58 protein-coding genes (2 of these 58 running past the window's edge) are annotated in these 55,651 nt (G+C 71.3%); 23 read left to right on the top strand and 35 right to left on the bottom strand.

Features of this window, described 5'->3' with window-relative positions; genetic code table 11:
* On the top strand, positions 1–777 hold the 3' portion of the coding sequence (locus VGK78_RS17645) for a hypothetical protein (protein WP_331529035.1). The gene continues 366 nt to the left of window position 1, outside the view; the window shows 777 of its 1,143 coding nt (coding positions 367–1,143); its start codon lies beyond the left edge, outside the window; it ends in the stop codon at positions 775–777.
* Between the two features lie 103 nt (positions 778–880).
* Here VGK78_RS17645 and dxs read toward each other — a convergent pair whose 3' ends face one another.
* The 6 genes from dxs to VGK78_RS17615 form a co-directional block, all read right to left on the bottom strand.
* Positions 881–2,794 carry a 1-deoxy-D-xylulose-5-phosphate synthase gene (dxs, locus tag VGK78_RS17640; protein ID WP_331529034.1) on the bottom strand — a complete coding sequence of 638 codons (1,914 nt, stop codon included), beginning with the start codon at positions 2,792–2,794 and terminating at the stop codon, positions 881–883.
* An 81-nt stretch (positions 2,795–2,875) separates the two neighbouring features.
* Complete coding sequence (locus VGK78_RS17635; RefSeq protein ID WP_331529033.1) at positions 2,876–3,490, bottom strand: hypothetical protein; 615 nt, start codon at positions 3,488–3,490, stop codon at positions 2,876–2,878.
* Positions 3,487–4,005: a SigE family RNA polymerase sigma factor gene (locus VGK78_RS17630; RefSeq protein ID WP_331529032.1), complete on the bottom strand. Its 519-nt coding sequence runs from the start codon at positions 4,003–4,005 to the stop codon at positions 3,487–3,489. Before VGK78_RS17630 ends, VGK78_RS17635 begins: the two co-directional genes overlap by 4 nt.
* Before the next feature lie 96 nt (positions 4,006–4,101).
* On the bottom strand, positions 4,102–5,019 hold the full coding sequence (locus tag VGK78_RS17625; RefSeq protein ID WP_331529061.1) for an SMP-30/gluconolactonase/LRE family protein: 918 nt from the start codon (positions 5,017–5,019) through the stop codon (positions 4,102–4,104).
* A 2-nt stretch (positions 5,020–5,021) separates the two neighbouring features.
* Positions 5,022–5,882: an NUDIX hydrolase gene (locus tag VGK78_RS17620; RefSeq protein ID WP_331529031.1), complete on the bottom strand. Its 861-nt coding sequence runs from the start codon at positions 5,880–5,882 to the stop codon at positions 5,022–5,024.
* A 9-nt stretch (positions 5,883–5,891) separates the two neighbouring features.
* Positions 5,892–6,941: a histone deacetylase family protein gene (locus tag VGK78_RS17615; protein WP_331529030.1), complete on the bottom strand. Its 1,050-nt coding sequence runs from the start codon at positions 6,939–6,941 to the stop codon at positions 5,892–5,894.
* A 56-nt stretch (positions 6,942–6,997) separates the two neighbouring features.
* On the opposite strand from VGK78_RS17615, the gene VGK78_RS17610 reads away from it, so the two are divergent.
* From VGK78_RS17610 to VGK78_RS17595, 4 genes are all read left to right on the top strand, one after another.
* Complete coding sequence (locus VGK78_RS17610; RefSeq protein WP_331529029.1) at positions 6,998–8,086, top strand: P1 family peptidase; 1,089 nt, start codon at positions 6,998–7,000, stop codon at positions 8,084–8,086.
* Entirely contained in the window at positions 8,083–10,002 is a 1,920-nt protein-coding gene (locus VGK78_RS17605; RefSeq protein WP_331529028.1) for a CocE/NonD family hydrolase, read from the top strand. The genes VGK78_RS17610 and VGK78_RS17605 overlap by 4 nt, the downstream gene beginning before the upstream one ends.
* A gap of 123 nt (positions 10,003–10,125) precedes the next feature.
* The gene (locus tag VGK78_RS17600; protein WP_331529027.1) at positions 10,126–10,281 is read left to right on the top strand and encodes a hypothetical protein; all 156 of its coding nucleotides are present in this window, start codon (positions 10,126–10,128) and stop codon (positions 10,279–10,281) included.
* 101 nt (positions 10,282–10,382) lie between these two features.
* Positions 10,383–10,883: a GNAT family N-acetyltransferase gene (locus tag VGK78_RS17595; RefSeq protein ID WP_331529026.1), complete on the top strand. Its 501-nt coding sequence runs from the start codon at positions 10,383–10,385 to the stop codon at positions 10,881–10,883.
* 12 nt (positions 10,884–10,895) lie between these two features.
* Here the strand turns inward: VGK78_RS17595 and VGK78_RS17590 are convergent, their stop codons facing one another.
* The 8 genes from VGK78_RS17590 to VGK78_RS17555 are packed head-to-tail and all read right to left on the bottom strand — an operon-like array spanning position 10,896 to position 19,333.
* Complete coding sequence (locus VGK78_RS17590) at positions 10,896–11,255, bottom strand: hypothetical protein (RefSeq protein WP_331529025.1); 360 nt, start codon at positions 11,253–11,255, stop codon at positions 10,896–10,898.
* Positions 11,256–11,293: 38 nt separating this feature from the next.
* On the bottom strand, positions 11,294–12,445 hold the full coding sequence (solA, locus tag VGK78_RS17585; protein ID WP_331529024.1) for an N-methyl-L-tryptophan oxidase: 1,152 nt from the start codon (positions 12,443–12,445) through the stop codon (positions 11,294–11,296).
* Complete coding sequence (locus VGK78_RS17580; RefSeq protein WP_331529023.1) at positions 12,438–13,538, bottom strand: aromatic ring-hydroxylating dioxygenase subunit alpha; 1,101 nt, start codon at positions 13,536–13,538, stop codon at positions 12,438–12,440. The genes solA and VGK78_RS17580 overlap by 8 nt, the downstream gene beginning before the upstream one ends.
* Positions 13,510–14,529: an ABC transporter ATP-binding protein gene (locus tag VGK78_RS17575; protein ID WP_331529022.1), complete on the bottom strand. Its 1,020-nt coding sequence runs from the start codon at positions 14,527–14,529 to the stop codon at positions 13,510–13,512. Before VGK78_RS17575 ends, VGK78_RS17580 begins: the two co-directional genes overlap by 29 nt.
* Positions 14,526–15,518, bottom strand: coding sequence for an ABC transporter ATP-binding protein (locus VGK78_RS17570; RefSeq protein WP_331529021.1), 993 nt, complete (start codon positions 15,516–15,518; stop codon positions 14,526–14,528). The genes VGK78_RS17575 and VGK78_RS17570 overlap by 4 nt, the downstream gene beginning before the upstream one ends.
* The gene (locus tag VGK78_RS17565; RefSeq protein WP_331529020.1) at positions 15,518–16,438 is read right to left on the bottom strand and encodes an ABC transporter permease; all 921 of its coding nucleotides are present in this window, start codon (positions 16,436–16,438) and stop codon (positions 15,518–15,520) included. Before VGK78_RS17565 ends, VGK78_RS17570 begins: the two co-directional genes overlap by 1 nt.
* Entirely contained in the window at positions 16,435–17,481 is a 1,047-nt protein-coding gene (locus VGK78_RS17560; RefSeq protein ID WP_331529019.1) for an ABC transporter permease, read from the bottom strand. Before VGK78_RS17560 ends, VGK78_RS17565 begins: the two co-directional genes overlap by 4 nt.
* Before the next feature lie 13 nt (positions 17,482–17,494).
* Entirely contained in the window at positions 17,495–19,333 is a 1,839-nt protein-coding gene (locus tag VGK78_RS17555; RefSeq protein WP_331529018.1) for an ABC transporter substrate-binding protein, read from the bottom strand.
* 30 nt (positions 19,334–19,363) lie between these two features.
* Between VGK78_RS17555 and VGK78_RS17550 the strand changes: the two genes are divergently transcribed.
* The 3 genes from VGK78_RS17550 to VGK78_RS17540 are packed head-to-tail and all read left to right on the top strand — an operon-like array spanning position 19,364 to position 23,348.
* Positions 19,364–21,502, top strand: a complete 2,139-nt coding sequence (locus VGK78_RS17550; protein WP_331529017.1) for a prolyl oligopeptidase family serine peptidase — start codon at positions 19,364–19,366, stop codon at positions 21,500–21,502.
* Complete coding sequence (locus tag VGK78_RS17545) at positions 21,499–22,827, top strand: M20/M25/M40 family metallo-hydrolase (RefSeq protein WP_331529016.1); 1,329 nt, start codon at positions 21,499–21,501, stop codon at positions 22,825–22,827. The genes VGK78_RS17550 and VGK78_RS17545 overlap by 4 nt, the downstream gene beginning before the upstream one ends.
* Positions 22,824–23,348, top strand: a complete 525-nt coding sequence (locus VGK78_RS17540) for a DinB family protein (protein WP_331529015.1) — start codon at positions 22,824–22,826, stop codon at positions 23,346–23,348. Before VGK78_RS17545 ends, VGK78_RS17540 begins: the two co-directional genes overlap by 4 nt.
* A gap of 25 nt (positions 23,349–23,373) precedes the next feature.
* Here VGK78_RS17540 and VGK78_RS17535 read toward each other — a convergent pair whose 3' ends face one another.
* The 3 genes from VGK78_RS17535 to VGK78_RS17525 all read right to left on the bottom strand — a co-directional run bounded on the left by VGK78_RS17535 (position 23,374) and on the right by VGK78_RS17525 (position 25,571).
* On the bottom strand, positions 23,374–24,255 hold the full coding sequence (locus VGK78_RS17535) for an SGNH/GDSL hydrolase family protein (protein ID WP_331529014.1): 882 nt from the start codon (positions 24,253–24,255) through the stop codon (positions 23,374–23,376).
* A 307-nt stretch (positions 24,256–24,562) separates the two neighbouring features.
* Positions 24,563–24,928, bottom strand: coding sequence for a hypothetical protein (locus VGK78_RS17530; protein ID WP_331529013.1), 366 nt, complete (start codon positions 24,926–24,928; stop codon positions 24,563–24,565).
* A 31-nt stretch (positions 24,929–24,959) separates the two neighbouring features.
* On the bottom strand, positions 24,960–25,571 hold the full coding sequence (locus VGK78_RS17525; protein ID WP_331529012.1) for an N-acetyltransferase: 612 nt from the start codon (positions 25,569–25,571) through the stop codon (positions 24,960–24,962).
* Positions 25,572–25,607: 36 nt separating this feature from the next.
* On the opposite strand from VGK78_RS17525, the gene VGK78_RS17520 reads away from it, so the two are divergent.
* Complete coding sequence (locus tag VGK78_RS17520) at positions 25,608–26,396, top strand: GNAT family N-acetyltransferase (protein WP_331529011.1); 789 nt, start codon at positions 25,608–25,610, stop codon at positions 26,394–26,396.
* 6 nt (positions 26,397–26,402) lie between these two features.
* Here VGK78_RS17520 and VGK78_RS17515 read toward each other — a convergent pair whose 3' ends face one another.
* The 5 genes from VGK78_RS17515 to VGK78_RS17495 form a co-directional block, all read right to left on the bottom strand.
* A complete protein-coding gene (locus VGK78_RS17515) occupies positions 26,403–27,014 on the bottom strand; it encodes a DUF3105 domain-containing protein (protein WP_331529010.1) in 612 nt (203 codons plus the stop codon).
* 81 nt (positions 27,015–27,095) lie between these two features.
* Entirely contained in the window at positions 27,096–27,821 is a 726-nt protein-coding gene (locus tag VGK78_RS17510) for a sulfite exporter TauE/SafE family protein (RefSeq protein WP_331529009.1), read from the bottom strand.
* The gene (locus VGK78_RS17505) at positions 27,818–28,294 is read right to left on the bottom strand and encodes an XdhC family protein (protein ID WP_331529008.1); all 477 of its coding nucleotides are present in this window, start codon (positions 28,292–28,294) and stop codon (positions 27,818–27,820) included. The genes VGK78_RS17510 and VGK78_RS17505 overlap by 4 nt, the downstream gene beginning before the upstream one ends.
* Positions 28,295–28,523: 229 nt before the next feature.
* Positions 28,524–28,937, bottom strand: a complete 414-nt coding sequence (locus VGK78_RS17500) for a secondary thiamine-phosphate synthase enzyme YjbQ (RefSeq protein WP_331529060.1) — start codon at positions 28,935–28,937, stop codon at positions 28,524–28,526.
* Positions 28,927–29,271, bottom strand: coding sequence for a thiamine-binding protein (locus tag VGK78_RS17495; protein WP_331529007.1), 345 nt, complete (start codon positions 29,269–29,271; stop codon positions 28,927–28,929). The genes VGK78_RS17500 and VGK78_RS17495 overlap by 11 nt, the downstream gene beginning before the upstream one ends.
* A 185-nt stretch (positions 29,272–29,456) precedes the next feature.
* Here VGK78_RS17495 and VGK78_RS17490 point away from each other — a divergent pair, with 185 nt between their 5' ends.
* From VGK78_RS17490 to VGK78_RS17480, 3 genes are all read left to right on the top strand, one after another.
* Positions 29,457–30,365 carry an ABC transporter ATP-binding protein gene (locus VGK78_RS17490; protein ID WP_331529006.1) on the top strand — a complete coding sequence of 303 codons (909 nt, stop codon included), beginning with the start codon at positions 29,457–29,459 and terminating at the stop codon, positions 30,363–30,365.
* Complete coding sequence (locus tag VGK78_RS17485; RefSeq protein ID WP_331529005.1) at positions 30,362–31,171, top strand: ABC transporter permease subunit; 810 nt, start codon at positions 30,362–30,364, stop codon at positions 31,169–31,171. Before VGK78_RS17490 ends, VGK78_RS17485 begins: the two co-directional genes overlap by 4 nt.
* Before the next feature lie 163 nt (positions 31,172–31,334).
* Positions 31,335–31,460, top strand: coding sequence for a hypothetical protein (locus VGK78_RS17480; RefSeq protein WP_331529004.1), 126 nt, complete (start codon positions 31,335–31,337; stop codon positions 31,458–31,460).
* 251 nt (positions 31,461–31,711) lie between these two features.
* Here the strand turns inward: VGK78_RS17480 and acnA are convergent, their stop codons facing one another.
* The 6 genes from acnA to VGK78_RS17450 all read right to left on the bottom strand — a co-directional run bounded on the left by acnA (position 31,712) and on the right by VGK78_RS17450 (position 39,256).
* Positions 31,712–34,405, bottom strand: coding sequence for an aconitate hydratase AcnA (acnA, locus tag VGK78_RS17475; RefSeq protein WP_331529003.1), 2,694 nt, complete (start codon positions 34,403–34,405; stop codon positions 31,712–31,714).
* A gap of 114 nt (positions 34,406–34,519) precedes the next feature.
* The gene (locus tag VGK78_RS17470; protein WP_331529002.1) at positions 34,520–34,870 is read right to left on the bottom strand and encodes an MmcQ/YjbR family DNA-binding protein; all 351 of its coding nucleotides are present in this window, start codon (positions 34,868–34,870) and stop codon (positions 34,520–34,522) included.
* Between the two features lie 44 nt (positions 34,871–34,914).
* Positions 34,915–35,244, bottom strand: a complete 330-nt coding sequence (locus VGK78_RS17465; RefSeq protein ID WP_331529001.1) for a hypothetical protein — start codon at positions 35,242–35,244, stop codon at positions 34,915–34,917.
* A 57-nt stretch (positions 35,245–35,301) separates the two neighbouring features.
* Positions 35,302–36,024, bottom strand: a complete 723-nt coding sequence (locus VGK78_RS17460; protein WP_331529000.1) for a VOC family protein — start codon at positions 36,022–36,024, stop codon at positions 35,302–35,304.
* 69 nt (positions 36,025–36,093) lie between these two features.
* Positions 36,094–37,197: a class I SAM-dependent RNA methyltransferase gene (locus VGK78_RS17455; protein WP_331528999.1), complete on the bottom strand. Its 1,104-nt coding sequence runs from the start codon at positions 37,195–37,197 to the stop codon at positions 36,094–36,096.
* 7 nt (positions 37,198–37,204) lie between these two features.
* Positions 37,205–39,256: an APC family permease gene (locus tag VGK78_RS17450; RefSeq protein ID WP_331528998.1), complete on the bottom strand. Its 2,052-nt coding sequence runs from the start codon at positions 39,254–39,256 to the stop codon at positions 37,205–37,207.
* Positions 39,257–39,295: 39 nt separating this feature from the next.
* Here VGK78_RS17450 and VGK78_RS17445 point away from each other — a divergent pair, with 39 nt between their 5' ends.
* Both VGK78_RS17445 and VGK78_RS17440 read left to right on the top strand, forming a co-directional pair.
* Complete coding sequence (locus VGK78_RS17445; protein WP_331529059.1) at positions 39,296–39,940, top strand: TrkA family potassium uptake protein; 645 nt, start codon at positions 39,296–39,298, stop codon at positions 39,938–39,940.
* A 10-nt stretch (positions 39,941–39,950) separates the two neighbouring features.
* Positions 39,951–40,622 carry a TrkA family potassium uptake protein gene (locus VGK78_RS17440; protein WP_331528997.1) on the top strand — a complete coding sequence of 224 codons (672 nt, stop codon included), beginning with the start codon at positions 39,951–39,953 and terminating at the stop codon, positions 40,620–40,622.
* Here VGK78_RS17440 and VGK78_RS17435 read toward each other — a convergent pair.
* The 4 genes from VGK78_RS17435 to dut all read right to left on the bottom strand — a co-directional run bounded on the left by VGK78_RS17435 (position 40,597) and on the right by dut (position 42,963).
* Complete coding sequence (locus VGK78_RS17435; RefSeq protein WP_331528996.1) at positions 40,597–41,343, bottom strand: DUF3159 domain-containing protein; 747 nt, start codon at positions 41,341–41,343, stop codon at positions 40,597–40,599. The two genes, VGK78_RS17440 and VGK78_RS17435, sit on opposite strands and share 26 nt — an antisense overlap.
* Positions 41,344–41,413: 70 nt before the next feature.
* On the bottom strand, positions 41,414–41,776 hold the full coding sequence (locus tag VGK78_RS17430) for an OB-fold nucleic acid binding domain-containing protein (protein WP_331528995.1): 363 nt from the start codon (positions 41,774–41,776) through the stop codon (positions 41,414–41,416).
* A 28-nt stretch (positions 41,777–41,804) separates the two neighbouring features.
* Positions 41,805–42,431 carry a DUF3710 domain-containing protein gene (locus VGK78_RS17425; protein WP_331528994.1) on the bottom strand — a complete coding sequence of 209 codons (627 nt, stop codon included), beginning with the start codon at positions 42,429–42,431 and terminating at the stop codon, positions 41,805–41,807.
* Between the two features lie 22 nt (positions 42,432–42,453).
* On the bottom strand, positions 42,454–42,963 hold the full coding sequence (gene dut / locus VGK78_RS17420; RefSeq protein WP_331528993.1) for a dUTP diphosphatase: 510 nt from the start codon (positions 42,961–42,963) through the stop codon (positions 42,454–42,456).
* Between the two features lie 50 nt (positions 42,964–43,013).
* On the opposite strand from dut, the gene VGK78_RS17415 reads away from it, so the two are divergent.
* Positions 43,014–43,502, top strand: a complete 489-nt coding sequence (locus tag VGK78_RS17415) for a DUF3093 domain-containing protein (RefSeq protein ID WP_331528992.1) — start codon at positions 43,014–43,016, stop codon at positions 43,500–43,502.
* 9 nt (positions 43,503–43,511) lie between these two features.
* Positions 43,512–43,799, top strand: a complete 288-nt coding sequence (locus VGK78_RS17410; protein WP_331528991.1) for a DUF4235 domain-containing protein — start codon at positions 43,512–43,514, stop codon at positions 43,797–43,799.
* Between the two features lie 477 nt (positions 43,800–44,276).
* Here VGK78_RS17410 and VGK78_RS17405 read toward each other — a convergent pair whose 3' ends face one another.
* The 3 genes from VGK78_RS17405 to VGK78_RS17395 form a co-directional block, all read right to left on the bottom strand.
* Positions 44,277–44,570, bottom strand: coding sequence for a DUF4193 domain-containing protein (locus VGK78_RS17405; RefSeq protein WP_329649916.1), 294 nt, complete (start codon positions 44,568–44,570; stop codon positions 44,277–44,279).
* Between the two features lie 136 nt (positions 44,571–44,706).
* Positions 44,707–45,531 (bottom strand): inositol monophosphatase family protein, encoded by an 825-nt coding sequence (locus tag VGK78_RS17400; RefSeq protein ID WP_331528990.1) that lies wholly within the window; start codon positions 45,529–45,531, stop codon positions 44,707–44,709.
* A gap of 11 nt (positions 45,532–45,542) precedes the next feature.
* Positions 45,543–46,637 (bottom strand): ferrochelatase, encoded by a 1,095-nt coding sequence (locus VGK78_RS17395; RefSeq protein ID WP_331528989.1) that lies wholly within the window; start codon positions 46,635–46,637, stop codon positions 45,543–45,545.
* Between the two features lie 30 nt (positions 46,638–46,667).
* Here VGK78_RS17395 and VGK78_RS17390 point away from each other — a divergent pair, with 30 nt between their 5' ends.
* From VGK78_RS17390 to VGK78_RS17360, 7 genes are all read left to right on the top strand, one after another.
* The gene (locus VGK78_RS17390; RefSeq protein ID WP_331528988.1) at positions 46,668–47,897 is read left to right on the top strand and encodes an MFS transporter; all 1,230 of its coding nucleotides are present in this window, start codon (positions 46,668–46,670) and stop codon (positions 47,895–47,897) included.
* Between the two features lie 3 nt (positions 47,898–47,900).
* Positions 47,901–49,106: an MFS transporter gene (locus VGK78_RS17385; RefSeq protein ID WP_331528987.1), complete on the top strand. Its 1,206-nt coding sequence runs from the start codon at positions 47,901–47,903 to the stop codon at positions 49,104–49,106.
* Positions 49,107–49,117: 11 nt separating this feature from the next.
* Positions 49,118–50,428: a D-arabinono-1,4-lactone oxidase gene (locus VGK78_RS17380; protein WP_331528986.1), complete on the top strand. Its 1,311-nt coding sequence runs from the start codon at positions 49,118–49,120 to the stop codon at positions 50,426–50,428.
* Between the two features lie 113 nt (positions 50,429–50,541).
* Positions 50,542–51,558 carry a septation protein SepH gene (gene sepH, locus VGK78_RS17375; protein ID WP_331528985.1) on the top strand — a complete coding sequence of 339 codons (1,017 nt, stop codon included), beginning with the start codon at positions 50,542–50,544 and terminating at the stop codon, positions 51,556–51,558.
* Positions 51,559–51,712: 154 nt separating this feature from the next.
* Positions 51,713–52,378, top strand: coding sequence for a YoaK family protein (locus VGK78_RS17370; protein ID WP_331528984.1), 666 nt, complete (start codon positions 51,713–51,715; stop codon positions 52,376–52,378).
* A gap of 29 nt (positions 52,379–52,407) precedes the next feature.
* The gene (locus VGK78_RS17365; RefSeq protein ID WP_331528983.1) at positions 52,408–55,359 is read left to right on the top strand and encodes an FAD-binding and (Fe-S)-binding domain-containing protein; all 2,952 of its coding nucleotides are present in this window, start codon (positions 52,408–52,410) and stop codon (positions 55,357–55,359) included.
* On the top strand, positions 55,356–55,651 hold the 5' end (the start) of the coding sequence (locus VGK78_RS17360; RefSeq protein ID WP_331528982.1) for an acetate uptake transporter. 466 nt of this gene lie beyond the right edge of the window; only the first 296 of its 762 coding nucleotides appear in the window; the start codon lies at positions 55,356–55,358; its stop codon lies beyond the right edge, outside the window. The genes VGK78_RS17365 and VGK78_RS17360 overlap by 4 nt, the downstream gene beginning before the upstream one ends.

The following is a 55,651-nucleotide window of genomic DNA, read 5'->3' as shown; positions in this document are numbered from 1 at the left end:
GGCGACGTACACCAGATCGGGCAGATCCCGGCCGACGGCAGGCTGGTCGAGAGCGACGACGGGTGGGTCACCGCCTGGTGGGACGGACGGGTGATCCGGACCTGGCCCGGTTACGGGCCCGGCGAGCCGGGACCGACCGTCGCGTTCGACCGGACCAGCCCGCGAGGCCCGACCTCCGGCTGGCCGAGCGGATCTCCCCCACGCCTCGACGCAGTCTCCGACGGGCATGTCTGGTACTTCGACGGCAGGGAGGCGTACATCTCGGAGAGCTGGCCGTTGCGGACAACCGCATTGTGGAAGGACACCAACCCTCCCGGCTCCGGGACGGTCGTCGACGCGGCCGGCGACCAGGTGCTGGTCGGCGTGGACGGCGGCATGGCCGTGACGACGGCCAACCTGCTGCCTTGGCCGATCGGTGACCAGAAGGGCTGGAAGCCGGGCGGCGACCTGGCCGGCCTGAGGCCTCAGGTCCCCAACGTCGACCGAGGCGACCTCGCGCCCGACGGGAAGCATTGGTTCACCGACGAGAACGACGAGTTCGCGGTCTTCGACTCGGCCACGGGCCAACGGCAGGACCCGGCCCATCCGGGCTACGCGTTCGCCGCGCCGTACCAGTGGCTGGGCGACGACACGATGGCCGTCCTGGCGCTGAAGGACACCTCGGACAGCGGACCGATCTCGCTGCTCACCTGCCACGTGTCGACCAACGACTGCCACGTCACGGCGTCCGACGTCGGGCACCTGAGCGACGTCACGCTGCCCACCGGCACCGGCTGATCAACCCGCGCAGTCGCCGTCCGCCGGGGCAGTCGCACTGCTTCGCGAGCGTGCCGTCAGCCTCGACTGGGTCGTGATCCCCTCGAAGCGGCGGATCATCCGCCTAGGCCGGTAATCCGCCGCTCCGAATCGGCACAGGCTCGTGGCCCTCGGCGGCGAGGCGCTCCACGACGCCGCGGGCGATGGTCTGCGCGTTCAGGCCGATCCGGTCGAGGATCGCCTGCCGCTCGGCGTGTGCCAGGAACTCCTGGGGGACGCCGTGCAGGGAGAAGGGCGTGGTCACGCCCTCCTCGGTCAGCAGCTGGAGGAGGGCCGAGCCGACCCCGCCGACACGGCCGTTGTCCTCGATGCTGACCACGAGCCGGTGGTCGCGGGCGAGGCCGACCAGGGCCGGATCGACCGGCTTGACCCAGCGCGGGTCGACGACGGTCACGCCGATCCCCTGGGCCGTGAGGCGTTCGGCCACGTCGAGCGAGACCTCCGCCATCGAGCCGATGCCCACCACGAGCACGTCCTTGGTCCCGCTGCGCACCAGCACGTCACACCCACCGACGCGGTCGACCGCGGGGATGTCCTCGGGCGGTGCCCCCTTGGTCTTCGGGAGCCGGAGCACGGTCGGGGCGTCGTTGACGTCGACGGCCTCCCGCAGGAGCTCGCGCACCCGGGCGCCGTCGCGCGGCGCGGCGATCCGGAGGCCGGGCACGACCTGGAGGATCGACAGGTCCCACATGCCGTTGTGGCTCGGGCCGTCGGTGCCGGTGATGCCGGCCCGGTCGAGGACGAAGGTGACGCCGCACTTGTGCAGCGCGACGTCCATCAGCACCTGGTCGAAGGCTCGGTTCAGGAACGTCGCGTAGATCGCGACCACCGGGTGGAGGCCGCCCATCGCCAGCCCGGCGGCGCTGGTGGTGGCGTGCTGCTCGGCGATGCCGACGTCGAAGGTCCGCCCCGGGTACGCCGCCGCGAACGGCGCGAGTCCTACCGGGTAGAGCATCGCGGCGGTGATGCCGACGATGTCCTGGCGCTCCTTGCCGAGCGCGACCATCTCCTCGGTGAAGTAGTCGGTCCAGATCCGTCCGGCGGGCCTGGCCTCGCCGGTCTCGACGTCGAACGCTCCCACCTGGTGGAACTGGTCGGTCTCGTTGCGCTCGGCCGGGTTGTAGCCGAACCCCTTGTGCGTGATCACGTGGACGATCACCGGGCCGCCGAAGCGTCGGGCCTGGCCGAGCGCCTGCTCGACGGCCTGCCGGTCGTGCCCGTCGATGGGCCCGACGTACTTCAGGCCGAGGTCCTCGAACATGCCCTGCGGGGCGAGAGCGTCCTTCATCCCCTTCTTCATCGCGTGCAGGGTGTCGTAGACGGCCGGTCCGACACCCTTCACCTTGTTCAGGCGCTTCTTGACGAGGTCGAGCATCTCCTCGTATCGCGGGTTGGTGCGCAGCGTGGCCAGGTGGGTGGCGAGCCCGCCGACGGTCGGCTGGTAGGAGCGGCCGTTGTCGTTGACGACCATGATCAGCTTGCGGTCGCTGCCCATGGCGATGTTGTTGAGGGCCTCCCAGGCCATGCCTCCGGTGAGGGCACCGTCACCGATCACGGCCACGACGTACCGGTCCTCGCCGCGCAGGGCATACGCCTTGGCCAGTCCGTCGGCGTAGGAGAGGGAGGTCGACGCGTGGGAGTTCTCGACGGTGTCGTGCTCGGACTCGCCCCGGTTGGGGTAGCCCGACAGCCCGCCCTCGGTGCGCAGGCCGTCGAACTGCGTGGCCCGGCCGGTCAGCATCTTGTGCACGTAGGCCTGGTGGCCGGTGTCCCAGACGATCCGGTCGCGCGGTGAGTCGAACATCCGGTGGATGGCCAGGGTCAGCTCGACGACCCCGAGGTTCGGGCCGAGGTGGCCTCCGCGGGGCGCACAGGTGCGCACGAGCTCGTCGCGGATCTCCGAGGCCAGGGCCTCGAGCTGAGCGTCGGTGAGGTCTCGGAGGTCGGCAGGTGAGGTGACCTGCTCCAGCAGTCCCATCGACGTCCCTTCGGTCGGCGCGGCGTCCCGACGAGTCTAGACAGGACCCCCTGGCGGACCGGATTCGCGGGAGCGCCGGGCTCAGCCGAGCGCCGGCTGCGCTCCTGGCTTCAGGCGGACGCCGTCCAGGTAGACGACCATGGTGTGCACCTCGAAGGCGGTCCGGGGGTACTGCAGCTGCAGCCAGTTCCCGTCGTCGGCGCGGACGGCGAGGATTGTGTCGTCGGCGTTCTCGGTGTTCACGTAGAACGTGCGCCCGTCGAAGTGCTCGACCGAGCCGACGCCGTAGTCCTCCTTGCCGTCGCTGAGCATCACGACCAGCTGACCCGCGAACGTGTCCAGGTCCGCGTCGCTCCCGTCGCGGCTGATCATCACGTACTGCGGCCTGTCTCCCACCACGTGCCAGCCGGGCGGGGGCGTCGGGACGTCGAAGTACGTCGTCCGCAGCGGCGCCGAGGACGTCGGTCCGTCGGTCGGCTGGATCTCGGTGGTGGTCTCGTGGTGCACCGACAGCGCGGTGTACGTCGCACCTCCGGCGACCACCAACCCTCCGGTGACGCCCAGGGCCGCCCATCGCGCACGCCGCCGGCGCAGTGCGCGGTGCCCGCGTCGCAGGTCGGCGGCAACGTCCAGCCCGGCCGGATGCTCGGCGGGGTGCTCGGCCGCTTCCTCGAGAAGAGTCTGGAGTCCGGTCATCGGTTCGGTCCTTCCTGGGTGGTGAGGGGTGCGCCGAGCACCTCGCGGAGCCGGTTCAGAGCCTTGGCGTTCTGGGACTTGACGGTGCCCTCGCTGCACCCCAGCGCGTGGGCGGTCGCGGCGACGTCGTACTGCAGGAAGTGCCGGAGCACCACCACCGCGCGCTGGCGCGGCGGGAGCCCGTGCAGCGCGGCCAGCACCGTCGACCGGGTCTCGTGGTCGACGGCCGGCTCGGCGGTGTCCGGGGTGATCTCGGTGGGCACCTCGCGACGGCGGTGGGCGCGGCGCCGCTCGTCCAGGAACGCGTTGGTGAGCGCGCGGAAGCCGTAGGCGACCGGGTCGTCGGCCCGCCGGACCCGCGGCCAGTACACGTACAGCCGGGTCAGCGCCACCTGCACCACGTCCTCAGCCTCGGCGTGGTCGCCGGCGGTCAGCAGCCGCGCCGTCCGCACGAGTCGCACGCGCTGGGCCGCGACGTACTCACTGAACTCGGCGTCCCGGATCTCCTGCCGCACACGCCCTCCTGCCTCCGACGTCCCGACGTCCCGCTCCCTGCCTCACTGGTACGACGGGCACGGCGGCGCCGACGGTTGCCTCACGGCACAGGTTCCTCAGAGGTCGACGACCGCGATCGCCGGCTCCTCCAGGCTCCCGAGCCAGAGCCGGCCGTCGTGCTCCCGAACCCCAGTCACCATGTGGAAGTCGTCGGCAGGAGCGTCGATGTCGTGCACGAGTCGGCCCCCGTCGTCGAAGGCCTGCGCCCGGACGGTCCGTCCCGGCTGGGGCTGGAGCCGCTGCGGGACCTTCGTGACCGAGCTCCGCAGCAGCCGCGGACACCGCTGGAGCCTCTCGACCAGGGCGTCGCGGGGCGAAGCGATGCTCACCCAGATCAGGCCGTCGCTTCCCCGGGCGATGTTGTCCGGATAGCCGGGCAGGTCCTCGGCCAGCAGGTCGCGGTCGCCCGCCAGCGGGCCGGTGAGCCAGCGCCGTACGACGGTCCGGGCGGCGGTCTCGGCGACCGCGACGTACGACTCGTCCGCGGCCAGCGCGACGCCGTTGGCGAACCGCAGGCCGTCGATCACCACGTCGACCTCGCCGTCGGTGTCCAGGCGCAGCAGGCGCCCGGTGGCGGTGTCCTGCACGAAGTCCTCGCGCCAGCGGTCGATCCCGTAGTGGGCGGAGCTGTCCGAGAACCAGACCGTGCCGTCGCCCGCGACCGCGGCGTTGTTGCAGAACGCCATCGGGACCCCGGCCACCCGATCGACCACTACCTCGATCCCGCCCGTGCCCGGGTCGACACGGAGGACGCCCTTCTCGGCATCGCAGACCAGGAGGCGTCCTTCGAGGTCGATCTCGATGCCCAGTGGGCGACCTCCGGTGTCGGCGACCGCGTCGATCCGCTCGCCGTCGTCCCGCACCCGCCAGATCGTGCCGTCGCCCGTCCCGGTGAACGCCGCACCGGCGTCGGGCCCGTCCGGCGCCACGACGACGTCCTCGGCTCCCGGGCCCGGAACGGGGATGACCCGCATGGTCACGATGTCATCGCCCGGTACGACTCGGACCCGAGGAACGCCGGCACGGCCAGCGTTCCGGTCATGGTCAGGTCGAGCCGGCGGGCGCGGTCCGGCTCGACGAAGACGATCTGCCGCCCCTCGCGACAGTCGATGTCGTCGTCGGTCAGGTCGACCCGTGCGACGTACAGGTGGACGTGGTCGACCGAGCCGTAGTGCGGGTGGTACACCTCGAAGGTCTCGAAGTGCCGCAGCGTTCCGGGCTCGAGCTCGACTCCGGTCTCCTCCTCGACCTCGCGGTAGGTGCCGGCCTCGGGGTCCTCGCCGTGCTCGAGATGGCCGCCGGGCAGCCCCCAACGGTCGGGGTCGATCGGGGCGTGCTCGTCGCGCTCCTGCAGCAGCACCCGCCCCTGGGCGTCGACGAGGACGGCGCAGCCGAAGCTGTGCGGCTCGAGCCGGCCGAACCGCTCCACGTACGCCGGATGGCCGAACACCCGCGGAAGCCCGTGCACGATGTTCCGGCTCCACGGCAGGGTGCTTATCGTGCGCGGGTCGACGAACACGATCCGACGTCCCTCGTGGCAGACGACGTCGTCGTCGGTGAGGTCGGTGAGGGCCAGGAAGAGGGACACGTCGTGCTCGTCACCGCAGTCGTCGCAGAAGTAGACGTAGGAGTCCACGAGGGTGAGCTCGACGCCGGTGACCTCCGTCTCCTCCGCGAGCTCTCGGACCGCCGCCTCGGCGAAGGTCTCGCCCTCCTCGACCGCACCGCCGACGAGTGCCCACTGGTCGGGGTTGACGGGGGCCTTGTCGTCGCGTTCCTGGAGGAGCGGCCAGCCTCGACGGTCGATGAGGACGATGCCCACCAGACGACGGCTCACGCCTCGACGTTATCGACCCGTGTGACCGTCGAGGTACGCGGCCACCAGGCCGCCGATCGTCTCCAGGTGGTAGCCGCCCTCCTGGACCAGCACCGACGGGACGCCGAGCGAGCCGAGCAGGCGCCCGGCCGCGGCGTACCCCTCGGCGGAGACCTGGAGCGGGCTCTCGGGGTCTTCCGCGGCGGCGTCGACCCCCAGAGAGACGACGAGGGCGTCGGCGCCGGCGGCGTACTCAGTCAGCTCGCGCACCGCCTCGAGCCACTGCCGGTCGCCGGTGCCCTCGGGCAGCGGGAGGTTGCGGGTGGCGCCCTCGCCGGCGCCGGAGCCCGTCTCGTGGGCGTGCCCGAAGAAGTGGGGGAACCAGCCGGCGCCGGGGTCGACGTGGAGCGAGCCGTAGCGGACGTCGGCGCGCTCCCAGAAGATCGCCTGCGTGCCGTTCCCGTGATGGGCGTCGAGGTCGACGACCGCGACCGTGGCGTGCCCGGCATCGCGGAGCGCCTGGGCGGCCACGGCCGCGTTGTTCAGGTAGCAGGAGCCGCCGTAGCCGTCACGGGTGGCGTGGTGGCCGGGCGGCCGGCAGAGGGCGTACGCCGTGGGGGCGCCGTCGGCGACGAGGTCCACCGCGGTCAGGGCACAGTCGACCGCGGCGCGGGCGGCCGACCAGGTGCCCGGCCCGACGAGAGTCATCGTGTCGTAGCCGAACTGGCCGGCCCGGCCGTGCGTCGCCGCCGCCGTGGTCATGGGCATGCCCTGGGTCATCGCGGGTGTCGGGAAGACGTACGGCACCACGCGGTCCTGCCCGACCAGCTCGTCGTACGGGCCCTCCATCCATTTGTCGTGGACGGTGCGGAGGTGGTCGACGAGCACCGAGGCGTGCACCCTGTTCAGGACGTCGTCGTCGTGCTCCGTCGCCTCCACCCGTTCGTGGTCGCTCAGGGTGTCGAGGATCCGGTCGACCCGTTCGGGCAGCTCCGTTCCGTCCGTGGGCACCCCGACCCACACCTCGCGCATCGGCTCGTGGCGACGCGTCTCGGGCGACCAGACGACCGGAATGCTCACCCGCGCAGCATGGCAGAGCCTCCTCAACGGCCGTTCAGTCCTGGTTGGATGGCGGCATGCCGCGCGCCCGTGACCTGGGGATCCAGGTCGGTTCCCTCCCGACCGGACCGACCAACTCCGTGCTCGACGTCCCGGGTGTCGGCCTCGGCCACGCGACCGTGTGGCGCGACGAGCCCGCGCCGCCGGAGGGACGGGGCGTGGGGCGGACCGGCGTGACCTGTCTGGTGCTGGCCGAGGACGCCTTCACCCGGCTCGTCCCGGCGGGCGGCGCGGTGCTGAACGGCGCCGGCGAGTGCACGGGCTTCATCACCGCTGCCGAGTGGGGTTCGGCCGAGACCCCGGTCTACCTCACCTCGACGCTCCAGCTCGGCCGCGTGTACGACTCGGCCTGCCGGATCGAGCTCGAGGTGAACCCCTCCAGCGCGGTCGACTTCATCATCCCCGTGGTCGCGGAGTGCGACGACTCGTTCCTCAACGACGCCCGCCGGATGCAGGTCGAGCACGAGGACGTGGTGGCCGCGTACGACGCGGCGATGGCCTCACGCGGATCGTCGACGCCACCCGACGAGGGGGCCGTCGGGTCGGGCACCGGGATGTCGTGCCTCGGGTTCAAGGGAGGCATCGGGACGGCTTCGCGGCTCGTCGGCGGTCACACGGTGGCGGTGCTGCTGATGACGAACTTCGGCGCCCGCGAGGAGCTGGTCGTGAACGGCGTACCCGTGGGGCGGAGGCTGGGCGACGTGGTCTCGACTCCGCTCGACCACCGAGAGGCGGGGCTCGACCACCGAGGTGACGGGTCGTGCATCGGGATCGTGGTCACCGACGCGCCGGTCGACGGAGCGTCGTGCTCCAGGCTCGCCCGACGGGTGGGGCTCGGCCTGGCCCGTGCCGGCTCGGTCGCCCACCACGGCAGCGGGGAGATCTTCATGGCGTTCGGCACTGGGATGCGGATGGATCGCGACGGGAAGCCCGACGGGACGCCGGTGATGACCGGCCGGGCGCTCGACCCGCTCTTCGCCGCGGTCGTCGAGGCGGCCGAGGAGTCGGTGCTGAACTCGATGTTCACCGCGCCGACCGTGGTCGGGCGCGACGGCAACACCAGCGCGTCGGCGTACGACGACGAGGTGCTGGGGCTGCTGCGGTGAGGATCGAGGAGGCGCGGATCCCGGTCCGCGACGGCCTGTGGCTGGCGGCGACGCTGTACATCCCGGACGAGGCCGCGGGACCTCAGCCGTGCCTGGTGGAGGCGCTCCCCTACCGCAAGGACGACCTGACCTCGTCGTACGCGACGACCTACCGCAGCCTCTGCGAGAAGCACGGGTACGCCGTGGCGCGCATCGACGTGCGCGGCACGGGGTCGTCGCCGGGTGATGCGCTGGACGAGTACCAGGAGGCGGAGCAGACCGACCTGCCCGACGCGTTCGCCTGGCTGGCCCAGCAGGCGTGGTGTGACGGGCAGATCGGGATGTGGGGCACGTCGTACTCGGGCTTCAACTCGCTGCAGATCGCGGCGGAACGCCCGCCCGAGCTCAAGGCGATCTGTGCGATCTACGCGACCGACGACCGGTGGACCGACGACGTGCACTGGCGGGGCGGCGCGCTACGGCTGGTGGACCTCGTCGACTACAACCACTACATGACGCCCATGTGCGTGCTGCCGCCGGTGCCGGCGGTGTGGGGATCTGTCGACGGCCGCGACTGGCGCGAGGAATGGGAACGACGGCTGCGGACCAACGAGCCGTGGCTCCTGACCTGGCTGCGGGAGAACCGGCACGGCCCGTACTGGGACCACGGGTCGCTGCGGCTGGGCGGCACCACCTCCGGCTACGAGCGGATCGGGTGCCCGGTGATGATCGTGTCCGGGTGGGCCGACGGCTACCGCAACAACTCCTTCCGCACGGTCGCCGAGCTCGCCCGGCACGGCGTACCCCACCGGCTGCTGGCCGGGCCGTGGGCGCACGCCGACCCGGCGACGGCGATGCCGGGTCCGCGGATCGACTTCGAGGCGCAGTTGGTCGCGTGGTTCGACCACTGGCTGCGCGGCACGGGCGAGCACGAGGACCGGCTCGACGTCTTCGTGCGGGCGTCGACGCGGCCGGAGGTCGACCTCGACCTGCACGAGGGGCGCTGGGTGGCGCTGCCGTCGGTGCCACCGGTGACCGAGGCGACGCTCGACCTGACCGCGCCGGTCACCCTCGCCGTCGCCCCCGACGTCGGGACGGCAGCGTGGATCGACTGTGCCGGACACCTCCCGTGGGGGCTCTCGGGCGACCAGAGGCTCGACGACGAGCGCTCGCTGACCTGGGAGGTCGAGCCGCCGCCGAAACCGGTGGTCGGTCACCCCGTCTTCCGGGCACGGCTGTGGGCCACCGAGCCGAGGGCGTCGATCTCGGTGAAGCTCTGCGACGTGTTCCCCGACGGCACGTCGGCGCTGGTGACCCGCGGGTCGCTCGACCTCGCCTACCGCGACGGGGTGCACGGCGCACCGTCGCCGTTGGTCCCCGGCCGCGAGGTGGCCGTCGAGGTGGTGCTGGACGCGTGCGCCTACGAGTGGACTCCGGGCAACACGCTGCGGGTGTCCGTGGCCGGGGCCGACTGGCCGAACACGGTCGCTCCCCCGGCGCCGGTCTCGATGACGCTGCGGACGGCGTCGTTGACGCTGCCCTTCCTCGACGGCGAGTTCCCCGTTCCGGCCTTCGGGCCCGGCGCCGAGCACTCGTCGGAGACGACCGAGGGTGTCGGCTGGTCGATCCACCACGACGTGTTGTCTCGCACGACGTCGGCCACGACACGTTCCGACTCGCGCTACTCCACGCCGTACGGCGGCACCGCCCACGAGCTGTACCTCGGCGAGGTCTCGGTCAACACCCGCACCTTCGCTCAGCGCGCCCATGCCACCACCGTCTTCGAACTGGCCTGGCCCGGCACCGAGGTCACCGTGCGGTCGACGATGACCCTCGACGTCACCCCCACGTCGTACGACGTCTCCATCTGGACCCAGGCGGTGCTCGACAGCGAGTCGATCAGCGAACGGGCCTGGCGGGAGTCGATCCCGCGCTGACGGGCTTTGTAGCGAGTGCTACGAATCACGTCTGAAGTGGACGCGAAAGTTCGGGTTGGGCCGCGCCGATCTGTCACGATATGAGCAGCGAGAAGTGCTCGCTGCCTGTCCGAAGGAAGCACCATGTCGTACGCCGTCCGCGCCTCGTCGAAGCCGACCCCGAAGGTCGTCCGTCTCACGAGGGCAGTCCGCAAGAGCTGGGCGCGGGCCCGGTACACCGACCGTCAGCTGATGGCGATGCGCACCGATCTCAGCCGCCACTCCGGCCACTCCGGCTGACTCCTCCCCCGTCGGGCCCGTCTCTCCGGGCCGAGCACCGCTGCGGCTCGACGTACGAAACTGACGTGCTCCCCCGAGGGCGCTCTGGTTACTGTCGAGCAGTGCCCGAGCTGCAGCGACTGCGAGCCGACCATGAAACGGCCGTGCTGGCCTTCGAGCGGGAGAACCGGGCGTACTTCGCCGGCTTCATCTCCGACCGTGGCGACGAGTACTTCGAGCAGTTCGCCGGGCGCCTCGCCTGGTTGCTGCACGACCAGGAGTCGGGCGGCGGCGCCTATCGCGTGCTCGTCTCGGACGACGGTTCCGTGCTGGGGCGCTTCAACCTGATCTTCACCGAGGACGGCGTGGCCGAGCTGGGCTACCGGGTGGCACAGGCCGCGGCCGGTCGCGGCGTGGCGAGCGCCGCGGTCAGGGAGATGTGCCGGCTGGCGGTGACGGACCACGGGCTCCGCATGCTCCGGGCAGCCACGAGCGATGCGAACGTCGCGTCCCAGAAGGTGCTGACCAACAACGGGTTCGTCCAGGCGGGCCGGGCCGACCCGAGCAACATCGGGGGCAAGCAGGGCTCGTGGTACGAGCGCGACCTCACCAGCGACGGCTGAGTGGGTCGGCTCTCAGCGCTCCCGCTTCCACTTCCCGCGTCCGAACATGCGGCCGAACCGGTCGGACAGCGACTGACCCGTGTCGTCGTCGGCGACGGCGTCGTACACCGGATCCTGGTCGGGCATCGGAAGCTCCGCCGCCTCGGCCGCCGACAGGGTGGTGACGACGTGCGTCGTGAAGATCTGCCCGACGCGGTCGGCGTCGACGAAGCGCTGACCCTCCGCCGTCCGCACGACGAGCCCGTCGAAGACGTCGACCTCTTCCACGTCGAGCACCGCCTCGACGGTGCCGAACTCCTGTCCGTCACTGGACTGCACCGGGGTGCCCTTCGCCAGCGCCTTGTAGGCGATCGGGTCCGCGTCATCGCTCATGCCGCCACCCTACGGAGCCGCGGGGTGGTCGGCACGCCTCACACCATCCAGTTCGCCTGGTACGCCGGATCGGTGAGCCCCGGCCGGTCGAAGCCGAACGCCGACACGTCGGACGTGGTCTCGCCCGTCGTCACCAGGTCGGCCAGGATCCGACCGAACGTCGGCGCGAACTTGAACCCGTGCGCGGAACCCAGACCGACCACGACGGCCGGGTGGTCGGGCACCGGCGCGAGCACGAAGTCGCGGTCGGGGGTCAGCGTGTACTGGCAACGCAGCGACCGGACCACCGGCCCGCTCCCCGGCAGCAGCGACCGCATGAACGCCGCCAGCCGGTCGAGCATCTCCTGGTCGGGCTCCGTCGTCCGTCGGTCCGGGTCGACCACCGGTCCGCCGCAGTCCTGGGCCGCCTTGACGGTCGGCTCGCCATAGCAGGGGAAGCCGTAGTACGACGGCTCGTCCATCCAGATCCACAGCGGCACGTCCTGGAACGCCGAGAGGTGGGGCGGGGCGAAGTACGTCGGCTGCTCGAGCGTCACCGTCAGCGGGATCTCGACCCCGAGGCCGACCAGCACCCGGTTGGTCCACGCATCCGCGGCGACCACGACCCCACGACAGGTGTACGCCGTGTCCCCGGCCTCGACGACGACGTGCGAGGCGTGGTCGGTCACCCGGGTCACCCGCGTGGACCCCAGCAGCGTGGCACCGCACGACGTCGCGAGTCGTTGCATCGCGGCTGTGCCACGCGCGGCCGGGACGATCGCCCCACGCGCCTGGTACAGCCCACGCGTCCCCGGAGGCGGGTCGAACACCGGCCACCGAGCGCGGATCTCCTCGGCCGACAGCTCCTCGAAAGCGATGCCGACCTCTCTCAGCGATCCGACGTAGTCCACGGGGCTGATCGCGCAGTCCGGCGGGAACAGGTCGAGGCCGCCAACCACGGTGACCATTTGCTCCCCCGACTCAGCCTCGAGCCGCGCCCAGTCGTCGTACGCCTCACAGGTCAGCCGGACGTAGGCAGGGGTGTGGTAGCTGTGCCGCAGGATCCGCGAGGTGTCGTGGGAGGCGCCGCGGGTGTGGCCGAGCTCGAACTGCTCGAGCCCCACCACCGTGTGCCCGCGCGACGCCAGCTGCCAGGCAGCTGCCGCCCCGAGCGCCCCGAGGCCGACGACGACGTAGTCGTAGTCACTCACGGTCGAGTCTCGGGAGCAGCCAGTGACGGATGTCGGCCGAGTCGTCCTCCATCGGCGCGAACCACCCGTGGGTGTAGGCACGCGAGGACATCCCGCGCTGCACCGACTCACAGATGGCCCAGTCCTGCCGGTTCACCATGTCCCAGAAGTCGCCCGCGTCCGAGGGGTCGAACGACGCCCGCGCGACCTCGGCCGGATGGAACAGCAGCCGGCACTCGATCGCGGTGCGGTCGACCGCCAGCGGCTGCAGCGTGAACGCGGCGACGTGGTCGGCCGAGCACGACAGCATCAGGTTGGGGTAGACCAGCTCGCCCTTGTGCCGCGTCCTCTCGTCGTCGTCGAGCCCGGGCAGCGGAGCGCGTTCGGTCGTCCCGGACATGGTGAACGTCCACGCGCCCTCGCGGTGCGGGATCCCCGCGTCCCAGTCGAGCCCGCGCCCGCCACCGGCGAACGACGGCACCAGCCGCGACAGCTCGGGGTGCACCGGGCCGCAGTGGTAGCACTCGTTGTAGTTCTCGGCCACCACCTTCCAGTTGGCCGCGACGTCGTAGGTCAGGGTCAGCCCGGTCACCAGGGACCCGAGGTCGTAGTGGGCCAGCGTGCGCGTCGCCCGGCCCACGCTCTCGGACAGCGCCGCCTGCTTACTCGGCGTGGGATGCACGAAGACGAACCCGCCCCACTCCTCGGCGCCCACGACGTGCAAGGAGAACTCGGGCGGGTCGACCTCGCCCTCCTCGGTGTGCGGCGCGCGCAAGAGCGAGCCGTCCAGGGCATACGTCCAGGAATGGTAGGGGCAGCGGATCGACCTCGCCGCGCACAGCTGCGGCGCCGAGCCCGGCTCGGTCGGGAACAGCTGCGATCCCCGGTGGCGACAGACGTTGTACGCCGCGTGCAGCGCGCCGTCGGCGTCCGAGGTCACCAGCAGCGACTCGCCCAGCACCTCGACGACGGCGACCCGCTCCGGCTCGTCGAGACCCAGGTCGTCGACCCGGCCCACGCAGGTCCACTCCCGCAGGAGCACCCGTTCACGTTCCCGCTCGAAGGCCGGAGGATCGACGTACAGCTCACGTGGCAGCGCGGCTTGCAGGGTCATGGGTGACCTCCTCTCGGGACGCAACCAGGTGGCACGCGCTCCGGTGACCCTCAGGATCGCCGGACAGGATCGCGAGCGCGGTGTGCCGACACGCCTCGGCGACCGCGTCCGCCTCGCCCGACGCGAGCGCCGGACACCGCGGGTGGAACCGGCAGCCCGCCGGGATGCGCGTCGGGTCGGGGATCTCGCCGCGCAGGACCACCGGCTCGAGACCCTCGATCTCGGGTACGACGGAGAGCAGCGCCTGCGTGTAGGGGTGCTGCGGAGAGGTCAGCACGTCCTCGGTCGGCCCGGACTCGACGACGCGGCCCAGGTACATCACCGCGATCCGGTCGGCGATGTTCCACGCCAGGCCGAGGTCGTGGGTGACCACGAGCACGCCGAGGCCCAGCTCCTCGCGCAACCGCAGCAGCAGCGCGAGGATCTCGCCCCGGATGGACGCGTCGAGGCTGGACACCGGCTCGTCCGCGATCAGCAGCTGCGGCTGCAGCGCGAGGGCACCGGCGATCAGGACACGTTGCCGCTGACCGCCCGAGAGCTCGTGCGGGTAGCGCAGGAACAGCCCCTCGGGCGGGCGCAGGCCGGCGGACGCGAGCGCCTGTGCCACGAGCTCGGTCTCGGTGCGGCCGGAGCCCGCCACCAGCCGGTGCACCCGCAGGCCCTCCGCCACCGACTCGTAGACGGTGTGCCGCGGGTTCAGGGCGCCGAGAGGATCCTGGAGCACGAGCTGCGCATGACGGCGCAGCCGCTTGAGCCCGCGGGTCGAGCGGTCCAGGGGCCGGCCCTCCCACCGGACCTCGCCGGCCGCGGGCCTGGTCAGGCCGACCAGGCTGCGGGCCAACGTGGTCTTTCCCGACCCCGACTCCCCCACCAACGCCACGACCTCGCCGGCCCGCACCACCAGATCGGCGCCGTCGAGCGCCCGGGCGACCCGGCCGGTCCGGGTCGTGAACTCGACGCGCAGCCCGTGGGCGGACAATTCGGCGCTCACGACGCGACCTCCGTGGTGTCGGGTTCGCCGACGCGCACGCAGGCGGCGGCCCGTCCCTCGGCGTACGGCGTGAGCTCGGGCTCGGCGGGGAGACAGACGTCGGCGGCACGCGGGCACCGCGGCGCGAAGGAGCACCCGCCGGGCAGGTTCCGTGGGTCGGGCGGGTCGCCGGGCAGCCCGGACGGGGCGAACCGTGCCGCCGGGTCACCGATCCGCGGGAAGGCGGCCGAGAGAGCTCCGGCGTACGGGTGGAGCGGCCGGGCGAAGACCTGCTCGGCGGCCCCCTCCTCGACCACGCGCCCGGCGTACATGACCGTGATCCGGTCGCACAGGTGGGCGAGCACGGACAGGTCGTGGCTGATCATCATCATCCCGACGCCCCGCCGGCGGACCAGCTCGGTGAGCACGTCGAGCACCTGGGCCTGGACCATCACGTCGAGCGCTGTCGTCGGCTCGTCCGCGACCACGAGCTCGGGGTCGCAGGCCAACGCCATCGCGATCATGATCCGCTGCTTCTGGCCGCCCGAGAGCTGGTGCGGGTAGCTGCGCGCGCGGTCGGGGTCCAGTCCGACCTGGTCGAGCAGCTCGGCCACCCGCCCCCGGATCCGGGCCTCACCGAGCGTGGGCTGGTGGATGCGGAGCGGTTCCGCGATCTGTGTCCCGACCCGGTGGACCGGGTTCAGCGAGTGCAGAGCTCCCTGGAACACGATCGAGGCCCCGGCCCACCGGACCGCGCGGAGCTCGCCCCAGCGCATGGTGAGGACGTCGCGGCCGTTGACGAGCACCTCGCCGGAGACCTGCGCGCTCGGCGGCTGGAGCCGGAGCACCGTGCTCGCCAGCGTGGACTTGCCGCAGCCCGACTCGCCCGCGACGCCGACGATCTGGCCCCGGTCGACGGTCACGTCGACGCCGCGCACGGCCGGCAGCGGACCGTCGCCGGTGGCGTAGGTGACGTGGAGGTCGCGGATCGCGAGCAAGGGGTCGGACATCACCGGCTCCGCAGCCGCGGGTTGAGGACCTCCTCGAGGGCCTGGCCGATCAGGGTGAAGGCCAGGACGACGAGGACGACGCAGACGCCGGGCGGCACGATGTACCACCAGCAGCCGGTCGTGATCGCACCCACCTGGAACGCGTCGTCGAGCATCGTGCCCCAGGAGGTGCGGGTCGGGTCGCCGAGCCCGAGGAAGCTCAGCGTGGTCTCGGAGAGGATCGCGATCGCGACGGTCAACGTCGTGTTGGCGAAGACCATCGGCATCACGTTCGGCAGCACGTGCTTGCCCATCTGGTGCCAGCGTCCCGCCCCGATCGCCTGCGCGCGCTCGACGTACGGGCGCTCCTTGATCGAGAGCGTCTGGCTGCGGATCAGCAGTGCCGTGCCGGGCCACGAGGTCACCCCGATCACGAGGATGATGTTGAAGAGCGACCGTCCGAGCACGGTCGCCAGCGCGATCGCGAGCGGAAGGAACGGGATCACCAGGAACCACTCGGTGAGCCGGAAGAAGATCCGCCCCACCCAGCCGGGGAAGAACCCGGACACCAGGCCGACCAGCGTGCCGATCACCATCGAGATCAGGGTCGCCATCAGCCCGACCAGCAGCGAGATCCGCGACCCCCAGATCAGCAGGGTGAGCACGGAGCGGCCGTTCTCGTCGGTCCCGAGCAGGTAGTGCCCCGACGGTGCGCCCAGGACCGGACCGTTCGCCCGGGTCACGTCGAGCCCACTGCGGCTCGCGATGAGCGGCGCCGCCAGGGCGACCCCGATGAAGACCACCAGGATGCCGAGACCGATCATGCCGCTGCGGTGCGTGCGGAACTGTGCCCAGCCCCGCCTCCACGTCGCCACGCGTCGCCGCCTGGCGAGCTGGCGGGCCGAGAGGCGCGGCGAGACCGAGATCTCCGACGTCGTCATGTCCGGACTCTCGGGTCGAGCCAGCCGTAGATCAGGTTGGCGACGAGGTTGGCGAGGATGACGCCGGCGCTGGCGATCAGGAAGGCGCCCTGGAGCACCCAGAAGTCGGGCACCCCGATGGCGTCGGTCGAGAGCAGACCGAGGCCGGGGATCGAGAACACCGTCTCCACGGTGATGGCGCCCGACACCACGAAGCCGATGTTGAGGGCGATGATGGTGGTCGTCGGCAGCATCGCGTTGCGTACGGCGTGCCGGTTGCGCACCTGCACGTCGCGCAGGCCCTTGGCCCGGGCGGTCTGCAGGTAGTCCTCGCCCAGCTCGTCGAGCAGCGAGCTGCGCATGATCAACGAGTAGTCCGCGAGGTAGGCCAGGGTCAGCGTGGTCACCGGGAGCACGAGGTGCCACACGGTGTCGAAGACGCCGTGCAGCGAGTTCGGATCGACGTTCGGGGAGTGGAGCCCCCCGGTCGGGAACAACCCGGGCACGAACGCGAACCCCACCCCCAGACCGGCGATCAGCAGTAGGCCGAGCCACCACTCCGGCATGGAGTAGAGCGTGAGCGAGGTCCCGGTCGAGATCCGGTCGAACAGGCCGCCGCGGTTCCAGGCTCCGCGGATCCCGAGGTAGACCCCGATCAGCGTGGCCAGGATCGTCGAGGTGCCGACGAGTAGCAGCGTGGGCCAGAGCCGGTCCATGAGCAGCTGCGAGACCGGGAGCCGATACTGCAGCGAGATCCCGAGGTCGCCGTGCGCGATGTTCTTCAGGAACGTGAGGAACTGCTGGGGCATCGGCTCGTGGAGCCCGTAGGTCTTGTTGAACGCGTCGACCTGCGCCTGGCTCGTCAGGCGGCCGCGGCCGAGCGTCTTCGCCGGGTCACCCGGCAGGACCCGGAAGAGCAGGAAGTTGACGACCAGCATGAAGCAGAGACTGCCGATCGCCCCGAGCACCTTGAGCGCGACGTACGAGCCGTACCCACGACGTCTCGAACCGCCCTCGGCCTCCTCGCCCTCGGCGACGAGGCCGGGGTCCGCGACCAGCGTCATCCGGCGACCCGGGTCACTCGCGATCCGCGACTGTCGAACGACGACGCATCATCAGGACACCGCCCCCGATCAGGACGAGCACCACGACCACGCCGACCCCGATCAGGAAGGGCCCGGTCGACGACGAGCTGTCCGTGCTCGCGGACGCCTTGACCGCACCGGTGAGCCCCGGAGCTGCGTCGCACTTCGCGCCGGCGGACGCGGGCTGCATGTGCACGTAGTTGTAGACGCCGTACTGCTCGAGCCAGACACCGCCCGGGTTGGGCTGGGTCACCAGACAGGCGAACCGGTCGCTCGCCACGGCTTCACCGATCGAGGAGTACGCCGTGACCAGGTACGGCGAGTCGCGGTAGAGGATCTCCTGCATCTTCTTGATGTCCGCCACGCGCTTGGCGTGGTCGGTCGCGACGTGCTGGGCGTTGTAGAGGGCGTCGTACTGCTTGTTGCAGTAGAAGGAGTCGGAAGAGCCCTGCCGCTGGCCACAGGTCATGTAGCTCAACATCGAGTCCGGATCGGGCTCGACGTACCAGCCCCACTGGAAGGCGTCGTAGTTGCCCTTGTAGATCTGGTCGGTCAGCTGGCTGGAGCTGTACGTCGACACCTGCGACTTGATGCCGAGGTCGGAGAGCCAGGTCTTGAAGTAGGCCATGGTGTGCAACGACGTCGGCGAGTCGGAGCGAGCGGCGAGCCGCAGCGTGCCGATCGGCTTGCCGTTCGGCAGCGTCCGCAGCCCGTCGGAGCCCTTCTTGTACCCGGCGGCGTCGAGCAGCTGGCCGGCCTTGTCGAGGTCGAAGGTGAACTTCTGGCCGGCCGGCGGCTCCCAGTGGTACTGCGTGTAGTTGGGCGGGACGATCGTGGTGCCCGGCAGGCCGGCGCCCTGGTACACCTTCTTGATCAGTGTCGGCAGGTCGAGGGCGTAGCCGAGGGCGTGGCGGAACTTCGGGTCGAGCACGGCCGGGTTGGGGTTGCCGATCGGGTGACCGTTCGTGGCCGCCGACACCGAGCCGGCGTTGAAGGCGATCTCGTCGAAGCCGGGCGAGTTGCCGTTGTGGGCCTGGATGCCGGGCTTGCCCTGGAGGCTCTTGACCTCGAGGGCGGTGATGCCCTCGACGAAGTCGGCTTCACCCTTGATCAGGGCCTGCACCGCGGAGTCGTCGTTCTTGTAGAACTGGAAGATGACCTCGTCGATGTGCGGCGCCCCGCCCCAGTAACCCGGGTTGGCCTCGAACTTGAAGGTCTGACCGTCGGCGGTCCCCTGCACGAGACGGAACGGGCCGGACCCGACGACCGGCTTCCCGCCCTGCGGCTCGGCGGCGTAGCTCTTGATCTGCTTCTCGCTGACGTTCTTCCAGATGTGCTCGGGCACGATCGGGATCGGGAGCAGGGGCAGCGTGGCGACCGGTTGCTTGAGCTTCAGCACCACGGTGGTGTCGTTGGGCGCCGTCACCGACTTCACGCCGGTGAGGTAGGAGATCCAGTTGGTGCCCTCGACCGTGCCGTGGAGCACCCGGTTGTAGGTGTAGGCGACGTCCTTGGCCGTCAGTGGCACACCGTCGGAGAACTTCACGCCGGTGCGGACGGTGAACGTCCACGTCTTGCCGTCGGGGGACGTCGTCCACTTCGTCGCGAGGTCCGGCTCGGGCGACATGTCCTTCATCGAGTAGCCCACCAGGTAGTCGTAGGTGAGCCCCCACATCTCGTACGACGGTGCCTGGAACCCGAGGAACGGGTTCAGCGAGTCCACGCCCTCGCCGAGCATCGCGACGTGGAAGACGACCTTGTCCTTGCCCTGGGCCGGCGCCCCGATCGCGAGCCCGGGCAGCATCGTGGCGAGCAGTAGTCCGAGCGCCACGAGCAGCGCTCCGGCGGTACGGTGGCCGCCGTGTCGAACCCGCCGAGTGCCCCATCGACCGCCCCGGCTCCGCCCCTCGCCGAGCGCCGGCCGTTCAGCCACGCCGAGCACGGGATCGAGCGACCGGACCCCTTCCACTGGCTGGGCGGGGACGACCCCGCCGTGCTCGACCATCTCGTCGCCGAGCGGGCTTTCTACGACGCGTCCACTGTCCATCTGGAACCCCTCAGATCCGCCCTGAAGGCGGAGATGCTGTCGCGGTTACCGGCCGTCGACGAGTCAGCCCGCTGGTCCCGCAGGAGGTTCACCTATTGGACCCGCCACCCCGTGAACAGCGACTACGCCGAACTCTGGCGACTGAATCATGATTCAGAGGCCGGGTCAACGACCGAATCCGAATCTTCATCTCTGTTTTTCGACATCAACGCCGAGGACCGCGGCACCGGCTACCTCGATCTCGGTATCGCCTCGGTGAGTCCGGACGAGAACCTGCTCGCCTACAGCATCGACACCCAGGGCGACGAGGTGTTCGAGCTGAGGTTCCGCGACCTGCGCACCGGCGCGGACCTGCCCGACCTCGTGGCGCGCAGCTACTACGGCGGTGCCTGGAGCGGAGACTCGCGCTTCTTCTTCTACACGGTGCACGACCACGCCTACCGGCCGCACCAGGTCTGGCGGCACCGGGTCGGCACCGATGCAGCCTCGGACGAGCTCGTCCTCGAGGAGCCGGACCAGCGGTTCGAGCTGAGCGTGCGGGCACCCCGGACCGGCGACGTCGTGGTGATCTGGAGTGAGAGCCGCTCGACCAGCGAGGCGTGGGTGCTGGACGGCACCGACCCGCACGGGGTCCCGCGCTCGGTCGGCGGGCGGCGGCACGGGGTCCTGTACCAGGTCGAGCACGCCCCGGCGGTGAGCGGCGACCGCCTCCTCGTCGTGACCAACGACGGTGCCGTCGAGTTCCGGCTGATGTCGGCGCCGGTGCCCCGCACCGCCGACCAGGACCACACGGCGTGGTCGGAGGTGCGCGCGGAGAACCCGGCGGAGCGCCTGCTGCGTGCCGACGCCTTCGCCGACACGGTCGTGCTCTCCTTCCGTGCGGAGACCCAGCACCGGCTGCGGGTGGTGCCTCACGAGGACCTCGCCGGCGACGGGATCGTCCTCCGCAGCCAAGGGGCCGCGGGATGCCTCGACCTGGCCCGCAACGACCTGTACGACGCCCCGGCCGTCACCGTCTGCGACGAGACCTACCTGCGGCCACCGGTCTGGTCGTCGGTCGACCTGCACACCGGAGAGGCCACCGAGGTCCACCGCGGCGAGGCCCCGGCCTTCGACCCGGACGCCTACGCCGTCGAACGGCGTACCTTCCCGGCGCCCGACGGGACGTCGGTGCCCGCCGTGGTCCTTCGCCACCTCGACACCCCACTGGACGGGTCGGCTCCGGCGTTGATCTACGCGTACGGCTCCTACGAGGCGGTCGACGAGCCCGAGTGGGATCCCGGCCTGCCGAGCGTGCTCGACCGCGGCGTCGTGTGGGTGCACGCGCTGATCCGCGGCGGCGGCGAGGGCGGACGCCGCTGGTGGCTGGACGGCAGCATGCAGCGCAAGCAGCACACGTTCGACGACCAGATCGCGGTCGCCGACGGGCTCGCGCGTGAGGGCCTGGTGGACGGAGACCGGATCGCTACCCGCGGGCTGAGCGCCGGCGGGCTGCTGCAGGGTGCCGTGTTCAGCCAGCGACCGGACCGGTGGCGTGCGGTGGTGGCCGAGGTGCCCTTCGTGGACGTGGTGACGACGATGTTCGACGAGACCATCCCGCTGACCATCACCGAGTGGGAGGAGTGGGGTGACCCGCGGGTGCGCGAGGAGTTCGACTGGATGCGCGCCTACTCGCCGTACGACAACATCCCCGCAGCCGGGTCTCGCCCCGACCTCCTCGTCACCGGCGCCGTGAACGACCCGCGGGTGATGGTCCGCGAACCGGCCAAGTGGGTGGCCGCGCTCCGCTTGAGCGACCCGGAATGGTCGCCGCGGCTGCTGTTCCGCTGCGAGACCAGCGCGGGCGCGCACGTGGGGCCGTCGGGCCGGATCGGTCACCTGGCGTACGAGGCCGAGATCTACGCGTGGGTCCTCGACCGGCTGGGTGTGGCAGACGGTGGGGTGCGCGCATGACCGACACGTCCCTGCACGACGAGGTGATCGAGGTCGCGCGCGACCTGATCCGGTGCGACACCACCAACGCCCGCGAGCCCGGGCTGGGCAACGAGACCCTGTGTGCGGAGTACCTGGCCGGCTACCTCCGCGGCTTCGGTGTCGAGGTCGAGGTCGTCGCCCGGGAGCCGCACCGGGCGAACCTGGTGGCGCGGCTACCCGGCTCGGATGCCGGCGCCGAGTCGCTGGCCTTCGTCGGTCACACCGACGTGGTGCCGTGCGACCCGCGCGACTGGACGCACCCGCCGTTCGAGGCCGTCGTGGACGACGACGGGTGGCTGTGGGGCCGCGGCGCCGTCGACATGAAGAACGAGGTGGCCGCACGTGCGGTCGCGATGGCGGAGCTTGCGCGGTCCGGCTTCCGGCCCCGTGGCGACCTGTGGTTCGTCGCCGTGGCGGACGAGGAGGACGGGTTCGCCGACGTCGGGATGCGCTGGCTGCTCGAGGAGCGCCCCGACGTCCGGCCGACGCACAGCGTGAACGAGGGCGGCGGCGAGCGTCTGCCGCTCTCGGACGGCCGCGAGGTGGTCTGCTACTCGATCGGCGAGAAGGGCACTCTCCCGGTGCAGGTGACCGCGGTCGGGGAGGCCGGGCACGCGTCGGTGCCGACCCTGGGCCGGAACGCCGTACCACTCCTGGCCCGGCTGCTCCCCCGGCTCGGCGACGGCCTGCCGGAGCCGACCACCGCACCGGAGGCGACGGCCATGCTCCGGGCACTGCTCGGTCGCGACGAGCCGGACCTGGTCGCCGCCCTCGCCGAGGCGGAGACCCTGTACGACGGGCTCGGGGACACGATCCGGTCGCTGATGGGCTCGACCCTGGCCCCGACCATGCTGTGGGGCTCGAACAAGCGGAACGTGATGCCGGCCCGCGCCACCGCCGAGGTGGACATCCGGATCGTGCCCGGTACGACGCACGCCGACGTCGAGGGTCGCGTCCGGTCGCTGCTGGGCGACGACATCCCCTACGAGCTGACCTGGCCCGAGGCGATGGTCGAGGCCTCGAGCTCACCCGTCGAGGGCGTCGTCCCTGCCGCCATCGCGGCGTTCCTCGAGGCCGAGGGCGACTCGGCGACCCTGCTGCCGACGCTGTGCACGGGTTTCACCGACAGCAACTTCCTCCGTGCGGCGGGCGGCACCCACGCGTACGGCTTCAGCCCGTTCCGGACCACCCCGAACTCCGTGCTCGAGTCGGGCTACCACAACGCGAACGAGCGGGTGCACGTCGACGACCTGCTGCTCTCCACCAGGTTCCACATCGACCTGGCGCGGCGGGTGCTGGGATGACCTCGCCACACACGGCGTTCCCCGAGCCGGCGTCGACCTCCGACCTCCGGGGCCTGCTGCTGGACTACCTGGACTTCTTCCGCGGCGTGGTCGCGGGCAAGCTGGACGGTCTCTCCGCCGACGATCTGGTCGGCTCGACCGTGCCGTCGGGGTGGACACCGGCCGGGCTCGTCCACCACTTGGTGAACGTCGAGCGGCGCTGGCTGGTGTGGGGGTTCCTCGCCGAGCGGGTTCCGGACCCCTGGCGCGACGCCTCCGAGGACGGCGGGTGGATCACCCTGGACGTGCCGGTCGGCGAGCTGCGGTCGATGCTCGACGAGACGGCGGCCCGTACCCGGGAGATCGTCGAGGCCCACCAGCTGAGCGACGTGGCGCGGGTGGGCGGGCGGTTCGCCGACCAGGCCTCCGCCCCGCAGCTGCAGTGGATCCTGCTCCACCTGCTCCAGGAGTACGCCCGGCACGCCGGGCACCTCGACATCGCCCGCGAGCTGCTCGACGGGGCGACCGGCGAGGAAGGCTGAGCCCTCTGAGGCTCACCTGTGGGACTCAGCCCAGGTGCAGCACCCGCATCGTCCGCTTCGCCATGTGCCTCTCGCCCAGGGCGTTCGGGTGCACGACCACCGGGTTGGTGCCCTGCAGCACCGGCTCGATCCACCGCACGCCCATCGGCTGGCAGGCGTCGTGGCCCTCGGAGACCCGGCTGAAGTCGACGTACGTCGCACCGGTGGCCTCGGCCGCACGGCGTACGGCGTCGTTGAGCGTGGCCTGCACCCCGCGCAGGTAGGGCACGTCGCCCTTCGCGACCGGCATCTTGTCGAAGCAGCCCATGGTCGGGGGCAGGACCCACGGGTAGCCGAGGATCGCGACGCGCGCGTGCGGCGCCTTGTGCCGCACCGCCTTCAGCGCCGTGACGAGGGCCGGGTAGGTCTTCTGCCGGATGTCGTGGCTGAACCGGTTGCCGTACATGTCGCGGCACGGGCTCCCCTGCCCCAGCGTCGAGAGCCCGGCAGCGCCGCACTTCACGATCGCGCCGATGAACGTGTTGTTGTCGTTGCCGCCGATGGTCATCGTGACCAGTCGGGTGCGCCGGTGCACGGCGTCCAGCTGGGGCGCGACGCCCGGGTACTGGCTCTGCGTGTAGTCCTTGGTCTCCGCGCCGCCGCAGGTCACGTCGGTGAGGCGCGCCCCGGTCTTCGCCGCGATCACGTGCGGGTAGTTGGCCGTCGACCGTGCGCAGAAGGGACTGGTCGGGTCCGGCGGGTACACCCCCGAGGCCGCGCTGTAGGAGTCGCCGAGCGCGACATACCGCATCCCCGCCGCCGATGTCTGGGCGGCCTGCGTGGGGGCGTTGACGGCGGCGACCGCGGTGAGCGCTGCTGCGAGAGACGCGGCAGAGGCGGTGAACGAGGCGAGGGTGCGACGGCGCATGACGGGACCTTCCGGGGTCGGATGCCCGGCTCAACGAGCAGGCCCTTGATCGCGTCACGACTCCAGGCACCTTCTCCTCGGTTGTACGAACGTTCGTACAACCGCCGCTCGGGTGACCTGACCTGGTGGACGAAGGTGATCTCGCCGCGCTCCGGGGAGTTCACGAGATCGACACCGGACAACAGCTGCTCCCCTCGTCGTCGCCATGGCGTCACCGGACATGGAGTCACCGGTCATGGCGTCACCGGACATGGAGTCACCGGAAATGAAGTCACTGCCCGCGGAGGTTGCAACTGCGACAGGTGCCTCAGAGTCGCGCGCGGTAGCGGCGTCCTCGCAGCGCCTCCTCGACGAGCCCGGCCTCCCGGCGTACGCCGAGCAGCCGGGCCTCCTCGGCCTGCCAGGTCGTGATCGCGGCCTCGACGATGTCGAGGTCGGCGACCTCGCGTAGCGCCGAGCGCGCCTCGCTCAGACCGCGCCGGCAGGCCGCCTGGCTGGCCCCGATGTGCAGGAGGGCGAAGCGCGCCAGCACCACCGGATGACGACGCAGGGCCGGGTAGGCGCGGTAGTCGGGCGGGCACTGGTCGAGCAGCCAGTTGCACGCCGTGCGCTCCCAGTCGGGGGCGTCGGGTGGGCGGACCTGGCGTGGCCAGCCGGGCGGTGCGACGAGCATGCCCTCATTCTGAGTCGAACGTGTGTTCGAGTCAACTCTCGATCGATTCGGCCGATGCCGACCTGAGCCGCTCCTCCACCTCGGCGAGGCGGGGGTCCCGGAGTCCTGCCGCGTCGTGCTCCCACCAGACCGCGGGATAGATCAGCTGCCCGGCCATCCACTCCTCGTGGCCCTCGAAGAGCACGCACTGGAACGCCGGGCGTGGCGTGCGCTCGAGCGCCGCGGGGAGGAAGCCGTGCCGGTCGGCGCGCTCGAAGCCGCGCGTTCCGTAGTAGTCCGGGCTGCCTTCCAGGAACAGCGCCGGTACACCGCTGCGCCGCGCCGTCCCGACCGCCGCCTCGACCAGCGCCGTGCCGATCCCCTGCCCCTGGCGCTCGGGCAGGACCGACAGGGGGCTCAGCACCCACACCTCGACCAGCAGGCGACGCGCGTCCACCCAAGCGCTGCTCAGCCCGACATGCCCGAGCACGTGGCCCCCCTGCTCGACGACGAGGCCGGCCCGCCGGTGACGGCCGAGGCTCGCCCAGATGTCGGCGACCTGGAGACCGTGCTCCTCACGCCCGCCGTCCCCGAACGCCGCCGCGATCACCCGCAGCACGTCGTCCCGGTCGACCGGCTGCTCGGGGCGGACCTCGAAAGCCATGGAGCAAACCTGACACGGACTCGTACGGTGCCGCACATGGATATCGCGTCGCTCGCCTTCCGCACCGACCTCGCGATGCTCGAGCACTCCGGAAGCGAGATCGAGGACCGCGGCACCCACCTCGTCGTTCGCACGCCCGACAACCCGGCGTACTGGTGGGGGAACTTCTTTCTGCTCTCCACGCCTCCGTCGGACGCCGACGAGGCGCGCAGCTGGGTGGCCACGTTCGAGACGCAGTTCCCCGGAGCCCGTCACCGCACCTTCGGCGTGGACGGCCAGGCCGGCACGATCGACGACCTGGCGCCCTTCGCCGAGATCGGGCTGGACGTCGATCTCTCCGCGGTGATGACGGCAACCTCGGTGCACGAACCGCCTCGTCCCAACACCGACGCGACCTACCGTCCGCTCGACTCGGACAGCGACTGGGCCCAGCAGATCGAGGTCGCACGGGCCGGCGAGGATGTGGGGTACGAGCTGCCGTTCGTCACCGCACGGACTGCGGCCCAGCGCCGCCTCGTGGACGCCGGGCACGGGGCCTGGTGGGGCGCCTTCGAGGGCGACCGGCTGCTTGCCTCGATGGGACTCTTCACGGCCTCACCCGGCCTCGCCCGCTTCCAGAGCGTGAAGACCCACCCGGACGCCCGCGGACGCGGCCTGGCCGGCACCCTCGTGCACCGGGTCAGCCGCTACGGCTACGACGAGCTGGGCGCCCACACGCTGGTGATGGTGGCCGACCCCGACTACCTGGCGATCCGGATCTACCGCAGCGTGGGGTTCGCCGAGACAGAGCGCCAGCTCCAGGCCGAGCGGAAGCCCGCGGGATGACTCCGGTCAGGGCTTGTCGGGGGACGCATAGATGTGCGCGCCGCCCTTGCATGTCGCGAACGCCGCCTCCGGGGCGGTGTGCCCGTCGCCGTAGAACTTCAGGAAGATCGGCAGCCGCGGGTCGTCGGCACCGGTGAGGTCGAGCTGGGCGTTCCACACCGTGACGACCGCCGGCGCCGGCAGACCGGGGTACGGCGAAAGCATGATCTTCCCGCTCTTGACCGTGTCGAGCGCTGCCTCGAGCTTCTGGACGTCCGAGGTCGGGAGGCCGGGCTTGTAGGTGATCCAGACCGTGCCGTGCTCGAGGTCGTGCACGGCGTTCTCGTTGCGCGGCGGCCTGTCGTACACGCCGCAGTCGTCCCACGTGGGGTCGTGCGGCCCGCCGGCGGGAGGCACCTGGGCGTAGTGCACCGGGTCAGTGGTGTGCTGACCGCCGACGAAGTCGTAGGTCTTGACCGCCGTGAGCTGGGGGATGTCGTTGTGCGGGTCGTCCCCCTTCGGCGGCTGCTGGGCCCGGTAGATCTGGTAGGCCAGGATGCCGATCAGCACCAGCAACCCCACGCCGATGATGGCGCGCTTGACGTTGGGATTTCCCGCTCGAGTGGGGGCGCTGGACACGCGGGGAAGGGTATCGGGGCCTCGGACGCGATCAGGGCGAAACCGGGAGGTCGGTACGTCCCGGCAGCGACCTCGAACCCTTCAGGCGACGGAACGTACGAGCAGAACCAACGCGGAGAACGCACAGACCACGAGAACGCCCCGGCGGAACGTCTCGCGGTCGATCACGTTGCGGGTGTGACGCCCCACGACGTACGCGAGGACGACACCGGGCGCCATCAGCAGAGCGAGCACGGACGGCTCGCGGTCGAGCGCACCGGCGATCGCGAGTCCCCCGAGGCTGAGCACCACCCCGACGAAGAAGAACACCGACATGGTCGCGCGAGCGACGTGGGGCTCGCGGCGCTGGTACAGCAGCGCGATCGGCGGGCCGCCGATCGAGGTAGCGGTGCCGGTGGCGCCGGCCACGAAACCCGCCGTCGCCAGGGTCGCCGCGTTGACCGGCACCTCGAGCGCGCGCAGGGAGAGTGCGACCGCGGCCAACACCATGGCCGCCAGCACGACCCCGATCTGCTTCTCGGAGAACACGGCCACGAGCCACGCCCCCACCACCGTCCCCGGCACCCGCGCGGGCAACGACCAGGCCGTGGAACGCCAGTCGACGTGCTCGTGCTCTCCGAGCAGGTTCAGCCCGGAGATGAGCAGGGCCAGCCAGAGCGTCAGGTCCGGCACCAACGACGGGTCGACCAGCGCCACCACCGGGGCGCCGAGCAGGCCTATGCCCAGCCCCACCACCGCCTGCACGTAGGCACCGAGCGTCACGACCAGGCCGATCGCGACGACGACCGGCCAGGCGAGGTCGGTCAACGAGGACCGCGCATCGAGCCGCCCGACCGGTCGTAGGACTCGGCCACGATCTCCGCGACGACCGAGAGCGCGATCTCGCCCGGCGCCTTGCCGCCCAGGTCGTGCCCCGCCGGGACGTGGAGCTTCTCCAGGTTCGGCACACCGTCGGCCTGGAGCTCGGCCAGGAGCGTCTCGGCGCGGCGGCGGCTCGCCATCATCGCGACGTACGTCGCGGGCGAGGCCAGCGCGTCACGGAGGAACTGCGCGGCGTCGGGCGCGTCGTGGTCGCAGAGCACCACCGCGTCACGCTCCGCCGGCATCAGCGAGGCGAGCCCCGGGCCGGCTTCGTCCTCCGCCAGGACGACCACGAGCCGACCGACGGCCGTGCCGATCGTGAAGATCGCCTGCGAGATGGGGTTGGCGGTGAGCAGCAGGATTCGTCCGTGCTCGGACTGCTCGTCGGACCAGGGCTGCTCGCGAGGTGCGGTCGTCACGGGTCCACCCTGCCAGGCGCTGCGGCCCCGGGCGCACCCGCCCGGAACCTTCGCCCACGCGCGCGTTCACGGTTGTGTCAGCGGGCAGACAGACAACCGGTGCTCCGGGATGTTCGCTGGCCGCGGCGCGACCGCCGGTCCCCGTCCGGCGACTGTTGCCCGCACGGCTGCCCTTCCCGTCATCTCTCCCGACGTGGAAGGGCGGCCGTTGCGTCCTCGATCCCCTGCCTCAGGCGGGAAGGAACGACAGGCGCACCTCGCGATCGGGGTTGTCGACGTTCAGATCGACCAGGCAGATGCTCTGCCACGTGCCCAGGGCCAACCGACCGTCGATGACCGGCACGGTCGCGTACGGCGGTACGACCGCCGGCATCACGTGCGAACGACCGTGTCCCGGCGACCCGTGCTGGTGCCGCCAGCGGTCGTCGGACGGCAGCAGGTCGGCGAGTGCGGCGAGCAGGTCGTCGTCCGAGCCGGCACCGGTCTCGATGATCGCGATACCGGCCGTCGCGTGCGGGACGAAGACGTGGAGCAGGCCGGAGGCGTCACCGGCGTACGACGAGACGAACCGTTCGCACTCCCTGGTCAGGTCGTGGACGGCGTCCGCGGAGCCGGTGTGGACCTGGACGACCTCACTGTCCATCGGCCCGTCCACCGGCTTGTCCATCGGCCCGTCCGTCAGCCAGCCGCTGCTCGATCCGCTCGACCTTGGCGCTCATCTGACCGGTGTCGTGACCGGCGCGGAGATCGGCCTTGAGCACGAGCCCGACCCGCGGTGAGGTCTCGGCGACGGTGAGGACCGCCTTCTTCACGACCGCCATCACCTCGTCCCACTCCCCCTCGATGTTGGTGAACATCGCGTTGGTCTCGCACGGGAGCCCCGAGTCGCGGATGACCCGCACGGCCTCGGCCACGGACGCACTCACGCCGCCCGTCTCGTCTCCACCTGAAGGACTGATGCTGATCGCCACGAGCATGCGACCACCGTACGGCCCACGTGCTGCGCGGGGCGTTCGTGGTCTCGACTCCGCTCGACCACCGACACCGCTCGACCCTGACCGCGGACCCTGAGGCGCCTCAGGGTTTCCGGGGGCGCCGGCAGGGATCGGATCAGCGGGCTCCCCGATGTGGGCGAGGGCCAACGGCGGCGAGAGTCCTCGCCATGATCATCGTCGACTCACTGACCAAGAAGTACGGCGGCTTCACCGCCGTCGACCATGTGACCTTCCGGGCGGAGCCCGGCCGCGTGACGGGCTTCCTCGGACCGAACGGCGCCGGGAAGTCGACCACCATGCGGATCATGGTCGGCCTCACGCCGGCGACCTCGGGCACGGCCACCGTGCTCGGGCGCGGGTACGCCGACCTCCCGAACCCCGGCCGCGAGATCGGGGTGCTGCTCGACGCGTCGGCGCAGCACGCCGGCCGCACCGGCCGCGAGATCCTGACCCTCGCCCAGCGCACGATGCGGGTCCCGCGGGGCCGCGTCGACGAGATGCTCGACCTGGTCAGCCTCAGCGAGGAGGAGTCCGGACGCCGCGTCCGCGACTACTCGCTCGGCATGCGCCAGCGGCTCGGCATCGCCACGGCCCTGATCGGCGACCCCGAGATGCTGGTGCTGGACGAGCCCGCCAACGGCCTCGACCCGGCCGGCATCCGGTGGATGCGCGACCTGCTGCGCGGCTTCGCCAACAAGGGCGGCACCGTCCTCCTCTCGTCGCACCTGCTCCACGAGATCGAGGTCATCGCCGACGACCTGGTCGTGATCGGCAACGGCCGGATCGTCGCCTCGGGCACCAAGAGCAGCCTCCTGGCCGCCGCGGGCACGTTCGCGAGCGCGGCGGACACCGCCGCTCTGGCAGCTGCGCTGACCGGCGCCGGGCACACCGCGGAGACGTCGCTGGGTGGCCTCCGCACCGACGCGGACGCCGGGCAGGTCGGCCGCATCGCGCTCGCGGCCGGCGTACCCCTGACCGAGCTGCGCCCCGCCGACGGGGCCGGCCTCGAGGAGATGTTCCTCGAGCTCACCAAGGACGACGCACGAGAAGATGTACGAGAGGGAGTGGCGGCATGAGCACCGCAGTCATGGAGAACACACAGGTCGCTGAGAGCGAACGCCGGCCGGAGCACGCGCCGATCCCGTTCCGGACCGTGGTGGGCGTCGAGCTCCGCAAGGCGTTCGACACCCGGTCCGGGTTCTGGCTGATGATCGCGATCGCGGCCGCCGGGCTGCTCGCCACCGGAGCCGTGCTGGCCTTCGCGAACGACAGCGACCTGACCTACGACAACTTCGGTGCGGCGATCGGCGTCCCGATGACGGTCCTGCTGCCCGTCGTGGCGATCCTCGCGGTGACCGGTGAGTGGAGCCAGCGCGCCGGGCTGACGACGTTCACCCTGGTGCCGCACCGCGGCCGGGTGATCCGGGCGAAGCTGGTCGTGACCATCGCGGTCGGCCTGGTCTCGATGGCGCTGGCGTTGGCCGTCGGCGCCCTCGGCAACATCATCGGCACCGGCCTCAAGGGCGTCGACACCACGTGGAACCTGTCCTTCACGTCGATCCTCTACATCGTCGGGGCCGACCTGGTCGGGATGATGATCGGCTTCATGCTGGGCGTCCTGATCCGCAACTCGCCCGGCGCGATCGTCACCTACTTCAGCTACTGGTTCGTGGTCCCGACCATCTCCGGGATCCTGGCCGCCAACCAGGACTGGTTCGAGAAGGCCCAGCCGTGGGTGGACTTCAACTACAACCAGAACCGGATGTACGACGGCGGCTTCTCGGCGCAGGACTGGACCCAGTTCGCGCTCACCGGCTCCGTCTGGCTCCTGCTGCCGCTGGCGATCGGGCTCTGGCGGGTGACGAGGGCCGAGGTGAAGTAGCCGCCTGCCGCACGGGGTGCAGGACGTCATGCGGACGGAGTCGTCTACGGCTCCGTCCGTATGACGTTGCGGGGCTCATGCGTCGAGCAGCGCGTTCACGAACTCCCCGTGCGTGCGACGGCCGCCGACCGACTCCGTGCGTTCCGTCCGTACGGCGCTCGGCATGAGGGCCGGCGCAGAGCGGGTCGCGCGGCAACTCGACCCCGCCGGCGCCCCGGGTCGCTTCGCCGACGCGGCCGAGTCGCTGCTGAAGGGCGTCACGCACCCACTGCCTGGTCTCGAGGTGTGATCGACCTCGTCCCGGTCCTCACGGCCGCGTGCGAGCTGCAGCGTCGCTGACGTCGGCATCCGGGCCGGGCAGGAGGGCTCGCAGCCGGGCCAGCGCGTCGCGGCTCTGCGACTTCACTCCTCCGGGTGTGCGCGTCCATCACACACGCTTCACGCGGCGAGCGCTGCCGAAGGAGGGGTGTCGCTCCGGAAATTCTGCGCACCGTCATCCGGACAGAGCCATGGAGAGCTCCGTCCGTATGACGTCCCGGCTCAGCCTCTGAGCAGGTTCCGCAGCACGTACTGCATGATCCCGCCGTTGCGGTAGTAGCCCGCCTCGCCGGGGGTGTCGATGCGCACGGTCGCCTCGAACTCGTCGACCCGCCCGTCCTTCTCGATCGAGACCGTGACCGTGCGCGGTGTGATGCCGTCGTTGAGCTCGGTGATGCCGGAGATCGAGATCGCCTCCTCGCCGGTCAGCCCCATGTCGTCGGCCGTCTTGCCCGCGGGGAACTGGAGCGGCAGCACGCCCATCCCGATCAGGTTGGAGCGGTGGATGCGCTCGTAGGACTCGGCGATCACGGCCCTGACCCCCAGCAGCGCCGTGCCCTTGGCCGCCCAGTCGCGGGACGAGCCGGAGCCGTACTCCTTGCCGGCCAGGACGATCAGCGGGACCCCGGCCTCCTGGTAGTTGACGCTCGCCTCGTAGACCGAGGTGACCTCGCCGCCGCGTGTGAAGTCGCGTGTGAAGCCGCCCTCGGTGCCGGGTGCCAGCTGGTTGCGGAGCCGGATGTTCGCGAACGTGCCGCGGATCATCACCTCGTGGTTGCCCCGGCGCGAGCCGTAGGAGTTGAAGTCACGCTGCTCGACACCGTGCTCGGCGAGGTAGTGACCCGCCGGGCTGTCCTTCTTGATCGCCCCCGCCGGGCTGATGTGGTCGGTGGTGACCGAGTCACCGAGCTTGAGCAGCACCCGCGCACCCTCGATGTCGGTGACCGGGTCGGGCTCGTGGGGCATTCCGTCGAAGTACGGCGCCTTCCGGACGTACGTCGAGTCCGCGTCCCAGGCGAAGGTGTCGCCCTCGGGTGTCGGCAGCTCCTGCCAGCGCTGGTCCCCGGCGAAGACGTCGGCGTAGTCCTTGCTGAACATCTCGGCGGTGATCGCCTCGCCGATCACCTGCTCCACCTCGGCCGGCGACGGCCAGATGTCCTTGAGGAACACGTCGTTGCCGTCGGCGTCCTGCCCCAGCGCGTCCTCGAAGAGGTCGACCTCCATCGAGCCGGCCAGCGCGTAGGCGACCACGAGCGGCGGCGACGCCAGGTAGTTCATCTTCACGTCGGGGTTGATCCGGCCCTCGAAGTTCCGGTTGCCCGAGAGCACGCTGACCACGGCCAGGTCCTTCTCGTTGACGGCGGCGCTGACCTCGGGGATGAGCGGGCCCGAGTTGCCGATGCACGTCGTACAGCCGTAGCCGACGAGGTTGAAGCCGAGCTTGTCGAGGTACGGCGTGAGGCCGGCGCGCTCGTAGTAGTCGCTGACGACCTTCGAGCCCGGCGCCAGCGTGGTCTTGACCCAGGGCTTGCGGTGCAAGCCCTTCTCGACCGCGTTCTTGGCCAGCAGGGCCGCGGCGATCATCACGCTCGGGTTGGAGGTGTTGGTGCAGGAGGTGATCGCCGCGATGCTCACCGCGCCGTGACCGATCTCGAAGGTCTCACCGTCGAGCGTGACTTCCGCCGTCGCGTCCCGGTCGTCGGTGTAGTCCTTCAGCGCCTTCTCGAACCCCTCGACGGCCTTGGTCACCTCGACCCGGTCCTGGGGCCGCTTCGGGCCGGCGATCGAGGGGACGACCTCGGACAGGTCCAGCTCGAGCCGCTCGCTGTAGCGGGGCTCGACGTACCCCTCGGCCGACGGGTCGTGCCAGAGGCCCTGCTCCTTGGCGTAGGCCTCGACGAGCGCCAGCTGCTCGTCGGTGCGGCCGGTGAGCCGGAGGTACTCCACGGTCTGCTCGTCGATCGGGAAGACCGCGATGGTCGAGCCGAACTCCGGGCTCATGTTGCCGATCGTGGCGCGGTTGGCGACCGGCAGCGCGCCGACCCCCTCGCCGTAGAACTCCACGAACTTCCCGACCACGCCGTGCTGGCGCAGCATCTCGGTGATCGTGAGCACAAGGTCGGTCGCGGTCGAGCCCTCGGGCAGCTCGCCGGACAGCTTGAAGCCGACCACGCGCGGGATCAGCATGCTCACCGGCTGGCCGAGCATCGCCGCCTCGGCCTCGATGCCCCCGACGCCCCAGCCGACCACGCCGATGCCGTTGACCATCGTGGTGTGGGAGTCGGTGCCGACGCAGGTGTCGGGGTACGCCGTGAGCTCACCGTCCACCTCGCGGGTGAAGGCGACGCGGGCGAGGTGCTCGATGTTGACCTGGTGGACGATGCCGGTGCCCGGCGGCACCACCTTGAAGTCGGCGAACGCGCTCTGCCCCCACCGCAGGAACTGGTAGCGCTCCTTGTTCCGCAGGTACTCGATCTCGACGTTGCGCTCGAACGCCTCGGGAGTGCCGAAGACGTCGGCGATCACCGAGTGGTCGATGACCAGCTCGGACGGTGCGAGCGGGTTGATCCTGGTGGCGTCGCCGCCGAGGTCGGCCATCGCCTCACGCATGGTGGCGAGGTCGACGATGCAGGGCACGCCGGTGAAGTCCTGCATGATCACCCGCGCGGGCGTGAACTGGATCTCCTTGTCCGGCTGCGCCTCGGCGTCCCAGCCGGCCAGCGCTCGGATGTCGTCGGCGGTGATGTCGGCGCCGTCCTCGGTGCGCAGCAGGTTCTCCAGGAGGACCTTCAGGGAGTACGGCAGGCTCGCGACGTCCAGCCCCTCCCCGGTGACGGCCGACAGCCGGTGGATCTGGTAGCTGCGGTCACCGACCTCCAGCGCGCCCTTCGAACCGAAGCTGTCCTTGCTGGCCATCCGTCACATCTCCTCGCGAAGTCGGCGTACGCGCCCATCTTGCCGTCGCCGTTCGGGCGTCAGGAAGGCGGGCAGATCTCTTGATATCAAGATACATGTCGCGGCTCTGCCGGCTCAAACCGGGAGCTTCTCCCCGCGCTGCTCGAGCAGTCGCACGGGCGCACTGAGGCGCCACGCCTCGAAGACCAGCTCGGCCAGCTCGTCGCGTTCGACCTGGTCGAGATGGACGACGACCCAGCCGAAGCCGCTGGTCGTGAACTGCACCTCGAACGCCTCGGGCCGCTCGGCCACCAGCGCCTCCTGCTCGGCATGGGTCTGCTTGAGGCCGACGGTGCTGGTCGGCTCCCAGAGGTAGCCGAAGGTGCGGCCGGACACCTCGAACTTGGTGTAGCGGTCGAAGTCGCTCACCGCGACGTCCTCGAGCTGACCGATCAGGTCGTGGGCGTCGCCGGTGTCGCAGGGCACAGGCCGAGCCTGGCACAGCACGCCGACACTCACGTTCGGTTCGCTCAGCGACCTCCGCTGATGTAGCGGGCCGCGTCGAATCCGGAACCGCCGTGCACGTCCTCCTCGCCGTCGCCGGCTGCATGCGCTTCCAACCAGACGATCGCGGCGTCCGTGTGGCGGCTTGCAATCAGGAGCTCCGCGATTCGGTTCGCCTCGCTGCACGTGAAATGGGGACCGACCCGCTCCGCCGTACTCGCACGGCCGAAGACTCGGGTCACGGCGTCCAGGGCTCTGTCGAGGTCACGACCCTCGTCCCGGCCGGCGCGCAGCATCCGGATCAGTGCGGGATCCGCAGGCATGAACCAGAAGTACCCGGCGGGGCCGACGTTCATTCACGAGCCGAGCGTGGCCTTTCTCTCGGACGTTCCATCTCGAGGATTCGTCCGTCGTCATCGAGGCGGCCGCACACAGAACTCGTTGCCGTCGGGGTCGGCCAGCACCGCCCAGCCCACGTCGCCCTGGCCGATGTCGACGCGGGCAGCCCCGAGCGCCATGAGCCGGTCGACCTCGGACTCCACATCAGTGCCCTCGGCCGCGACGAGATCGAAGTGCAGCCGGTTCTTGCCGTGCTTGGGCGCCACCGGCGGGCCGCCCCACGTCACCTTCGGACCGCCGTGCGGCGAGCGGATCGCGGTCTCCTGGTCCTGGTCCCAGACCAGCGGCCAGCCGAGCGCTTCGCTCCAGAAGTAGCCGACCGCCTGCGAGCCGTCGCAGGAGAGGGCTCCCAGGAACCCGCAGTCGGCGAGGAACTCGTTGCCCGGCTCGAGGACACAGAACTCGTTGCCCTCGGGGTCCGCGAGCACGACGTGCCCCTCCTCCGGACGCTGACCGACGTCGATGTGCCGCGCTCCGAGTCCCAGCGCCCTGGACACCGTCTCCTGCTGGCCGTCGGGAGAGGTGCTGGTGAGGTCGAAATGGATCTGGTTCGGGCTGTCCTTGCGGGCCTGGCTGGGCACGAACCGCAGCCGGAACCCCGTGTCATCGGTCGGCACCAGCGCGTTCCCACCCGAGCGGTCGTCCACCGGCTGCCACCCCAGGACGCCCGCCCAGAAGCCAGCAAGGCTCTGGGGGTCGTTCGCGTCGAAGCAGAGCGCGTGGAGCCGGGGGGTCATCGGGTCACGCTACGAGCGCGGCGTCGAGCGGCTCAACGCGATATCCGGCCGGCACCGTGCCGGCCGGCTTCAGCGCTCCAGCAGCGCCACGCACTCGACGTGCTGCGTCATCGGGAAGAGGTCGAAGGCGCGCAGGTCGCCTAGCCCGTATCCCAGCTCGGCGAACGTCGCCAGGTCGCGAGCCAGGGCGGCGGGGTCGCAGGCGACGTACGCGACCGCTCGCGGGGCCCGGTCGACGATCTGGGTCACCACCTTCCGCCGCGCCCCCTCTCGCGGCGGGTCGAGGACGACCAGGTCGAACGGCTCGTCGTACGCCGACACCAGGACTCGGTCGACGGGTCCGTGCTCGACCGTGACGGAGGCTGGCAGGTTCGAGCGCGCGTCCCGGCAGGCGACCCGAGACCCCTCGACGGCGACCACCCGACCCGACGGGCCCACCACATCCGAGAGGAACGCCGCGAACAGCCCCACGCCGGCATAGAGGTCCAGCACCTTCTCCCCCGCCCGCGGGGCGAGGAAGGACAGCACCGTCTCGACCAGCACCCGCGGCGCCTCGAGGTGGGACTGCCAGAAGCCGTCGGGGTCCACTCGGAGCCTCTTGCTGCCGTACGACGTCTCGACGGTCTCGGAGTCGCGTGCAGGCAGTCCGGCGTCGATCAGGCAATCGTCGATCTCGACGACCTCGTCCGACCGGTGGACGTGGAGGCCGCGCGCTCCGGCCGGCAGCGCGACGTACCGCATCCGGGTGCGCCAGCGGAGCAGCGGCGGCACCTCCTCGACCGACACCTCCACGTCGAGGCCGGCCAGGCGCGACAGCTGCTCGCGGACGACGGCTGCCTTCAGACCCCGCTGGCCGGCCGGAGTCACGTGCTGGAAGTCGCAGCCGCCGCACAGGCCGGGGCCGGCGTACGGGCAGGGCGCCGTGACCCGGTCGGTCGACGCGGACAGCACGGAGACGGCGTCGCCCCGCCAGAAGCGGTCGCCCTCCGACCCCTCGGTCACCGACACCACGACCCGCTCCCCCGGCAGCGCGTGCCGGACGAACACCACCCGGTCGTCGTGGCGCGCCACGCAATGGCCACCGTGGGCGACCGGTCCGACCTCGACCTCGAACCGCTCGCCGACGTGCGACCGCCCTCGGGCCGTGCGCTCACGCGGGCGGCGCCGGGTCACGAGGGGCTCACCGGGGCACTTGGCGGCGCGGCGGTGCCTGCCCGCCGCTCCGCACCGTCCCGCGGCGCAGGTCACCGGCCTTGACCCGGTGAACCTCCCGCCTGGCGCGCTCCCGGGCGATCTCGGAGGAGTGCAGCTGGTACGGCACCGAGGTGACCATCACCCCCGGCGTGAACAGCAGCCGTCCCTTCAGCCGCAGCGCCGTCTGGTTGTGCAGCAGCTGCTCCCACCAGCGACCGACGACGTACTCCGGGATGTAGACGGCGACCACGCCACGCGGGTTGGCCTTCCGGATCTGGGTGGCGTACTCGATGATCGGCCGGACGATCTCGCGGTACGGCGAGTACAGGACCTTGAGCGGTACGCCGAGGTTGCGGTCGTCCCACTCCTGCACGAGCGCCTTCGTGGTGGCGTCGTCGGAGGCGACGTACACCGCCTCGAGCACGTTGGGCCTTGTCGCCTTCGCGTAGGCGAGCGCGCGCAGGGTCGGCTTGTGCAGCTTCGAGACCAGCACGACCGCGTGCACCTTGGTCGGCAGGAACCGGTCCTCCTCGTCGGCGGCGAGCTCGCGGGAGACGTTGTCGTAGTGGCGCCGGATGCCCTTCATCATCGCGAAGAACACGCACATGGCGAGGATCGCGATCCAGGCGCCGGCCAGGAACTTGGTCAGCAGGATGACCACGAAGACCACCGCCGTCATCCCGAGGCCGAAGGTGTTGATCGTCCGCGACCGGTACATCCGGCGCCGGACGGCCGGGTCGGTCTCGGTCCTCAGGTGGCGGGTCCAGTGCCGGATCATGCCCAGCTGGCTGAGGTTGAACGACACGAAGACGCCGATGATGTACAGCTGGATGAGCCGGGTCGTCTCGGCGTTGAACGCGACGATCAGGACGCAGGCGAAGATGGCCAGCACGAGGATGCCGTTGCTGTACGCCAGCCGGTCGCCCCGCGAGCCCAGCGCCCGCGGCATGAACCCGTCGCGGGCCAGGATCGAGCCCAGCACCGGGAAGCCGTTGAACGCGGTGTTGGCGGCCAGGATCAGGATGATCCCCGTCGCCGCCAGGACGAAGTAGAAGCCCGGGGTGAAGTTGTCGAAGACCGCCTTGGAGATCTGGGCCATCACCGTCGGCTGGTCATAGCCCGCCGGCATCGGCTTGCCGTGGTCCTGCAGCCGCGAGACGTCGTCGACGTACTTGATCTTCATGTGGTGGGCCAACAGGATGATGCTCATCAGCATCGTGACCGCGACCGTGCCGAGCATCAGCAGCGTGGTCGCGGCGTTCCGGCTCTTCGGCTTGCGGAACGCCGGCACGCCGTTCGAGATCGCCTCGACCCCGGTCAGCGCCGCGCACCCGGACGAGAAGGCCCGCGCCAGCAGGAAGATCAGCGCCAGGCCGGTCAGGTTCCCGCCGTCGTACCCGGGCGCGGGGAGGATCGTGAGGTCGGCGCTCTCGACGTTCGGCAGGGTCCCGGAGGAGCCTCGGATCACGCCGACCAGCGCCATCCCGAGCACACCGGCCATGAAGCAGTACGTCGGGATCGCGAAGAAGGCGCCCGACTCGCGGACGCCTCGGAGGTTCATCGCCGCCAGCGCCAGGACCAGCCCGACGGCCACCTCGACTTCGTGGTGCGAGATCCAGGGCAGGGCACCCGCTGCGTTCTGGACACCCGAGGAGACCGAGACCGCCACCGTGAGCACGTAGTCGACCAGGAGGGCCGCGGCGACCGTGACGCCTGCCGTCTGCCCGAGGTTGACCGTCGCCACCTCGTAGTCGCCCCCGCCGCTCGGGTAGGCGTGCACGTTCTGGCGGTACGACGCGACCACGGTGAGCATGACCACGGCGACGGCGATGCCGATCTTCCACGACCAGAGATAGGTCGAGGCGCCGGCCAGGCCGAGCATGATGAAGACCTCGTCGGGAGCGTAGGCGACCGACGAGAGGGCGTCGCTGGCGAACACCGGGAGCGCGATCCGCTTCGGCAGAAGCGTCTCGCCCAGCTGGGAGCTCCGCAGTTTTCGCCCCAGCAGGATCCGCTTGGAGACGTCGCCGACACCCACGAGGGGACAGGATACGGTTTCTCCGTGCACGTGGTGATCATGGGATGCGGCCGGGTCGGATCGACCCTGGCGCGCAGCCTCGAGGACCGCAACCACACGGTCTCGGTCATCGACAGCGAGCCCGACAGCTTCCGCCGTCTGGGCCCGGGATTCAACGGCGACAAGGTCACCGGTTACGGCTTCGACCAGGAGGTCCTCGAGAAGGCCGGGATCCGGCGCGCGGACGCGTTCGCGGCCGTCTCCAGCGGTGACAACTCCAACATCATCGCCGCCCGGGTGGCCCGCGAGACGTTCGGCATCGACCAGGTCGTCGCCCGCATCTACGACCCCGGGCGGGCCGAGGTCTACCAGCGGCTGGGCATCACCACGGTGGCCACCGTGAAGTGGACCGCCGACCAGGTGCTGCGCCGGCTGCTCCCGGTCGGCGCGGAGCCGGACTTCCGTGATCCGTCCGGCACGATCCGGGTCGACCAGGTCCCGGCGCCGACCACCTGGGTCGGGCACCGGACGGTCGACTTCCAGGCCGCGTCGAAGTCGCGGATCGCCTGGATCGACCGGCTCGGCGAGGGCATGCTGCCGACGATCGACAGCGTGATCCAGGAGGGCGACCTGCTCCACCTGGTGATGCGCGAGGAGAACGCCGCCGGCGCCTACCACGTGATCAACGAAGGCCCGGAAGACTGAAGGTCCTGACATGAGAGTCGCCATCGCCGGAGCAGGGGCCGTGGGCCGCTCCATCGCCCGCGAGCTGATCACCAACGGCCACCAGGTCCTGCTCATCGACAAGGACCCGCACTCGATCAAGCCCGAACGCGTTCCCGACGCCGAGTGGCTGCTCGCGGACTCGTGCGAGCTGTCCTCCCTCGAGGAGGCGCATCTCGACGACTGCGACGTGGTCATCGCCGCCACCGGGGACGACAAGGTGAACCTGGTGACCGCTCTGCTGGCCAAGACCGAGTTCGCGGTGCCGCGCACCGTGGGCCGGGTGAACCATCCGAACAACGAGTGGCTGTTCAACGAGGCCTGGGGCGTCGACGTGAACGTGTCGACGCCGCGGATCATGTCGGCACTGGTCGAGGAGGCGGTGACGGTCGGCGACCTGGTCCGGCTCTTCACGTTCCGCCAGAGCAACGCCAACCTGGTCGAGCTCACCCTCCCGGACGACTCGCCGTACGTCGGGAAGCCGTCGGGCCTGATCCCCTTCCCCGAGAACGTCGCGCTGGTGACGATCCTGCGCGACGGCCAGGTCTACCCGCCCGACGGCGAGCAGCCGATCGAGGCCGGCGACGAGCTGCTGTTCGTGGTGTCGGCGGACGTCGAGAACGAGCTGGAGTCGCTGCTCAACCCTGACCACGCGCCGGGCTGACCTGACCGCCGGCCCGCCCGCCGTGCTGCAGCGGCGTGTGGTTGCGACCGAGCAGCCATGACATCGCGGCCAGCGCCGCGAGCTGCAGGGGCCAGCCCATCGCGATCTTGAGCACGCCGAGCGCCGCGACCGCCGTGTCGGCGGAGACGCTGCCGGAGTGGCCCGCCAGCCAGATCGGCCCCTGGACGAGGGCCCGCACCGCGCACGGCAGGACCAGCAGCCAGGTCAGCCGGCTGCAGAGCCGGACGACCTGCCGGTCGGTGTGCCAGGAGGTCGGGTCGCCGGTCACACTGCCGATCATGAAGCCGACCAGCGGCCAGCCGGTGATACAGGTCAGCCCCATCACCACGGCGTACCCGGCGTTGTACAGCAGCCCGGGGACGAAGTACGCGAGCGCCTGGTCGTCGGCGCTGCCGCCGCGGCTCGCGGCGAGGTGCACGAACACCCAGCCGATCGCGATGCCGACCAGGGCGTTGACGCAGAACTTCACCGTCTGCTTCTGCACGAGCCGGGCGGCCAGCTCGAGGACCGCGACCCCGATGCTCGCGCCCAGCGCCAGCTCGAGCCGACGGGTGAGCAGCCAGACCACGGTGAAGGTCAGGGTCGGGACCGCCGCCTCGACCATGCCGCGGCGGCCGCCGAGGGCCTCGCTCAGCTGTCGGCGGACCAGGGCCTCGACGGTGTCCGTCGTCGGTGGCGCTTGACTCGGCGGCTGGGTCATCGGATGTCCGTACGTCGGATGGCGGGCGGCGCCGCGCGGGCGGTCAGGGCAGGCGGTCGTTGAGGTCGGGTCAGGGCAGCAGGGTGTAGCGCGGGTTGTAGATGATGCGGTCGCCGCCGTGCCGGCCGATCCGGCCCAGCACCTCGACCGACCGCCCGGGTGAGATGGCCGCGATCTCGCGCCGTCCGAGCCAGACCAGGGTCAGCGAGTCGGAACCGTCGAACAGCTCCGCCTCGAGGGCCGGCACACCGCCGCGGGGCCGCAGCGTCACCGTACGCAGGGTGCCGCGCAGCCGCACCGGCCTCCGGTCGGAGGAGTCCGCGATCAGGTCGCACCGGCCGGCCTTGGTCGTCTCCCGCAGCTCGCGGGCATGCTGGTCCTCGGCGTTGGCCCAGCTGCTGATCGTGCGCCGCAGCTTGCTCTTCTCACCCACGACTCCAGCGTAGATCGTGAGTCCAGGATCAGGTGAGTCGTTGGGCGTCGTCGGGGAGGGTCAGCGGAAGGGCATCGCCGACCGGCATGGCGTGTGAACCCCGGTGCACCACGACGGCGGCGAGCGCGTCCTCCCAGTCCTCGGCGCCCTCGGGCTCGACGGCCGGCTGGCCGAGGAACGTCCCGCGCAGCAGCCAGCGAGCACCGTTGACGCCGATGATCCGCGACGGCTGCATCGCCTGGCTGCCGTCGGGCATCACCACCTGCATCTGGCAGACCAGCTCGGTGCCCCACCGGCCCTCGCGGACGGTGGCGGTGCCGCCGTGCCGCGAGATGTCGGCGGCGATCTGCGGTCGCACCTCGGACCAGAGATCGCCGTTCCGCGGGGCCGCGAACGCCCGGAGCTCGAGCGCGCCCTCCTCGGCGGCGAGCATCACCGACTGCACCTCGCCGGTGTTCTCGTCCACCTGCAGGCGCAGCTCGGCGCCCTCGCGGGGCGCCACGAGCAGAGACCCGAGGTCGACCCGGTCGAGACCGTCGTCCGGGAGCGACTCGGAGTCCCAGGGCCCGGTCGCGACTTCGGCCTCGTCGTCGAGCTCGTCGAGGTCGTCGAGCTCGGGCGGGTCCGGCTCCGAGCGGGCCCTGCGGCGGAACATCAGTGCGACTCCCAGCTGTCGGTCACGAGCGGTCGGGCACGGGAGCATCCGGCGGCCCGGCAGAGAGCCCGGCGGAGCCTCCTGTTGAACCGTATCCCCCGATCCCCCGGACCGACTCGGGCAGGGCGTCGACCTCGGTGAACACCGCTCGCTCGAACCGTTGGAACACCAGTTGGGCGATCCGGTCGCCACGCTTGAGCTCGACCGGCTCGGACGGGTCGTGGTTGACCAGCAGCACCTTGATCTCGCCCCGGTAGCCGGCGTCGATGGTGCCGGGGGTGTTCACGATCGAGAGTCCGTGGCGCGCGGCGAGCCCCGAGCGGGGATGGACCAGCGCGACGTACCCCTCGGGGAGCGCGAGCGAGATCCCGGTCGGCACCATCGCCCGCTCCCCCGGCGCCAAGGTGACGTCGACGGTGGTCATCAGGTCGGCGCCGGCGTCGCCGGGGTGGGCGTACGCCGGGAGCGGCAGCCCGCGGTCGAGACGCAGGATCGCGACGGGCAGGCCCGGTCGGTCTGCGGAGTCGGACACGTGCGGACCCTATCCAGCCCGGGCCCCGGACCGGATGGTTGGCTGTGCTCGTGCGCGCGACCCCCGATCCGGCTGTGCCGGGATCCCACCACGAGCGGCTCAGCGTCCCGCTGCGCTGGTGGGTGCAGGGCACGATGCTGGTCGCGACGTTCTGGCTCGCTTTCGTGGTCGCGACCCCGGCCCTCGTGGCCTGGTCGGCGTCGGCGTTCCTGCTGCTGGTGATGGTCGGCCTGTTCCTCGGCTACGGGTCGCCCCGGGTCGACGTCGAGGACGGCTGGCTGCGGGCCGGGCGGGCCCGGATCGCGGGCGAGTTCCTGGGCGGGGCGGAGCCGCTCGACGTCGCCGAGACGCGGCGGGTGGCCGGCCCCGGCGCCGACGTGCGGGCCTTCCTCCTGCTCCGCCCCTACCTCAAGCGCAGCGTCCGGGTGACGGTGCGCGACGAGCGCGACCCCACGCCGTACTGGCTGGTCAGCAGCCGCGACCCCGAGCACCTGGCAGCAGCCATCCGGGTGATCTCAGGCTCCGAGGCCCCGCGATAGCCTTCCCGCATGGCTGACTCCGGTGGCAGCAAGCTCTGGACCGTCTTCTCGCTGGTCTCCGCGCTCGGCGCGGCGGCCCTGGCCAAGAAGGCGCTCGACACGGGCTGGAAGGCCGCCACCGGCAAGCACCCGCCGGCCAACCCTGCCGACCCCGACGTGCAGATGGCCGAGGCGGTCGCCTGGGCCGTGGTCAGCGGCACCTTCATCGCCCTCGCCCGGATGCTGGCCCAGCGCCGCGCCGCCAACTACTTCCTGAAGTCGGCCGGGCACCTCCCCCCGCAGCTCCAGAAGGACTAGCGCCGACCCGGCTCTTCGCTACGTCGTACGGCGCCGACCCGGCTCTTCGCTACGTCGTACGACGCCGACCCGGCAGAAGTGGTGGGCGCTCCGGGTGGATCCTCGCTGAGCAACCTGGGCGCGCCCGCCCAACTCGAGCGGCGGTGAGTTGAGACCCACCTGACACCCGGAACCGATCCCCGCTCACCGGCCCCTACGCACGCCCCACGCGGACGCCGAGCGGCGGTGAGCTGGGACCCCTTCGATGCCTCGAACCGATCCCCGCTCACCGGCCACTGCCCAGGCCCGCCCCGGCATCGGTGAGTGGTGCGACGAGCGCTTCTGCCGGGTCGGCGCTCCCTGACGTCGGGAAGAGCCGGGTCGGCGCTCCCTGACGTCGGCAAGAGCCGGGTCAGCGCAGAGCAAAGCCCGCCCGGATCATTCCGGGCGGGCTCGGCGTCTGGTGGTCAGGCCGGGTGGGACCCGGTCATGAAGCCGTCAGGCAGCGCAGTCGCGGCAGATCAGCCGCTTCTCGTCGGCGAGCTGGCTGCGGTGGTGGACCAGGAAACAGCTCATGCAGGTGAACTCGTCCTCCTGGCGCGGCATCACCTCGACCGCCAGCTCCTCGTGCGAGAGGTCGGCGCCGGGCAGCTCGAAGGACTCGGCGGCCTCGGCCTCGTCCTCGTCGACCTTGCCGGAGTTCTTGTCGTGCCGACGCGCCTTGAGCTCTTCGATGCTCTCTTCGGACTGGTCTTCCTCGTTCTTACGAGGTGCGTCGTAATCGGTGGCCATGCGTGTGCTTTCTCTCTCCCCATCTCGGCGGCCGGTACCCCCGGCGCCGCTCGTCGGCGCGCCGATTGTGCCCGAAGACCGCTCGTACCGCACCTTCCGACCGCGCCGTGTCTCATGAACAGGGAGTGACCGGTGGCTATTCCCCTGATCGGAGGGTCGCGTTCGGTCCCTCAGCACCCACGAATCCGGCCTCGACGACGGCCGCTCGGAACTCCCCGTACCCATCTTCCGGGGCGCAGATGAGCAGTCGCTTGTTCCCCGGCGAGCGGGTGACCTCGAGGATGCCACCGGCCTCCAACACCACCAGCCCGGCGGCCGCGTGGTCCCAGATGTGCGCGCCCTCCTCGACATAGGCGTCGAGGGTCCCGGCGGCCACGCCGCACAGGTCGAGGGCGCACGATCCCTGCCGCCGCAGGTCCCTCACCCGGGGCAGCAGCGCCGCGATGTACGCCGCCTCCCGGGCTCGCGCGGGCTGCTCGTAGCTGAAGCCGGTGGCCACGAGCCGCTCCCCCAGCGGCACGACCGGGCGGGGCCGGATGTCCCGACCGTTGCAGGTCGCGCCACCACCCAGGGTCGCGACGTACTCCAGACCCAGCGCGGGCGCGACCACGACTCCGGCCACCACCTCGCCCTCGACCTCCGCCGCGATGCTGACCGCGAAGTGGGGGTGTCCGTACAGGTAGTTCACGGTGCCGTCGATCGGGTCGACGATCCACACCACGCCCGAGCTGCCCGGAAGGTCGTCGCCCTCCTCTCCCACCATCCCGTCCTCAGGTCGTACGCCGAGCAGTCGCTCGCGGACCAGCGCCTCCGCCGCCTGGTCGGCGCGGGTCACGATGTCGGTCCCGCTGGACTTGGTGCCGGCCACCTCGACGCCCTCGTTCCGCAGCCGGAGGACGAGCTCGCCGGCCTCGCGCGCGGTCGCCAGCGCGAGGTCGCGCAGCTCCGCCGGATCGGTCATCCGGGGCGTGATCACGCCACCCCGCCCACGGTGGGCTTCTCGCCCCACGGATTGGGGCAGCACTCCACCGCGCAGAGGTCCCAGCACGGCGGGTCGCCGCCGACCGAGATCCGCTCGACCGGGTCGCCGCGCTCGACGGCCGCCCGTTCGACGAGCAGCTCGCGGACCATGGAGACGAAACGCCGGTCGGTGCCCGGGGTCGGCACGCGTACGGCGTCGAGGCCGAGCCGCTCGGCCGTCGCCAGCGCCTCGGTGTCGAGGTCGTAGACGACCTCCATGTGGTCGGAGACGAAGCCGATCGGGATCAGGACCACGGGACCGACGCCCTCGCCCGCCAGCTTCTCGAGGTGGTCGTTCACGTCGGGCTCGAGCCAGGGCACCTGCGGCGGGCCCGAGCGGGAGCAGAAGACCAGGTCGTGGGGGTGGTCCTGCCCGGTCACGGTCGCGACCCGGTGGGCGACGTACGCCGCGGCGTTGAGGTGCTGGGCGAGGTAGGCACCGCCCTCCGGTCCGCTGCCGTCGTTCATGGAGGTCGGGATCGAGTGGGTGACGAAGACCAGCCGCGCACCCGGCCGGTCCGCGACCGCGACGACCACTGCGTCGACGACCGGTGCGAGGAAGCCGGGGTGGTTGTAGTAGGAGCGCAACCGGTCGAGCCGCGGCCCGTCCTCGACCGCGGCGGCCGCTAGGTCCTCGCGGTACTGCCGGCAGGAGGAGTACGACGAGTAGGCGCTCGTGACGAAGCAGGCGGCTCGGCGGACGCCGTCCTCCTTCATCCGCGCCACTGCGTCGCCGAGGTACGGCTCCCAGTTGCGATTGCCCCAGTAGAGGGGGATGTCGATGCCGTGGTCGTCGAGGTCTGTACGGATCGCATCGAGCAGCGTGCGGTTGAGGTCGTTGATCGGGCTCCCTCCGCCGAAGCGGTGGTAGTGCTCGCCCACCGCCTCCAGCCGGTCGCGCGGGATGCCTCGACCCCGCGTGACGTTCTCCAGGAACGGCACCACGTCCTCCGGCCGTTCCGGGCCGCCGAACGACACCAGCAGCAGCGCGTCGTACGGCGAGACCGGCGAGACCGGCGAGTCCGTGCTGGACGAGGTCGGCGCCATGTCGTCATCGTGCCCTACCCTCCGAGGAGGATGTTCACCCGCTACCGCACCGTGCTCACACACTCCGGTGCGTGGCGGTTCAGCCTCACCGCGATGGTCGCGCGGCTGCCGATCTCGATCTCGACGCTCGGCATCGTGCTGCTGGTCACCGGGCTCGGCCGTTCCTACGGACTGGCCGGCGCCCTGTCGGCCACCTACACGATCTCCAACGGGCTCTCGTCGGTGGCGCAGGGACGCCTGCTCGACCGCCTCGGCCAGTCGATGGTGCTGCCGGTGGTCGCGACGACGTACGCCGTGGGGGTGGCCGGGCTCATCGGGGTGCTGGAGTCGGGCTCGCCCGAAGCGCTGGCGTTCGTGGCCGCAGCCGTGGCCGGGGGCTCCTACCCGCCGGTCGGCTCGGCGGTGCGGGCGCGCTGGTCGCACGTGCTCGCCGGACGTCCGGTCGACGTGCAGACGGCCTACGCGCTGGAGTCCGTGATCGACGAGGCCATCTTCATCATCGGTCCCACCGTCGCGACCGTGCTGGCGACCCGATGGCATCCCTGGGCCGGGCTCGGTCTGGCGCTCCTCACCGGCGTACCTGGCGCTGTGATGCTGGCGGCCCAGCGGTCGTCCCAGCCGGTGCCTCATCGGGGCATCCATCAGGGCGGCCCTCGCCCGCCGATGCCCTGGCCGCCGGTCATCGTCCTGGCGGCGGTTTCCCTGGCCCTCGGCTCGATGTTCGCGGCCGCCGAGGTCAGCACCGTCGCCTTCTCCGCCGAGCAGGACGCCAAGTCGTACGCCGGGGTCCTGCTCGCCTGCTGGGCCCTGGGCAGCATGCTCGCGGGACTCGTCACCGGCACCGTCCACTGGCGTCGCACGCCGGCGTACCGGGTGCGGGTCGGCGCCGCCCTGCTCGCCGTGGTGATGGTGCCGATGTCGTACGTCGGCTCGATGCTCGCGATGGGTCTGGCCCTGTTCATCGCCGGCTTCGCGATCGCACCCACCCTGATCGCCACGATGTCGGCCATCGAGCAGAGCGTGCCCGGCCCCCGGCTCACCGAGGGCATCGCGATCATCCACACCGGGCTGGCAGCCGGCCTGGCACCGGGCGCGGCTCTGGCCGGCATCGTGATCGACGCGCACGGCGCCTCGCCGTCGTACCTGGTGGCGCTCGGCGGCGGTGTCGTCGCGGCCCTCGCGGCGCTCGCCCTCCCCACCGCGCCGGGCACGGCCCGGGCCGGTGAGCAGGGCGGGGCCGACGAGCTCCGGGTCCGGTAGGCCGTGTTCGCCCGCTACCGCCAGGTCCTGAGCCTTCCGGGGACCCTCCGGTTCAGCGCTGCGGCACTGGTCGGACGCCTCCCGAACTCCATGGACACCATCGGGATCGTCCTGCTGGTGACCGCCGCCGGCGGCTCCTACGGCGTGGCCGGCGCGATGTCCGCGGCGTACCTGCTGGCGGCCGCGACGATCGCGATCCCCCAGGCCCGGCTGGTGGACCGGCTCGGGCAGGGCCGCGTGCTGTCGGTGGCGGCAGGGGTGTTCGCGGCGGCAATGACCGCGTTCGTGGTGGTCGTCCGGGAGCACGGCTCCCCGTGGGTCGCGGTCGCCTGCGTCGTCGTGGCCGGTGCTGCCTTCCCGCAGGTGGGGTCCAGCGTCCGCTCGCGGTGGTCCCACGTGCTCGACGACCGCGCCCTCGTCGACACGGCGTACGCACTCGAGTCGGCGGTCGACGAGGTCGTGTTCATCACCGGCCCGATCCTGGTGACCGTGCTCGCCACGGCCTGGAGCCCAGTCGCGGGGCTGGGCGCGACGATCATCGCAGGGACCGGCGGCACCCTCTTCTTCGCCGCGCAACGGTCGACGGCACCGCCGCCGGCTCCTCGCATCCCGGGCGAGCGGCCCCCGCGGCTCCGGCTCTCGGTGATGGGGCCCGTCTGCCTGGTGGGGGTCGCCCTGGGCACGCTGTTCGGGGCCGCCGAGGTCAGCACGGTCGCCTTCGCGGCGGACCGGGGGCTGAAGGGGTACGCCGGCCCGCTCCTGGCCGTGTGGGCGGCCGGCAGCCTCATCGCCGGGATCGTCACCGGCCTGGTGACCTGGCGGGTCGGCCCGGTCGTCCGGCTGCGGTGGGGTGCGGCCGGGATGTTCGTCGCCATGGCGCCGCTGAGCCTGATCGGCTCGATGTGGGTGATGGAAGCGTGGCTCTTCGTCGCGGGTTTCGCGATCGCGCCGACCATGATCGCCGCGCTTTCCCTGGTGGAGAAGAGCGTGCCGCGATCGCGGCTGACCGAGGGGATGGCGATCGTCGAGACCTCGTTCGTCGTCGGACTGGCACCCGGGGCCGCTGTCGCGGGCCGGGTGATCGACACCCACGGCCCCTCCGCGGCCTACCTCGTGTCCTTGGCGGCCGGGTTCGTCGCGGCGGTCGCCACCTTCGCCTCCCGCGACGAGCCGGCCGGTGTGCCGGCTCTGTCACGGCCCGAGCCCTAGGCTGTGCGCCTGTGCACTGGCAGAACTGGTCCGGCCTGGAGTCTGCGGAGCCGCGCGGCGTCGCCTCGCCGGAGTCGGCGACTGCGGTCGTCGAGGCGGTGATCGCGGCCCGCGATTCACGGTCGACCGTGAAGATGGTGGGCACCGGGCACTCCTTCACCGGCATCGCCACCCCCGGCGACGTGATGCTGCGACCCGACCGGCTGACCGGGATCGTCGCCGTCGACCGCGGCGCCATGACGGTCACGGCGTACGCCGGCACCCGGCTCGCGGTCCTGAACGCCGAGCTCGAGCGGCTGGGCCTCTCGCTGCACAACATGGGTGACATCGCCGAGCAGACGCTGGCCGGCGCCGTGTCGACCGGCACGCACGGGACGGGAGGGGTCGCGGCCGGGCTGGCCGCGCAGCTCACCGGATTCCAGCTGGTGAGCGGGACCGGAGCGCTGCTCGACGCCACCCGGGAGGACAACCCCGAGCTCTTCGAGCTCGGCCGGGTCGGGCTGGGGGCGTTGGGGATCCTGACCACGGTGACCTTCGCGGTCGAGCCGCTCTTCCTGCTCGACGCGCACGAGCAGCCGATGACCTGGGACGAGGCCCTCGGAGCATTCGACCAGATGGTCGAGGAGAGCCACCACTGCGACATGTACTGGTTCCCCCACACCGACCGGATGCTGACCAAGCGCAACACCCGCCTCGACGCCGACGTCTCCGAGGCCGAGCCGGTGTCGCGGTTGCGCGGCTGGCTCGACGACGAGCTGCTCTCCAACACGGTGTTCGGCGCCCTGACCTCGGCCGCCAACCGCGTCCCAGCTGTCATCCCGCGGATGAACCAGGTGTCGGCGCGAGCCCTGTCCGCACGCACGTACAGCGACGTCGCCCACCGGGTCTTCACCTCGCCACGACGGGTCGTCTTCCGCGAGATGGAGTACGCCGTGCCGCGGGCCGCCGGGCTGGACGCGCTGCGTGAGGCGCGCCGCGTGGTCGACGCCTCCGACTGGCGTATCAGCTTCCCGGTCGAGATCCGGGTCGCGCCGGCCGACGACGTGGCCCTGTCCACGGCGTACCGGCGCGACTCCTTCTACCTGGCCTTCCACACCCACCACCGCTCCGACTGGCGCACGCACACGGCGTACCTGGACGCGATGGAGGCGATCATGCGCGAGCACGACGGCCGGCCGCACTGGGGCAAGCTGCACCGCCGGACCGCCGCCGACCTGGCTCCGGCGTACCCCCGCTTCGAGGAGTTCCGGGCACTGCGCGACCGGCTCGACCCGGACCGGCTGTTCGCCAACGACTACCTCCGCCGGGTCCTGGGCGAGTGAGCCCGAGCGGCTCACACCCGCCGTGGCGCGCCGTGCGGCCAACCGGTCGGACGGCGTGCGCTGGCGTAGGCTCGGCCGCACCGGAGCAGGTACGGGCGGGAGCGACGACGGTCATGGTGCACCTCAGACTCACCGGGGTGGGCGAGGACGGCCGGAAGCTCCTGCTCGTGAGCGACGCGGGGGTGGAGTTCACCGTCGACGTCGACGACCGGCTCCGGGCCGCCGCGGCGGGCCAGTGGCCCGAAGCCGGTGGGGAGCAGGCACGGTCCGGCCAGTTGGAGAAACAGATGGAATCCACCCTCCGCCCACGCGACATCCAGGCGCGGATCCGGTCCGGCGAGACGCCCGAGACCGTCGCCCAGGTCGCCGGCACGTCCGTCGACAAGGTGATGCCGTACGCCGCACCGGTGCTGGCCGAGCGTGCCCATGTCGCCGAACGCGCCCAGCGGGCCTCGATCCGGCGCCGCCTGGTCGAGGGTGGAGCCGCGCCGTCCGCGCGGACGCTCGGCGACGCCGTCGGCAGCCACCTGCGCTCCCGCAACGTCGACCCCGACACCGTCGCCTGGGACGCGTGGCGCCGTGAGGACGGCCGCTGGACGCTGACCGGGTCGTACGCGACCACCGGTCGGGTCGGCGCAGCGCACTTCTCCTTCGACGCGCCCGGCAACTACGTCGTCGCGGACGACGACGACGCCCACTGGCTGCTCGGCGAGGTGCCCGACGCTCCCGCTCAGCCGTCCGAACCGGCCCGCGACGACCTCTCCGACGCCCGCCGACGCCGGCTGTCCGCCGTACCCGCCGACGAGCTCCCGCTCGGCGCGGACGCGATTGAGCTGGTCAGCGAGGACCCCCACCCCGAGGTCGCCCACGATCGGGCCGAGGAGACGGCCGCCCTGGGCGCCGAAGCTCCGGTCGAGGCCTACCTGGACACCCCGCCCGCTCGCGAGGACACCGCGGGCGAGGCGGGCGAGGCGGGCGAGGCGGAAGATGCCGCCGAGCACGAGGACGAGGACGACGCCCGCCGGCACGAGCCTCCCGCTCGCAAGCCGGTCAAGAAGACCCGCGGCCGCGCGTCCGTCCCGAGCTGGGACGAGATCATGTTCGGTTCGAGCGACGGAGATCGCGCGTAGCGCGAGCTCCGTCAGGCGAGAAGGTCGCCCTTCGAGACGCCTCGTCCCTCGGCTCCTCAGGAACCGCGAGCCCCCCGAGCGAGCTCGCGACGGGCGGGTCGAGGCCCAGTCGGGTGACAGGCGCGGTGCCACCACACGTGGGTACTCGGTCTGTGTGCCTCGCTCGATCATCGCCGCCACGATCCTGCTGACCTTCGGCACGGGCGTGGTGGACGTGTCCTCGTTCCTCCGCCTCGGCCACGTCTTCGCCAGCGTGATGACGGGCAACCTGGTCCTCCTCGGTCTGGCGGCCGGCACCGGGAACGGCACCCTCGCCCGCTCGGGGGGGACCGCGCTGGTCGGGTACGCCGTGGGCGTCGCCGTCAGCAGCCTGGTGTCCCGGCCCCTCGAGGGCCACCGGCACCGGTGGGCGGCGCTGAGCGCGATGCATCTGCTGGTGCTGGCCGGCTGGGTGGTCCTCTGGGTCACCGTGCGCGACGCCGGGACGGCCGGCGAGTCCTGGACCCTGGGCGTGGCCGCCGCGGCGATGGGCGTGCAGAGCTCGCTCGTGCGTCTCGTGGGCGGGCAGGGGATGTCGACGACGTACCTCACCAGCACCCTGACCCGACTGGTCTGGGACCTCGGCCACCACGGCAGGGTCGGCTGGGGGGATCCTGCCCGCTGCGCCGCCCTGGTGGTCGGGGCCGTGTCGGGCGGCCTGCTGGCCCAGCACGCCGCCGCCTGGACGCCGGCGCCGGCAGCCGCCGCAGCGGTGCTGGCCGCGGCCCTGTGGCACCGGGCGGCGCCGGCCGCGATCGCTGGGGCCGAGCCGGTCGCATAGACCGATTTACCTCGGGTACCGAGAAAAACGTGACGGTGCTCGAGCAGACCGAGGCAGGCTCCGAGGAGATCCTGGAGGAGCTGAACGCCGCCGTCGAGGGCGAGGTCAGGTTCGACGACGCCAGCCGGCACCTGTACGCCAACGACGCCTCGATCTACCGGGTGGTGCCGCTCGGGATCGTGATCCCCCGGGACGCCCGCGACGTCGTGCGCGCGCTCGAGGTCTGTCGGCGCCACCGGCTGCCCGTGCTGGCCCGCGGCGGAGGGACCGGGCTCGCCGGCCAGACGGTGAACGCGGCGGTGGTGTTCGACTTCTCGAAGTACATGAACGAGATCGTCGAGCTCGACACCGAGTCACGCACCGCGACCGTCCAGCCGGGGGTGATCTGCGACCAGCTGCGGCACGCCGCCATGGAGCACGGCCTCACGTTCGCCCCCGACCCCGCCACCCACGACCACAACACGCTGGGCGGGATGATCGGCAACAACTCCTGCGGCACCCACTCGGTCTACGGCGGCAAGACCGTCGACAACGTCCTCGAGCTCGACGTCGTCCTCTATGACGGCACGCGGATGACGCTCGGCATCGGGGACGAGGACCGTCTCGACGAGCTCGTCTCCCAGGGAGGCCGGGTCGGCGACATCTACCGCCGCCTGCGCGAGATCCGGGACACCTACGGCGACCTGGTCCGGGAGCGGTTCCCCGACATCCCGCGCCGGGTCAGCGGGTACAACCTCGACGACCTGCTGCCGGAGAAGGGCTTCAACACCGCGCGCGCCCTCGTCGGCACCGAGGGCACCTGTCTGCTCGTGCTGCAGGCCAAGGTGCGGCTCCTGCCGTGGCCGCCGAAGCGCTCCCTGGTCGTGCTGGGTTACCCGGACACGCCGACCGCCGCCGAGGACGTCACGGACATCCTGGAGTCGGAGCCGGTCGGGCTGGAGTTCTTCGAGTCCGGCATCCTCGAGAACCTCAAGCTCAAGGGCTTCGAGTCCCCGGGGATGAACGAGCTGCCGTCGGGCAACACCTTCGTGCTCATCGAGTACGGCGGAGACACCGACGAGGAGGTCGCGAAGGCGGCCGAGGGGATGGCCAAGCGCCTGCGCAAGGGGTCGCACCCGCCGGACATCAAGACCTACGAGGACCCAGGACACGAGACCGACATCTGGGAGATCCGTCGCGGGGCGATCGGCTCGACCCGCATCCCGCAGGAGCACGGCGGGATGGCCGGCTGGGAGGACGCGGCCGTCGACCCGTCACGGCTGTCGGCGTACCTCAGCGAGTTCTGCGAGCTCGTCGAGCGCTACGGCTACCACACGGTCCTGTTCGGTCACTTCGGTCAGGGCTGCACGCACTGCCGTCTCGACCTCGACATCAGCACCGCCGAGGGCATCGACACCTTCCACCGGTTCCTGCGCGAGGCCGGGGACCTCGTGATCAGCCATGGCGGCGTGCCCTCCGGCGAGCACGGCGACGGTCAGCTGCGGGCGGAGCTGCTCGGCCGGGTGTACGGCGAGGAGCTGGTCCGCGCCTTCGAGGAGTTCAAGGCGATCTTCGACCCCGACGGCCTGATGAACCCGGGCAAGGTCGTGCACCCCAACTCCCCCGTCGACGACCTGCGGCTCGGCGTGGACTACAGCCCGCCCCGGCTGCGCACCCAGTTCAGCTTCGCCGAGGACGGCTTCTCCTTCGCCGACGCAGCGAACCGCTGCTTCGGGGTCGGCAAGTGCCGGCACCTGGACGGCGGCACGATGTGCCCGAGCTTCATGGTCACCCGCGAGGAGAAGCACTCCACGCGCGGCCGGGCGCGGCTGCTGTTCGAGATGATGCAGACCGCCGGGGAGCGCCGGAACGCCTGGCGCGACGAAGGGGTCAAGGACGCGCTCGACCTGTGCCTGGCCTGCAAGGGCTGCAAAGGCGACTGCCCCGTGCGCGTGGACATGGCGACGTACAAGGCCGAGTTCCTCTCGCACTACTACCGCGGGCGGCTGCGGCCACGCTCGGCGTACGCACTCGGCCTGATCCAGCGCTGGGCCGCGCTCGCCGCTCACGCTCCGGGAGTCGTCAACCGGCTCGCCCACTGGCCGCTCACCCGCAACCTGCTGAAGGCGGCGGCCGGTGTCGCCCAGGAGCGGGACCTCCCGCGGTTCGCCGACCGGACGTTCCGCGACTCCGCCACCGGGCGGCAGCCCGCCCACCCCGAAGGCCCGCCGGTGATGCTGTGGACCGACACGTTCACCAACCACTTCCAGCCGGAGGTCGCGGCCGCCGCGGTGCGGGTCCTGGAGGCCGCGGGCTGCCAGGTGCGTCTGGGACCGGGGTCGCTGTGCTGCGGGCGGCCGCTCTACGACTACGGGATGGTGCGCACAGCGAAGCGGTACCTGCGCCGCATCCTGGACCGGATGCGCGACGACATCCGCGCCGGTACGCCGGTCGTGGTGCTCGAGCCCTCGTGCGCGGCCGTCTTCGCCGACGAGCTGCTCAACCTGATGCCCCACGACGAGGACGCGAAGCGGCTGGCGAGCCAGACCTTCACCCTGGCCGGTTATCTGGCCGAGCACCGACCCGACTGGGACCCGCCGACCCTCGGCGGCACGGCGCTCGTGCAGGTGCACTGCCACCAGGGCGCGGAGTTCGGGTACGACGCCGAGCAGCAGCTGCTCGAGCGCCTCGGGCTCAGCCTCGACCTCCCCGACAGCGGGTGCTGCGGGATGGCGGGCAGCTTCGGCTACGAGGCCGGCGAGAAGTACGACGTCTCGCAGGCCTGCGGCGAACGCGTGATCCTGCCGGCGGTCCGGGACGCGTCGCCGAGCACCCTGGTGATCGCCGACGGCTTCAGCTGCCGCGAGCAGATCGGCCAGGCGACCGATCGCACGGCGCTGCACCTGGCCCAGGTCCTCGACCTGGCCCTCTCACACGCAGCAGCTGACGGAGGGACGGACACCGGTCCGGCCCGAAGCGGGGAAGAGGAGAAGAAGAGATGAGTGAACATCGTGTGCACGAGACCCCTGCGACGCGCGCGGCCACCGTCATCGACGGCCGGCACCCGCTGACCAGGGTCTGGACACGGGGCGGCCCGGTCGACACCGAGCTGCTCCTCGACGACGAAGTAGCGGTGATCAAGGAGAGAAGCGAGGCCTCGATCGGTGAGCCCGCGTCGATGGCGCTCCTCGGCTTCGCGACGGGCACGTTCATCATCGCGTGGCCGATCAGTGGCTTCGTACCGCTGACAGCGCTGCCGGCCAGCGTGCCGTCGGTGCTGCTGTTCGCCGGCAT

It is taken from the genome of Nocardioides sp. (assembly GCF_036503465.1).
Classification (GTDB): Bacteria; Actinomycetota; Actinomycetes; order Propionibacteriales; family Nocardioidaceae; genus Nocardioides.
The sequence above is the reverse complement of the archived record's forward strand: the minus strand, read 5'-3'. Positions and strand labels throughout refer to the sequence as shown.

Excerpts from the sequence above, each read along its gene's own strand:
- dxs (WP_331529034.1), bottom strand. The coding sequence starts at position 2,794 with ATGGGACTGCTGGAGCAGGTCACCTCACCTGCCGACCTCCGAGACCTC.
- VGK78_RS17635 (WP_331529033.1), bottom strand. The coding sequence starts at position 3,490 with ATGACCGGACTCCAGACTCTTCTCGAGGAAGCGGCCGAGCACCCCGCC.
- VGK78_RS17625 (WP_331529061.1), bottom strand. The coding sequence starts at position 5,019 with ATGCGGGTCATCCCCGTTCCGGGCCCGGGAGCCGAGGACGTCGTCGTG.
- VGK78_RS17610 (WP_331529029.1), top strand. The coding sequence starts at position 6,998 with ATGCCGCGCGCCCGTGACCTGGGGATCCAGGTCGGTTCCCTCCCGACC.
- VGK78_RS17600 (WP_331529027.1), top strand. The coding sequence starts at position 10,126 with ATGTCGTACGCCGTCCGCGCCTCGTCGAAGCCGACCCCGAAGGTCGTC.
- VGK78_RS17590 (WP_331529025.1), bottom strand. The coding sequence starts at position 11,255 with ATGAGCGATGACGCGGACCCGATCGCCTACAAGGCGCTGGCGAAGGGC.
- VGK78_RS17580 (WP_331529023.1), bottom strand. The coding sequence starts at position 13,538 with ATGACCCTGCAAGCCGCGCTGCCACGTGAGCTGTACGTCGATCCTCCG.
- VGK78_RS17570 (WP_331529021.1), bottom strand. The coding sequence starts at position 15,518 with ATGTCCGACCCCTTGCTCGCGATCCGCGACCTCCACGTCACCTACGCC.
- VGK78_RS17565 (WP_331529020.1), bottom strand. The coding sequence starts at position 16,438 with ATGACGACGTCGGAGATCTCGGTCTCGCCGCGCCTCTCGGCCCGCCAG.
- VGK78_RS17560 (WP_331529019.1), bottom strand. The coding sequence starts at position 17,481 with ATGACGCTGGTCGCGGACCCCGGCCTCGTCGCCGAGGGCGAGGAGGCC.
- VGK78_RS17545 (WP_331529016.1), top strand. The coding sequence starts at position 21,499 with ATGACCGACACGTCCCTGCACGACGAGGTGATCGAGGTCGCGCGCGAC.
- VGK78_RS17540 (WP_331529015.1), top strand. The coding sequence starts at position 22,824 with ATGACCTCGCCACACACGGCGTTCCCCGAGCCGGCGTCGACCTCCGAC.
- VGK78_RS17535 (WP_331529014.1), bottom strand. The coding sequence starts at position 24,255 with ATGCGCCGTCGCACCCTCGCCTCGTTCACCGCCTCTGCCGCGTCTCTC.
- VGK78_RS17530 (WP_331529013.1), bottom strand. The coding sequence starts at position 24,928 with ATGCTCGTCGCACCGCCCGGCTGGCCACGCCAGGTCCGCCCACCCGAC.
- VGK78_RS17525 (WP_331529012.1), bottom strand. The coding sequence starts at position 25,571 with ATGGCTTTCGAGGTCCGCCCCGAGCAGCCGGTCGACCGGGACGACGTG.
- VGK78_RS17520 (WP_331529011.1), top strand. The coding sequence starts at position 25,608 with ATGGATATCGCGTCGCTCGCCTTCCGCACCGACCTCGCGATGCTCGAG.
- VGK78_RS17500 (WP_331529060.1), bottom strand. The coding sequence starts at position 28,937 with ATGGACAGTGAGGTCGTCCAGGTCCACACCGGCTCCGCGGACGCCGTC.
- VGK78_RS17495 (WP_331529007.1), bottom strand. The coding sequence starts at position 29,271 with ATGCTCGTGGCGATCAGCATCAGTCCTTCAGGTGGAGACGAGACGGGC.
- VGK78_RS17490 (WP_331529006.1), top strand. The coding sequence starts at position 29,457 with ATGATCATCGTCGACTCACTGACCAAGAAGTACGGCGGCTTCACCGCC.
- VGK78_RS17485 (WP_331529005.1), top strand. The coding sequence starts at position 30,362 with ATGAGCACCGCAGTCATGGAGAACACACAGGTCGCTGAGAGCGAACGC.
- VGK78_RS17480 (WP_331529004.1), top strand. The coding sequence starts at position 31,335 with ATGAGGGCCGGCGCAGAGCGGGTCGCGCGGCAACTCGACCCCGCCGGC.
- acnA (WP_331529003.1), bottom strand. The coding sequence starts at position 34,405 with ATGGCCAGCAAGGACAGCTTCGGTTCGAAGGGCGCGCTGGAGGTCGGT.
- VGK78_RS17465 (WP_331529001.1), bottom strand. The coding sequence starts at position 35,244 with ATGAACGTCGGCCCCGCCGGGTACTTCTGGTTCATGCCTGCGGATCCC.
- VGK78_RS17460 (WP_331529000.1), bottom strand. The coding sequence starts at position 36,024 with ATGACCCCCCGGCTCCACGCGCTCTGCTTCGACGCGAACGACCCCCAG.
- VGK78_RS17445 (WP_331529059.1), top strand. The coding sequence starts at position 39,296 with ATGGGATGCGGCCGGGTCGGATCGACCCTGGCGCGCAGCCTCGAGGAC.
- VGK78_RS17440 (WP_331528997.1), top strand. The coding sequence starts at position 39,951 with ATGAGAGTCGCCATCGCCGGAGCAGGGGCCGTGGGCCGCTCCATCGCC.
- VGK78_RS17435 (WP_331528996.1), bottom strand. The coding sequence starts at position 41,343 with ATGACCCAGCCGCCGAGTCAAGCGCCACCGACGACGGACACCGTCGAG.
- VGK78_RS17425 (WP_331528994.1), bottom strand. The coding sequence starts at position 42,431 with ATGTTCCGCCGCAGGGCCCGCTCGGAGCCGGACCCGCCCGAGCTCGAC.
- VGK78_RS17410 (WP_331528991.1), top strand. The coding sequence starts at position 43,512 with ATGGCTGACTCCGGTGGCAGCAAGCTCTGGACCGTCTTCTCGCTGGTC.
- VGK78_RS17405 (WP_329649916.1), bottom strand. The coding sequence starts at position 44,570 with ATGGCCACCGATTACGACGCACCTCGTAAGAACGAGGAAGACCAGTCC.
- VGK78_RS17400 (WP_331528990.1), bottom strand. The coding sequence starts at position 45,531 with ATGACCGATCCGGCGGAGCTGCGCGACCTCGCGCTGGCGACCGCGCGC.
- VGK78_RS17395 (WP_331528989.1), bottom strand. The coding sequence starts at position 46,637 with ATGGCGCCGACCTCGTCCAGCACGGACTCGCCGGTCTCGCCGGTCTCG.
- VGK78_RS17390 (WP_331528988.1), top strand. The coding sequence starts at position 46,668 with ATGTTCACCCGCTACCGCACCGTGCTCACACACTCCGGTGCGTGGCGG.
- sepH (WP_331528985.1), top strand. The coding sequence starts at position 50,542 with ATGGTGCACCTCAGACTCACCGGGGTGGGCGAGGACGGCCGGAAGCTC.